This is a genomic window from Aquitalea sp. FG25 (genome assembly GCF_057809375.1).
Genome location: NZ_JBMDJV010000027.1, coordinates 1 through 57,671 on the forward strand (window position 1 = coordinate 1; position 57,671 = coordinate 57,671).

Sequence of the window (57,671 nt, forward strand, 5' to 3'; positions counted from 1 at the left end):
GGTGGCCATAGCGAGGTGGTCCCACGCCTTCCCATCCCGAACAGGACCGTGAAACACCTTAGCGCCGATGATAGTGTGGCATTCGCCATGTGAAAGTAGGACACTGCCAAACTTACCATTCGCCAGCCTGCTGGCAGTAAAAAGCCCGGACATTATGTTCCGGGCTTTTTGCATTTGGTTGCTTTGCTGTGTATTACTCCTGGTTGATGACCAGCTTTAGTAAATCTCCGATTTCCTCTTCGTTGAAAACATGAATGGCATGCGCGGTCAGAAGGCTGCTGCATACGCCTGCGCCTGGCTGTAATTGAGCTTCGAAGTTGCCATTGTAGATATGGCGATTGCCACAGGATGGGCTATTCGCTTTGAGCAGGGCCAGTTTGCAGTCATGTTGCTGTGCCAGGGTGAGGCTTTGCTCTGCACCACGCATGAACGCATGGCTGACATCACCACCACTTGCAGTCATGACGCGTGCTCTGCCTAGCCATACCGCCTTGCCATCGCCACCGCATATTTCAGCCGCTGGCCGTGGTACGGGTAGGCCTCCGGCGCATTCCGGACAGGTGGGAATCAGCCGGAAATGCTCAGCCAACGCAACCAACTGCGCTGGTGCTTGTCCTTTGGCTTGGCCATCATAGCGAACTGGCTGCCCCAGCAGACAGGCGCTAATCAATAATGCAGGTTTAGTGGTGCTCACAATAAGGGCTCTATCAGTTGGGCCAGCCGTGTGGCGGACTGGCGAATGCTGTTTTCTTCAATACCTGCATAGCCCAGCACCAAACCATTGTCATGGTTCTGGCCAAGGTAATGCCGAGACAGCGGGCGCAGCCAGAGGCCTTCCTGCTCGGCCTGCTGGCTGAGCTGCTGGTCGCTGATATGTGCTGGCAAGCCAGCCACCAGATGCATGCCGGCCTGGCCGGCAGAAAGGGGCAGGGCATTGCCTAGCGATTGCTGCAATGTACTGCGTAGCAGTTGCTGGCGTATACGATAGAGTTCTCGCATACGGCGAATGTGGCGGGGAAAATGTCCCTGCTCGATAAAATCAGCCAGTGCCGCCTGCTGAGCGTAGCTGCCTTCGCGGTACAGACGGGCATAGTCGGCGCGGAAAGCATCAATCAGCGCCGGTGGAATCACCAGGTAGGCCAGCCGCATGGCAGGAAACATCACCTTGCTGAAGGTGCCGAGGTAGATTACCCGTGCGCTGTCTGCCAGCCCTTGCAACGAGGCAATGGGTTGGGCGTCGTAGCGGAACTCACTGTCGTAGTCGTCTTCGATGATCCAGCTATTGTCAGTGTCCGCCCGTTGCAATATCTCCAGGCGGCGCGCCAGCGACATGACTACCCCACTTGGATATTGGTGTGAGGGAGTAATGTACATCAGTCGAGGCTGGCTGTTTGTCGGTGCCGCTGCCGGATTCAGTCCCTCGGTATCGACCGGAACCGGGACGACATGCAGCCCGGCAGCTTGCAAGGCAGCCTGCGCGCCTACATAGCCGGGCTCTTCCATCCATGCCTGATCGCCCGGATCGGCCAATAACCGTGCAGTTAACTCCAGCGCCTGCTGCGCACCCTGCACCACCAGAATCTGTTCCGGCTGACAGCGTACCGAGCGGGAGAGTTGCAGATAGGTACAGATGGCTTGACGCAATGCTGGCAGGCCGCCTTCTTGCTGGTAATGCCACCAGTGCTCTGGTGCTTGCTTATTATGCTGATGCTGCAGGCGCTGCCAGATGGCATGTGGAAACTGGCGCAACTCCGGCAGGCCGGGAGCAAAGGCACCTGTCAGGCCGGTGGGTAAGCGGCATTGAGTGGTTAGATCCTGGCCGCGTTGTGACAGGCCCGCATGTCGGGTTTCTGCTTCTGGTTTGGGCGACTGCGTGGCAAACGCCGGGCTGATAAAGGTTCCTGCCCCGGCACGACTGTAGAGATAGCCCTCTGCCAATAACTGATCGTAGGCGGATAAAACTGTATTGCGACCGATCTGCAAGGCGCTGGCCAGAATGCGGCTGGCAGGCAGGGCACTGTTGGCGCTGAGCTGCTGCTGGCGGATGGCTTCACGCAGTAGCCGATACACCTGTTGGGAAAGTGTTGACTTGCCCTGACGCTGCAAATGGCCTTGCAGATATTCGATGATCCAATCGGCATGCATGAAGTGGTTCCTGCGCAACGGCGTAGAGTGGTTCTTTTGATGGAATCAATTTGCCCGTAATCTGCAGCTATTGCAAATGCATCAGCAAGGATGAAATCGATGACACAGCTGGAGTTCTATCAGGCCAAGCTGGCCTATGAAATTGATGCTGCCGATGTCAAGGCAGCGCTGGAGGCTGGTGAGAAGCTGATTTTGATCGATACCCGTGCAAGCGCGGCATTTGAGCGTGAAAGCATACCCGGCGCATTATCCCTACCACATCGCACCATGTCGGCAGAGACAACCGCCGCATTGCCACGTGATGCCCTGCTGGTGCCGTTTTGCGATGGCATTGGCTGCAATGGTTCCACCAATGGTGCCATCAAGCTGCTGCAACTGGGTTTTCGGGTGAAAGAGTTGCAAGGCGGGCTGGACTGGTGGAAGCGAGATGGTTTTGCCACCGTTGGCAGCCATGCCTCAGCGGGTACGTCCATCCAATGTGCTTGCTAGGAGAAAATATGTCTGATGAATTTATCGCACAGCGCCTGGCGCAGGGTGAATTAAACCAGTATGAGCAGTTGCATGGCCTGAGTTTGCCGGATTGGCAGGCTTGCCCTGCACCGCAGCCGCAGGTGATGACCGGGCAGTATTGTCGGCTGGAGCCATTGTCGGCAGCAGGCCATGGGCCAGGACTTTATGCAGCCATGCAACAGGATGGCGCAGGTGCCAACTGGACCTATCTTGGCTATGGGCCCTTTGCCAGTCTGGCTGACTACAGCGCCTGGCTGTACAGCATGGAAGGGCTGGCCGATCCGCAGTTCTATACCATTATCGATGTACTTACCGAGCAGCCGGTGGGCCTGGCCAGCTATCTGCGTATTGATGCAGCCAATGGCGTGATTGAAGTTGGGCACCTTAATTATTCTCCCTTGTTGCAGCAGAAACCTGCCGCTACCGAGGCCATGTATCTGATGATGCGCCATGCCTTTGAACTGGGTTACCGCCGTTATGAATGGAAGTGCAATGCGCTGAATCTGCCATCGCGGCGTGCGGCAGAGCGGCTGGGCTTTCTGTTTGAAGGGCTGTTCCGGCAATCCATGGTCATCAAGGGGCGTAATCGTGATACCGCTTGGTATTCCATATTGGATAACGAATGGTCTGCCGTGCGGCAACGGCTGGAACAGTGGCTGGCTGTGGAAAACTTTGATGCTGCAGGGCGGCAGCGGCAGGCATTGTCCGCATTGATGGCCGACTGGCGTAGCGAAATGGCTGCCGCTACATAGGCGAATCAGCATCCGGGCGGTTTCGCCTGATGGGGGTGGCGGGTACAATGGGATGTTTTTGCTGATTTTCTGGTTGATTGATGACACCGCATCCCCGTAATGCCCGTATCAAGGGTGAATCGCAGCCGCCTAGCCGTTTTATCTTTGGTGATGCCGTGGACGCGTCCGGCCTTGAGGCTACCGAATATCTGGTGCATACCACGGCACCGGCCTTTGTCTGTCGTCTGATCGGCAATGATTTCACCGAGTTTGCTGGTCGCGATACCGAGGCATTTGCCAGTGCACTGCTATTTGAGGCTGATGCCAATCGCAGTGTCTATGTGTGCAATCGTGGATTGCGACTGTTTGATTTTGTCTTCAGTGGCGACATCCCCACGGCGGCGCGCCTGCAGGCAATCTGCGATGAAGCCATGAGCACTTATCAGCGCCTGCATGAAGCTTATGCCGAGCGCGAGGTTGGCCCGCGACCGCGTGAAATGCGCCAGGGGCCAACCGAGCCCTTGCCGCCAGCGGAGCGCAGTCTTGCTATTCGCACCTTGCGCGATGCAGCCCGTGCTGCGAGCCTTGACCCCATGCATCGCGCCGGTTTTGCTGCCCAGGTGCAACAGGCCTTGATGGGTGGTGATCAGGCGGTGTTCACCGAAGCCCAGCTTTCCCTGCTAAGCGAACCGGCAGCGCGTGCCTTGCTGGTGAACAGCGCACGGGATGCCATTGCCTTTCCCGAAGTGGTGCGCGCCGACGGCTCTGTCGTGTCTTTCGAATTATGGGCACTGCCTTTTGCCTTTTCGCGCGCGCAGGGCGGGGTGTGGTGGCACTTCCCCTTGCTGGAGCGGCTTGAAACACCGCTGGCCGATGCGCTGGATGTGCCGGAAAAGGCCATCCTGTGGATATCTCCCACCCTGTTTACTGTCGACATGCTCAATGAGCGCGCCTGCCAGAACCTGATGCATCTGGCCAGTGTGATGGATGCCGGCTGTGATTTTGCACCGCTGGATCCGGCCTCTTCCCGTGCCACTTATGAAGCTGCGCGCAAGACACAGGAAGCGCAGTTGGTGATTTCCTGGCTGCCTTTCCTGGTTGAGCGCGGAGCATTACCAGTTGATCAGGCCCGGCAGCTGTCGCGCAAGGCGCTGGATGCGGTGATGCCGCTGGTGCAGCAGGCTATTGGTGCCGAGATGGAGTATGGCGAGGCCGAACTGTTTGCCCCGCTGCCGTGGTGGGAGGCGCTGTCTGCCGGTGTGCGCGCCTGGAACCGCAAGCGCCTTGGTTTGACTGTGGCATTGATTGCCAGCAAGGTGGGTGGGTTGCAGGATCTGGAAGCCGTGGCTGAATATCAGCCGGAGCTGCAGGGCTATGAGGTTGGCCTCAAATTGCAGGGTAGTGACGCGTTACTGGCACGTTCTCCCTGGCTGATGGTGCCGGATGTGGCGCCGGACAAGGATGCTACCTGGAAGGACTTGTGCGATTGCTTGCGCGAAGCGGATATTCCACTGTCGGAAACCATCGTCAAGCTGCATTAAGCTGTCGCTATTGCAATAATAAAAAAGGCCGCAAACGCGGCCTTTTTTTGTGGTGGCTGAACTTATTTGTCCAGGCCGCCCAGCAGGACATACTTGATTTCCAGGTAGTCTTCAATACCGTACTTGCTGCCTTCACGGCCCAGGCCGGATTGCTTCACGCCGCCGAACGGAGCGGCTTCGTTGGATAGCAGGCCGCTGTTGACGGCAACCATGCCATATTCCAGGCCTTCGGAGACGCGGAAAATACGACCCACGTCACGGGCATAGAAGTAGCTGGCCAGGCCGAATTCGGTATCATTGGCCATCTGGATGGCTTCTGCTTCGGTGTGGAAGCGGAAAACCGGGGCCAGCGGGCCGAAGGTTTCTTCCTTGGCTACCTTCATGGCCGGGGTCACGCCAGTAATGACGGTCGGCTCGAAGAAGCTGTGGCCCAGTGCATGGCGTTTGCCACCGGTAATCAGTTTGCCGCCCTTGGCCAGTGCATCGGCGATGTGCTCTTCCACCTTGGCAACGGCATTGGTGTCGATCATCGGGCCTTGGGTAATACCGGCTTCCAGACCATTGCCCACGCTCAGCTTGGCCACGGCGGCGGCAAACTTCTCGGCAAAGGCATCGTACACGCCGTCCTGCACCAGAATGCGGTTGGCACAGACGCATGTTTGGCCGGCATTGCGGTACTTGGAAATCATGGCGCCTTCAACAGCAGCATCCAGATCGGCATCGTCAAACACGATGAACGGTGCGTTGCCCCCCAGTTCCATCGACACTTTCTTGACGGTGTCTGCACATTGGGCGATCAGCTTGCGACCCACTTCGGTGGAGCCGGTGAAGGAGAACTTCTTCACGGTGTCGCTGCCGGTCAGTACGGCACCGATTTCGCTGGAGCTACCGGTCAGTACCGAGAACACGCCAGCCGGAATGCCAGCACGTTCAGCCAGTACGGCAATGGCCAGGGCGGACAGCGGAGTCTGGCTGGCCGGGCGCACCACCATTGGGCAGCCAGCGGCCAGTGCCGGGGCTGCCTTGCGGGTGATCATGGCATTGGGGAAGTTCCACGGCGTGATGGCAGCGGTAACGCCGATCGGCTCTTTGGTCACCAGAATGCGACGGTCGGATGCCGGGGCCGGGATGGTGTCGCCATACAGGCGCTTGGCTTCTTCGCCATACCATTCGATGTAGGATGCGCCGTAAGCGATTTCGCCCTTGGCTTCTGCCAGCGGCTTGCCTTGTTCGCTGGTGAGGATGACCGCCAGGTCGTCCTGGTTGGCCATCATCAGTTCAAACCAGCGGCGCAGGATGACCGAGCGCTCTTTGGCCGATTTCTTTTTCCAGGTTTTGAAAGCTTCGGCGGCACCGGCTACAGCACGTTCGGCTTCAGCCTTGCCCATTTTCGGTACGCTGGCGATGACTTCGCCGGTGGCCGGGTTGGTGACCGGAATGGTTTCGCCATTGTCGGCATCCAGCCATTGGCCGTTGATATAGCACTGCTGCTTGAGCAGGGAGGGGTCTTTCAGATTCAGCATGTGTCTCTCCAGAGTGGGCGGAGGATGGTGTGTGTGCAGACGGCCAACCCCGTTGCCGGGATTGGCCGTCATCATCAGCCAGTGACGGATCAGGCCTTCAGGGCGGCTTCCAGCTTGGCCAGCGCTTCAGCAAAGATTTCGTCTTCGATGGTCAGCGGGAACAGGAAGCGAACCACGTTGTAGTACACGCCGCAAGTCAGCAGGATCAGGCCGGATTCCAGCGCCTTGGTCTGTACTTTCTTGGTGAAATCAGCATCCGGCTCGTGGGTACCCGGCTTGTTGAATTCAACGGCAACCATCGCGCCCAGGCCACGGATATCGGCGATCTGCGGGATGTCCTTCTTCAGGCTGTGCAGTTTTTCCTTCAGCAGCTCGCCCAGCTTGTTGGAGCGATCCAGCAGTTTTTCTTCCTGAATCACATCGATAACGGCATTGGCGGCAGCCAGGCCCAGCGGGCTACCGGCATAAGTACCACCCAGGCCGCCCGGTGCCGGTGCGTCCATCAGTTCGGCCTTGCCTACCAGCGCTGCCAGCGGGAAGCCGCCAGCCAGCGACTTGGCCATGGTGGTCAGGTCGGCAGCAACGTCGAAGTGTTCCATGGCAAACAGCTTGCCGGTACGGGCAAAGCCGGCTTGTACTTCGTCGGCAATCATCACGATACCGTTGTCGTCACACAGCTTGCGGATGGCACGCACCCATTCGGCCGGGGCGGAGTAGAAACCACCTTCGCCTTGTACCGGTTCGAAGATGATGGCGGCAACGCGCTTGGCTTCGATGTCGAACTTGAACAGTTTTTCGATGCTGGCCAGCGAATCTTCAACCGAAACACCGTGCAGGGCGTTCGGGTAGGCGGCGTGGTAGATCTCGCCGACAAACGGGCCAAAACCGATTTTGTACGGGGCAACCTTGCCGGTCAGTGCCATGCCCAGCATGGTACGGCCGTGGAAGGCACCGCCAAATGCGATCACACCCGGACGACCGGTGGCCGCACGGGCTACCTTGATGGCGTTCTCGACCGCTTCAGCGCCGGTGCTGAAAAAGGCGGCTTTCTTGGCGAAGTTGCCGGGGCTCAGCTTGTTCAGCTTTTCGGCCACGGCAACATAAGATTCGTAAGGCACAACCTGGTAGCAGGTGTGGCTGAACTTGTTCAGTTGTTCGGCTACGGCAGCCTGTACCTTGGCATGCAGATGGCCGGTATTCAGTACGCCGATACCACCAGCAAAGTCGATGTAACGATTGCCTTCAACATCCCATACTTCGGCGTTCTTGGCCTTGTCGGCAAAGAAAGTACACATTACGCCCACGCCGCGCGGGGTTGCATCGGCCTTGCGTTGCATCAGATCTTTGTTGCTCATTCCATCTCTCCTAAGATTGGGGTGCCTGGTGGCAATGTCCTGGACATGAATGCTGGTGCACCTAGGGGCATTTAGCGCTGCTTTTGTCAGTGTCAACCAGTTGCCGGGGGCAGACTTCGGCGTTTTCCAGAGTGGTTTGATTCTAATCAGGTGTTTAGCAAAAAGCTACACCTGCATTAAAAAGTTAAACACTTGTTGCAAGACATGCACACCATGAAAAAAGGGCTGCTGCGCAAACAGTAGCCCTATTTGATCACAAATAACAAATTTGTTTAATGGCGGATCGCGGCATTCACCGTCTGCAGCCTGCTTTCATCCAGTGTGCCGGCCACTTGCTCCAGTTGCAGGCAGGCGGTCAGGTAGTCGTATTTGGCGGTGGCCAGGCTGGTAATGGCATCGTAGTAGGACTGTTCAGCCTGCAATACGTCCAGATTGGTACGAATGCCGACTTCCTTGCCCAGCTTGGTGGAGTCCACCTTGCTTTTGGCAGACACCAATAATTGCTGTTGCGCACGCACCAATGCTGCGCCATTGGTCACGCCCAGCCAGCTCTTGCGGACATCTTCCTGTAGCTGGCGGCGCGCGGACTCCAGCTTGTCGCGGGCCGACTCCTTCTTGGCCAGTGCTTCGCGAATCTGTGAATCAATCCCGCCGCCGGCAAACAAGGGCAGGCTGACACTGACCCCGATGCTGCTGCCACGGGTAACCGGCAACGCGCCGCTCTGATTGCTGCGGTTGTCGTTATAACCGGCACTGAGCGATACCACCGGCAGCTGATTGCCACGCTTTTCGGTCACTGTCTGGCTGGCGTAGTTCAGTGCTTGTTCGGCGGCACGCAGAGCCAGGCTGTTGTGCGTGGCAAGGTCTATCCAGCTGGGCAGATTGCCGCCAGGTGGTGGTGGCAGCTGGTCGCGTAGCGGCTGGATGAAACGGCTGTCCAGTCCAGTCAGCCGTCGCAGATTGTTCTGGCTGATTTCCTGTTGGCTTTCGGCCACGATTTCCTTGGCACTGGCGGCGTCAAAACCGGCCTGGGCTTCGTGGGTGTCGATGATGGTGGCAGTGCCCAGCTCGAAGGCGGCTTTTGCTTGCTGCAGTTGAGTCTGGTACGCCTTTTTACTGGCGCGGGTGGCTGCCAGGGTGTCTTCGGCCAACAGGACATCGAAGTAAGCACGGGCGATGTCGACTATCAGTTGCTGCTCTGCCGCGCTGAAGCTGATGTCGGCCTGCTGGCTGGCGATCTTGCCTTTCTGGTAGGCGCTGTATTTGCTGATGTCAAACAGGGGCTGCGCCAGCTGGATGCCATAGCCCGAGCTGTCGTAGCTGGCTTGCCCCGCTGGCTGGGTGGGGTTGGTATGACTGTAGCTACCCGTCAATGCCACTTGTGGCAGCAACTGGGCGCGGCCCTGCACGGCCTGTTCGTGACCGGCCCCCAGGTCGGCGCGCGAGGCGGCATAGTCGCTGTTGTAACTGCGGGCGGCCTGCCAGGCTTCGCTCAGGTCGAAGGCAGACGCACTGTTGCTGGCCAGTAGCAGGGCCAGTGCGGGCAGCAAGGGGGCGAGGCGGGCATGATGTTTCATATTGTTCTCTTTTGCGGGCGAGCCACCTTGAACCATTGGGCGTACAGGGCGGGCAAAAACAGCAGGGTCAGTACCGTGGCGACCAGCAGGCCACCCATGATGGCGACAGCCATCGGCCCCCAGAAGGTGCTGCGGGTCAGCGGAATCATCGCCAGGATGGCCGCCAGTGCGGTGAGCATGATGGGGCGGAAGCGGCGTACCGTTGAGCCGATGATGGCCTCGTGGCGGTCGATGCCCTCGCGGATATCGTGTTCGATCTGGTCAACCAGGATAACTGAGTTGCGCATGATCATGCCGGACAGGGCAATCACCCCCAGCATGGCAACAAAGCCAAAGGGTGCCTGGAACAGGATAAGCGTGAGGGTGACACCTATCATGCCCAGCGGTGCGGTCAGCAATACCATCAGCGTGCGCTGGAAGCTTTGCAACTGCAGCATCAGCAAGGTAAGTACCACCACGATCATGAACGGCGCAACAGCGGCGATGGCGGTTTGCGAATTGCTGCTGGATTCCAGCGAGCCGCCCAGTTCGATGTGATAGCCCAGCGGCAGGGTCTGTTCCAGTTGCTGCATCTGCGGCCACAGTGCGGACGAGACATCATCGCCTTGCACCCCGTCAGCCACGTCGGCATTCACGGTAATGGTGGGCAGGCGGTTGCGCCGCCAGATGATGGACTCTTCCGGCTGATAGTCAATCTTGCCCAGTTGCGATACCGGCACGAAACGGCCACTGCTGGTCTGCACCTGCAAGTTGCCAAGGGCGGAGACATCGCTCTGCTCTTGCTTGTTCAGGCGGGCGACGATACCGACGGTACGGTTGCCATCACGATAGTCGGTGACGGTGGCTCCGGAAATCAGCATCTGCAGTTGCTGGGACAAGGACTGGCTGTTAATGCCCAGCAGGCGGATTTTGTCCTGGTCCAGGGTAATGCGCAGTGCCTTCAACTGCTCACCCCAGTCGATGTTGACGTGGCGGGTGGACGGGTTGGCGCGCACGCGTTTTTCCACTTCGGCAGCAATGCTGCGGATTTTGTCGTGATCCGGGCCCATGACGCGGAACTGCACCGGATAGCCGACCGGCGGGCCGTTTTCCAGCCGGATGACGCGACCACGCACCAGCGGGAAGTCATGATCGAAAATCTGCTCGATACGGCTTTTCACCAGTTCGCGCACATGTTCGTCGCCGGTCATCACCATCAGCTGGGCGTAGTTCAGGTGCTGTTGTTGCTGATCCAGTGGCAAATAGAAGCGCGGGCTGCCACTGCCGACATAGCTGGTGACGCTGTGCACATTCTTGTCCTGGCGGATCAGTGCCTCCAGTTTTTTCACTTCTCTTTCGGTGGCGGCGTAACTGGCACCACGTGGCAGCCACAGGTCTACCATCAGCTCTGGGCGGTTCGATGATGGGAAGAATTGCTGGGCCACCAGCAGACGGAAGGCCAGCAGGGAGAGGATAAAGATGCCCAGCGTGATGGCAATCACGGTTTTGCGGTAGTGCAAACACCATTCCAGCACGGCGCGGAAGCGGATGTAGAAGGGCTTGTGGTAGACATCATGCTGCTGGTGGTGAATGGCTTGTTCCGGCAGCAGTTTGTAGCCGAGGAAGGGCGTGAAAACCACGGCCACAATCCAGGACAGGATGAGCGCCAGCCCCACCACGGCAAACAGGCTGAATACATATTCGCCGGCATCGGATTTGGCCAGCCCCACCGGTAAAAATGTGGCGGCGGTAATCAGTGTGCCGGTCAGCATGGGAAAGGCGGTGCTGGTGTAGGCATAGGTTGCGGCCTGGAATTTGTTCCAGCCTTGTTCCAGCTTCAGCGCCATCATTTCCACCGCGATGATGGCATCGTCCACCAACAGGCCCAGCGCGATGATGAGCGAGCCCAGCGAAATGCGTTGCAAGTCCAGCTTGAAGAAGTACATGGCGAGGAAGGTCATCGCCAGCACCAGCGGTATCGACAGTGCCACCACCACGCCGGTGCGCAAACCCAGGCTGAAGAAGCTGACGGCCAGCACGATCAGCACTGCCTCGATCAAGGAGCGCATGAATTCGCTTACCGCCCCCTTCACCACCTTGGGCTGATCAGAAACGGCATGTATTTCGATGCCCACCGGCAGTTTGGATTGAATCTGCTTGAGGGTGCTGTCCAGATGCTCGCCCAGTTTCAATACATCGCCACCGCTTTTCATGGTGATGGCCAGGCCGATGGCCGGATGGCCGTTGAAACGCATGCGAAAGCTGGGGGGCTCGATAAAGCCACGGTGAATCTGCACGATATCGCCCAGGCGCAGATTTTTGCCATTGGCGACAATAGGCGTATTGGCTACGGCCTCCACCGTGTTGTAGTTGCCGCTGGGGCGTACCCAGATGCGGTCGGTGGCGGTTTCATAGGTGCCGGCTGGCAGCATGGCATTTTGCTGCTGCAAGGCGGTCCAGATGGTGCTGGTGTCCAGCCCCAGTGAGGCGAGCTTGCTGCTGGACAGGTCGATATAGATATTCTCGCTCTGCTCGCCCACCAGGCTGACCTTGGCGATATCCGGCACCCGCAGGATCTCCTCCTTGGCCCGGTCTACGTAGCGGCGCAGTTCTTCGTCACTGAATCCATCACCGGTAAAGGCGTAGATATTGCCGAAGGTATCGCCAAACTCATCGTTGAAGAATGGCCCTTGCGTGGTAGCGGGCAGGCTGCTGCGTACATCGCCCAGTTTTTTGCGCACCTGATACCACAGCGACTGCACATTCTTGGGCGGCACGTCTTCGCGCAGGGTGACCAGCAGCAGGGATTCGCCCGGCTTGCTGTAGCTCTGCACATACTTGATTTCCGGCATTTCCTGCAGCTTTTCTTCCAGCCGGTCGCTGATTTGCTGTTCAACCTCCACCGCCTTGGCACCTGGCCAGTAGGTTTGCACCAGCATGGCCTTGAAGGTGAATTCCGGATCTTCCTTCTGGCCCAGCTGGGTGTAGGCCCACAGGCCGGACACCATCAGCATCACCATGAAGTACAGCACCAGTGCCTGGTGGCGCAGCGCCCATTCCGACAGATTGAGCTTTTTCATTTACTGCCCACCTTGCAGCAAGGTGACGCGCTGCTTGTCGTGTAGCAGATGCACACCGGCGCTGACCACTTTTTCGCCGGGATGGACGCCAGCTTGTAGCGTGACGCTGTTGCTGTCGATGCTGGCCACACTGACTGGGCGGCGGATAACGCGTAGATCCTTGTCGTTTACCACCCAGACATAGTGCTTGCCCTGCTCATCCAGTAGTGCAGTCAGCGGCAGGCGCAGGGTTTGGGATAACGGTGTCGCGCTTGCGTCCAGTGTGATGGTGGCGGTCTGGCCCAGTGCGAGCGCGTTGGCATCCGGCAGGCTGATGCGAGCGGCGTAGGTGCGGGTGGCCGGGTCGGCATCGCCGGCCAGTTCGCGCAGCTTGCCCTGGAATTGCTGCTTGCCCGCCCATAGGGTGACGGCAAACTGCTTTTGCTGGCGCACTTGCTGTAATGCATTTTCCGGCACCTGGATGGCGGCTTCACGTTCACCATCGTGCGCCAGTCGTGCCACGGCCTGTCCGGCAGCCACTACTTGGCCAGGCTCGGCGGATATCTGGCTGACAATGCCGTCGGCGTCGGCCAGCAACTGGGTGTAGCTGCCCTGGTTGCGGCTGGCAGCCAGCTGGGCGCGGGCCTCATCCCGCTTGGACCGGGCGGCGTTGACACCATTGAGCTGGCTGTCTACCTGGGCCTGGCTGATGAACTGCTTGGCCAGCAATTGTTGATAACGTTGCAGGTTGAGCTGCTGCTGGGCCAGGTCAGACTCGGCGGCAGCCAGCTGTGCCTGCTTGGCGTTGATGTCCAGGCTGGTATCGCTGGGGTCAAGCCTGGCCAGTAGTTGGCCTTTCTTCACGTATTCACCGCTGTTTACCAGCTTGGCGATGATCTTGCCGCCAATGCGGAAGGCCAGGTCGGTTTCGGTGCGGGCGCGAATCTGACCGGCAAAGCTATTGCTGGGCACGCTGCCATTTTGACTGGCAGTGACCACCCGGACGGGGCGTACTTCTTCGACCGTAGCGTTGGGCTGAGAACAGGCAGTAAGCAGCACGGCCAGCAGGGCCGGGCTGGCAAGGCGTAGGGGCATGGGCATGGGCAGTGTTCCTGTCAGTTCTTTTTCAGGCCGTGCAGTACCAGATCGAGCGCATCCTTGAGGAAGCCGAGCGGGTCTTTGGTGGAACCGATGCAGCAGCCGGGCAGCTGTGCGAAGGAGTGGTTGAAAATCATGGTGGTCAAGAGCGGTGCCAGCAGGGCATCTACAGTATGGATCAGCGGTACTTCACGAAACTCGCCACTTGCGATGCCGCGCTCCAGTACCGTGCTGAGCATCTGGTTGCTGGGGGCAATCACTTCTTCAAAGTAGAACTGTGCAAGTTCGGGGAAGTTGGCCGCCTCTGCAATCATCAACTTGCACAGGCCTGCTGAGGGGGCCGAGCCAACTTCCTGCCACCAGTGCTCTACCATGTGATGTAGCAGGGCGCTGGTGCTTCCCTGAAAGTCGGCTGCCACCTGTGCCAGTTGCTGCAGATTGGCAACAATGGTGCCACGGGCAATCGCCTTAAAAATCTCTTCTTTGTTTTGAAAGTACAGATAGGGCGTGCCCTTGGTAACGCCTGCTGCACGGGCGATGTCTTCCATCTTGGTGGCGCGATAGCCTTTTTCGACAAATTGGACTAGAGCGGCATCCAGGATTTCTGTGGGGCGTGCTTCCTTTTTCCTGCGCCAGCGGGCGATAGGGCATTTTTCGGTCATTGATATATCTGAATCTTCATTCATTAATGGCCTGCAATGTAGTGCAAACCTGCTGTCATTACAATTAATAAATCAGTGTTCAGTAGTTTGATTGATTAGAATGCAACACATCATCGCCCCATGGCCGGAGTGCTTCCGGCCCCTACCCAGCAGAAGGAGATCGTTGTGTCTGTAAATGCCGCTGAAAAAGCGTTGGTTCTCGCCGAGGCCCTGCCGTATATCCGCCGTTTTTCCGGCAAGACCATCGTGATCAAGTACGGTGGCAATGCCATGACCGACGATGCGCTGAAAGAAGGCTTTGCCAAGGACATCGTGTTGCTCAAGCTGGTAGGCATCAATCCGGTGGTGGTGCATGGCGGTGGCCCGCAGATTAATGAGCTGCTGGAGCGTGTCGGCAAGGAAGGCAAGTTCGTGCAGGGCATGCGCGTGACCGACCAGGAAACCATGGACGTGGTGGAAATGGTGCTCGGAGGCCTGGTCAACAAGGAAATCGTGTCGCTGATCAACACCCATGGCGGCAAGGCGGTTGGCCTGACCGGCAAGGATGGCCACTTTATCCGCGCGGAAAAAATGTTCCTCAGCGATGAGAGTGAAGACAAGATCGACATTGGCCAGGTTGGCGAAATCTCCAGCATCGACCCGGCGCTGGTGTCTTTGCTGGATCGCCAGGATTTCATTCCGGTGGTTGCCCCCATTGGCGTGGGCAGCAAGGGTGAGGCCTACAACATCAATGCCGATCTGGTGGCCGGCAAGCTGGCGGAAACCCTGAACGCGGAAAAACTGATCCTGATGACCAATACCCCCGGCGTGCTGGACAAGGAAGGCAAGCTGCTGACCGGGCTGACCGCCGAGCAGGTGGATAGCCTGTTTGCCGATGGCACCATCCACGGCGGCATGCTGCCCAAAATCAGCTCGGCACTGGATGCCGCCCGCAGCGGCGTGAACACCGTGCACATCATCGATGGCCGCGTACCGCACGCACTGCTGCTGGAAATCATGACCGACGATGGTGTTGGCACCATGATTCGTGCCGGCTGAGCCGACACCGTTACTCTGACAGGCCGGGGGCTTTGTGCCCGCCGGCCTTTTTCTTGTCTGTCGTGGGGGATGCTGTCATCCATTTTGCTGATCAATCTTGTTCTATAGTATTGAAACAGATTGTTTCAGGTTCTCTTGGCCGACAAGGAGGGTGCAATGCAGACAGTCAGACAGTTGCTGGAGCAAAAGTCAGGGCGCGTGCTGGTTACGGTAACGCCGGAAAGTACCGTATTTCAGGCGCTGCAGGTGATGGCCGAGCATGATATCGGTGCGGTTCTGGTCATGAGTGCTGGGGAAGTGGTGGGGATTTTTTCCGAACGCGATTATGCCCGCCGCATCGTATTACAGGGACGCACTTCGGCCGGAACCCGCATTCACGACATCATGACCAGCAAGGTGGTGTATGTGACGCCCGAGCAGAATTCCGACCAGTGCATGGCGCTGATGACCGAAAAACACATCCGCCACCTGCCCGTGCTGGAAGGCAAAACGGTGCTCGGCATGCTGTCGATTGGCGATCTGGTGCATGCCACCATTCAGGAGCAAGAGCAGGTGATCAACCAACTAGTGCACTATATCCAGAGCGCCTGATCACGCAAGCAGATACAAAAAAGCCGCCATCTGGCGGCTTTTTGCCATCTTGCGCAGCAGATCAGGCCACTGGCACGATGCGCTGACGCAAGCCAATCAGCGCCGGGGCTACTTGTTGTTGCATTACCTCGGCACTGAAGGCAAAGGCCGGGCCGCTGGCGTTCAGGCTCATCGGCGGCTGGCCCGGTGTGGGGGAGGGCAGGTGTACGCCAACGGCCATCACGTCCGGTTCGTATTCGCCAAACGATGCCGAGTAGCCACAGCGCTGGTATTCCTCCATCGCCTGTTGCAGCCGTTGCTGCAGTTCCGGCCAGCGTTCGCCATAGCGTGTGGCCAGTTCGCCATCCAGTTGCTGGCGCACATTGTCGGGCAGGCCGGCATAAAAGGCGCGGCCAATGGCGGTGGTGGCAATCGGCACACGTGAACCCACGGTCAGCTGCACGCTGACGCGCGACTGACTGCGACAGGTTTCCAGATACACCATGTCCGTGCCGTCGCGCATGGCCAGGCTGATCGACACATTGTTTTCCAGGGCAAATTCGCGCATCAACGGCCCGGCTACCTGGCGGATGTCGTAACTGGCCAGCACCACCGAACCCAGTGCCAGCAAGGCCACACCCAGCCGGTAAAAGCCGCTGTGTTCATCCTGTGACAGATGCCCCAGCTTGGTCAGGGTGTAGGTCAGGCGTGATACGGTGGACTTGGGCAGGCCGGTGCGCTTGGCGATTTCCAGATTGGACAGCGCCGATTCGCCTGGCCGGAAAGCGGCCAATACTTGCAAGCCACGCGCCAGCGCGGTGACGAATAGCCGATCCTTGTCATCCTCTTCCTGCATTACTTTCCTCATTTCTATCGTGATGGTCTGGATTTTTCAGCCTGGCGTTGCGGCGAGTGCGGCAAGCATAGCCTGCTTGCGGTCAGGATCAAACAAAACGCTTTACAGCCGAATTTGGAGTTGTTAGTCTATTCTGCAATGTAAAACGAAATTCCGCAATGCGGAACAAGAACACTCAAGGAGAACTCTCGATGGCCGCATCCAACAGCCGCGCACCCTTTGCCTGGGAAGATCCCTTCCTGCTGGCCGATCAGCTGACCGAAGAAGAACGTCTGGTGCAGCAGACTGCAGAAGCTTATTGCCAGGATCGCCTGATGCCGCGCGTGCTGACGGCTAATCGTGAAGAACGCTTCGACCGCGAAATCATGAGCGAGATGGGCGAACTGGGCCTGCTGGGCTGCACCATCGACGGCTACGGCTGTGCCGGTCTTAGCCATGTGGCTTACGGCCTGGTGGCACGTGAAGTCGAGCGTGTCGATTCCGGCTACCGCTCTGCCATGAGCGTGCAGTCCAGCCTGGTGATGCACCCGATCTGGGCCTACGGTTCCGAAGCACAGAAAGACAAATACCTGCCCAAGCTGGCCACCGGCGAATGGGTAGGCTGTTTCGGCCTGACCGAACCAGATGCCGGTTCCGACCCCGCCGGCATGAAAACCCGTGCCCGCAAGGTAGACGGCGGCTATGTGCTGTCCGGCAGCAAAATGTGGATTACCAATAGCCCGGTAGCCGATGTGTTTGTGGTGTGGGCCAAGGATGACGAAGGTGAGATCCGTGGCTTCGTGCTGGAAAAGGGCATGAAAGGCCTGTCCGCACCCAAGATTCACGGCAAGTTCAGCCTGCGTGCTTCCATTACCGGCGAAATCGTCATGGACGAAGTGCTGGTGCCGGAAGATGCCATCCTGCCGGGTGTGAAGGGCTTGAAAGGCCCGTTCGGCTGCCTGAACAAGGCCCGTTTCGGTATTGCCTGGGGTGCGATGGGTGCTGCCGAGTTCTGCTGGCACGCCGCGCGCCAATACACGCTGGACCGCAAGCAGTTTGGCCGCCCGCTGGCCGCCACCCAGCTGATCCAGCTGAAACTGGCCAATATGCAAACCGAAATCGCCCTGGGACTGCAGGCTGCCATCCGTGTGGGCCGCCTGCTGGACGAGGGCAAGGCTGCGCCGGAAATGATTTCGCTGATCAAACGCAACAACTGCGGCAAGTCGCTGGACATCGCCCGTATCGCCCGCGATATGCACGGTGGTAACGGCATCGCCGACGAATTCCATGTCATCCGCCACGTGATGAACCTGGAAGCCGTCAACACTTATGAAGGCACGCACGATGTGCATGCCCTGATTCTGGGCCGCGCCCAGACCGGTATTCAGGCATTTGCCTGATAGCACAGCGGGGGTGTGGCTCCACCTGCCCCTGTTGTTGGTTCCTGTCTGTCCTTGCGAGGCCCGGTGCTTACCGGGCCCTTTTTTTGGTGCACAGCGTCATGTGGCTGCTTGCGCGGCGGCATTGCACTGTCCATCCGGCCATCACACGGCCACTAACGAATCAATCAGGAGAACACCATGGCGGGCGCACTTGCAGGCATCAAGGTTCTGGATCTTTCCCGGGTACTGGCCGGGCCGTGGGCGGGCCAGTTGCTGGCCGATCTGGGTGCCGAAGTGCTCAAGGTGGAGCGCCCCGGTGCTGGCGACGACACCCGTCAATGGGCACCGCCCAGCCTGGCGGATGGCACGGCGGCCTATTTTTTGTGCGCCAACCGTGGCAAGCGCTCGGTGACGGTGGATATCACCAAGCCGGAAGGCCAGGAAATCGTCCGTGCGCTGGCGCGCGATGCCGACGTGGTGATTGAAAACTACAAGGTGGGCGGGCTGAAAAAATACGGGCTGGACTACGACAGCCTCAGCCAGCTCAACCCACGGCTGGTGTATTGCTCCATCACCGGCTTTGGTCAGGATGGCCCTTATGCCGAACTGCCGGGCTATGACTACATCGTGCAAGGCATGTCCGGCCTGATGAGCATTACCGGCCCGGCCGATGGTGAGCCGCACAAGGTGGGCGTGGCGGTGACCGACCTGTTTACCGGCATCTATGCCAGCAATGCCATTCTGGCCGCCATCATTGCGCGCAACAGCAGCGGCAAGGGCCAGTACATCGATATGGCACTGTTTGATTGCGCACTGGCGTCCCTGGCCAATATCAATATGAATTGGTTGATCGGTCAGCAAGTGCCGCCACGGCTGGGCAATGCCCACGCCAACATCGTGCCGTATCAAGTATTCGCCTGCGCCGATGGCCACTTTATTTTGGCTTGCGGCAACGACAAGCAATTCCGTGCGGTATGCCAGGTGATCGGCCTGCCAGCACTGGCGGATGACGAACGCTTTGCCAGCAATCCGCAGCGGGTAAAGCACCGCGACAGCGTGGTGCCGCTACTGGCAGAGGCCTTCATGGGCAATACCCGTGAACAATGGCTGAAACGGCTGGATGAGGCGGGTGTGCCGTGTGGCCCGATCAACACAGTAGACGAGGCGTTCAACGATCCGCAGATTCGCCATCGCGGCATGGAAATACACATGCAGGACAGCGTAGGGCAAAATGTGCCGCTGGTAGGGTGTCCGATCAAACTTTCCGGCACGCCAGTCGAGTACAATCAGGCCCCTCCCAAACTGGGTGAACATACCGACGACGTACTGCGCGCGCTGGGCTACGACGCTGCCAGGATTGCCACACTGCGTGAGCAAGGCACCGTTTAAACGCTTGTTTGATTTTGACGAGCGAGGCCGCTTCATTGCATGATGACTGCCAGCCAATAAGGACAGCCCACCGGGCGCAAAGGAGATGTGGTGCAACGCGATTATATGGAATACGACGTAGTAATCGTCGGCGGCGGCCCTGCCGGGCTGTCTGCCGCGATTCGCCTGAAGCAAGTGGCCGAACAGAACGGCCAGGAAATCAGTGTCTGTCTGCTGGAGAAAGGCTCGGAAATCGGTGCGCATATCCTGTCTGGTGCCGTGATCGAAACCGGCGCGCTGGCAGAGCTGATTCCCGACTGGAAAGAAAAGGGCGCACCGCTGAATACCCCGGCGCTGTCCGACCGTTTCCTCTACCTGACGGAAACCGAGTCCATCCAGCTGCCGACTCCGCCGCAGATGCACAATCACGGCAATTACATTGTCAGCCTGGGCAATTTCTGCCGCTGGCTGGGCGAGCAGGCCGAAGCGCTGGGCGTGGAAATCTACCCCGGTTTTGCCGCCGCCGAAGTGCTTTACCATGCCGACGGCTCGGTCAAGGGCGTGGCCACTGGTGCCATGGGCACCGGCAAGAACGGCGATGAGCCGGGCGAACCCGGCATGGAGTTGTGGGCAAAACAGACTATCTTTGCCGAAGGCTGTCGCGGCTCGCTCACCAAGATGCTGTTCGAGCGCTTCCAGCTGCGTGACGGTGCCGACCCGCAAACTTACGGCATCGGCATCAAGGAGCTGTGGGAAGTGAAGCCGGAAAACCACAAGCCCGGCACCATCACCCACACCGTGGGCTGGCCGGTGGATACCGCCACTTATGGCGGCTCCTTCATGTATCACCTGGAAGACAACCAGGTGGTGGTGGGCTATGTGATTGGTCTGGATTACACCAACCCCTATCTGTCGCCGTTCGAGGAATTCCAGCGCTTCAAGACTCACCCGGCCATCAAGGGTGTGTTCGAGGGTGGCCGTCGTCTGAGCTATGGCGCACGTGCGCTGTCCGAAGGCGGCATTCAGAGCCTGCCCAAGCTCACCTTCCCGGGTGGCTTGCTGGTGGGGGATACTGCTGGCTTCCTCAATGTGCCCAAGATCAAGGGCACCCACACTGCGATGAAGTCCGCCATCCTGGCAGCGGATGCCGTGTTTGCGCTGTTGCAGGCCAATCCGGAAGCGCAGGGCCAGGAAGCCGTTGGCTATTCAGCCAGCTTCAAGCAAAGCTGGTTGCATGAAGAACTGCACCAGGTGCGCAATATCCGCCCGTCCTTCCGTTGGGGCCTGTGGCCAGCGATGATTTACTCGGCCATCGACACCTTCCTGTTCCGTGGCAAAGCCCCGTGGACGCTGCGTCACAAGCATGCCGACCACGAAGCACTGCGCCCGGCCAGCGAATGCACCCGCATCGACTATCCCAAGCCGGACGGGGTGCTGACCTTCGACCGCCTGTCTTCGGTGTTCATCTCCAACACCAATCACAGCGAAGACCAGCCGCCGCACCTGAAGCTGAAAGATGCCAGCGTGCCGATCAGCCTCAATCTGGCCAAATACGATGCACCGGAGCAGCGCTACTGCCCGGCTGGTGTGTATGAAATTGTCGGCCAGGAAGAAGGCAGCCCGCGCCTGCAGATCAACGCACAGAACTGTGTGCACTGCAAAACCTGTGATATCAAGGACCCCAGCCAGAACATCAACTGGTGCACGCCGGAAGGCGGCGGCGGTCCCAACTATCCCAATATGTAAGCAGAACTGGCGATATGGTCAGACTGTTGCAAAAACCCGGCCTTGGCCGGGTTTTTTTGTGCAATGCAATGATTTGCAGGTTTCTGCCTTGACAGCATGCTGTCCTTGTTGGCAGGATGGTCGACATGAATACCTTCTCCGCAGTCTTTAGCACCTATTTTTATTGGTACCGCATACCACGGCGGCTCCAAGGGGTGTTTCTGGACTAGGAAAAAGTACTAAGAAAACACAGAATCCCGAACAATGCCGCCGCGGTCAATCCGGCGGCATTTGTTATTTCCAGACAAATCAGGCGCCGGACCCACCCAGGCAACCAGACTGGAGATCCAGGTCATGAATGAAGTCAGTGATGCAAGGCAGATCGCCCGAGAAAGTGCCAATTTGGCACTGGACGGTGTCGTATGGTCCGTAACCCTGTTGACCGATGGTGAGGCACTGGCCAACACCGTTGCGCCGCAGACGGACAGCCTGTATCGCTACCTGCAACAGCATGACCAGGCTGCCGCCACCCCGGTGCTGGAGTCCTTGCTTCCCGATATCCGGGCCTTTGCTATGCTGCTGGCCTCGTTGCGCAGCAAGGCAGCGTGCTCTCCCAGCCGATTTGCCGATGAAACCGACTGGCTGGCCGCCCGCATCGCCGTGCTGGAATTAAGTCACGTCGCCATTACGCTGCCGGAACTGAGCGTGCTGGACGAAGCAAATCGCCGCCTGCGGATGCTGTCCGAGCAACTGCGCCTGCCATTGCCTGCCGCTGCCCCGGTATTGTTGACGGCACCGCAGCGCAGCGCGGGAATATTGCAGGGCTGGAGTCGTCAGCGCACAAGCGGCATGGTGGGCGTGGCGCATGGCATGCAGTCGCTGTTCATGGCATCGCGCCTGGCGGCCCAGCAGTGCCGCGACCGCTTGCAGCCCCTGTGGCAAAAAATGCAGGCACCGGCCAGCAACTGAAAGGAAGGCATGGACATCTTGACCCGTGACGATGAACGCAGGCTGAACAACCTCACCCTGCTGGTTTATGTATTGCAGGGCATCAGCCTGTTTACCGGCTTGCCCATGGTGGTGGCGGTCATCATCAATTACCTCAAGCGAGACGACTGCCGAGCTACCTTGTACGAGAGTCATTTCAACTGGCAGATCCGCACCTTCTGGTTCTGTCTGCTGGGTACCGTACTGGGCTATGCCCTGCTATGGATACTGGTCGGCTTCGCCATTCTCGGTCTCACTTGGCTGTGGTGTCTGTACCGGGTGTTGCGCGGCGTGCTGGCCCTGAATGATGGCAAGCCCTTGCCGATCTAGCCGGTAAAAAAAGAAGGGCAACCAGAGCCGGCTGCCCAAAGAGGCCTTGAGCGCGAAGGCAGGCCAAAGCCTGCATCCATGAGCACCGTGTGCTGACACGGTTTGTGCGCCAAAGAACCTACGTCGCTATCACAAAACTGACTTCGTATTGCGGCCTTGGTCTGTACAGACCGGAAGCCCGTGACGAATGGCCATCATGCTAGCCTGTCCTCCCTTGTTTCTGACAGAAAAATGACAACGGCACTTGTCGTAGGTCAAATCAGGCGGTCGCACAATAAAAGTCCGACAAAACAAGGCTGTGGCGTAAAATGGCCGCCTTTGGCACAATGCGCAACCTTCAGTCCGGTGTGAAAGCATGCAACAAGAAGATCTGCAGCGTCTGGTGACAACCGTAATGCCCTTTGGCAAACACCAGGGCGTGCTGATTTGTGATTTGCCGGGCAATTATCTCAATTGGTTTGCCCGGGAGGGTTTCCCCAAGGGGGAGATCGGTCGTCTGCTGCAATTGATGCAGGAGATTGACCACAATGGACTGAGTTATTTACTGGACCCGTTAAGAAAGCGTTAAAGCATGGCAATTCAATGGTTTCCCGGCCACATGAACAAGGCGCGCAAAGATGTGATGGAGCGCCTGAAAGACATCGATGTGGTCATCGAAATGCTGGATGCACGCTTGCCGGCGTCCAGCGCCAATCCGATGCTGGCGCGCATGGCCAAGGGCAAGCCGCGCCTGATGATCCTCAACAAGCAAGACCTGGCCGACCCCGCCATCACCAGCCAGTGGCTGGAATGGTATCGCGCCAAAAAGCAGACCCAGGCCATCGGCCTGGATGCCGGTGAGCGCGCGCCGTCGCAAAAGCTGGTGGCAGCCTGCCGCGAACTGGCGCCCAACCGTGGCGGGCTGGATAAGCCGCTGCGGGTACTGATTTGCGGTATTCCCAATGTGGGCAAGTCCACGCTGATCAACAGCATGAGCAGCCGCAAGATTGCCAAGACCGGCAATATGCCTGGGGTAACCAAGAACGAGCAGCGCATCATCCTGGACGATGATGTTGAGCTCTACGATACGCCCGGCATGCTGTGGCCCAAGATCGAAGTGGAGGAGGGTGGCTATAATCTGGCCGCCAGCGGTGCCGTTGGCCGCAATGCCATGGACGAGGAAGAAGTCTCGCTGGAACTGCTCAAATATCTGCTGCAGCACTATGTGCCGGAACTGACCGCACGCTACAAGCTGGATGAGGTTGACGGCCTGCAGGACTGGCAGGTGCTGGAAATGATTGGCCGCAAGCGTGGTGCCATGCTGGGCGGCGGTCGCGTCAATATTCAAAAAGCGGCTGAAATCGTGCTCACCGATTTTCGCGATGGCAATACCGGCCGCATCACCCTGGAACGTCCGCAGGAATGGGTGGTGTGGGAAAAACGCGCCAAAGAACTGGCAGCCCAGAAAGCCGCCGCGCGCGAAGCCATGATGAGCGAAAAGGAAAAGCGCAAGCACGCCTCGCGCAACGGTTGATGTAGTATCTGGCCCCATGCCATCCGGTGTGGGGCCGTGGCTGTCTTCGGGCGGCCTGATGACTCCTGTTCTTGCTGCCGGTGTCTGTCGGCACTGCCGTCACCCCTTCCCCATTTTTCCGTAAGCGATCATCTCCCCGGTTTTTGTTTTCTATCATGGGCTTGTCAGCCGTGATGTCGGTATTTGCACATCAGGGACATGGCTGTTCGCTGCCACATCAGTCGATAGGTCAGTAGCATACTGCCCATCCCCTCTCTACCTTGCAGGACTGTTTCGTCCGATTTCACGTTCCGGCAGTTGGCCGGTCAGGATCGGCAGTCCAACCAGCTGGCATGAGGTGGCAAGGTGAATCGCGCGCACAAACCGGTTTCTCGCAAACGGCAGATCATTGCCGCCGTTATCGGCAATACCCTGGAGTGGTACGACTTCATCGTCTACGGCTTCATGACCGAGATCATTTCCAAGCTGTTTTTCCCGGCAGATGGGAATAAGTTCATCTCCCTGCTGATGGCGACGGCCTCCTTTGGCGTGGGTTTCTTCATGCGGCCCGTCGGTGGGGTGTTGCTGGGCATTTACGCAGATCGCAAGGGCCGCAAGGCGGCCATGCAACTGATCATGACCATCATGGCGCTGGTGTCGCTGCTGATTGCCTGTGCGCCGCCGTATGCATCCATCGGTATTGCCGCACCATTACTGATCGTGACGGCCAGATTGCTGCAGGGCTTTGCCACCGGTGGTGAATACGCCAGCGCAACTGCCTTTCTGGTGGAAACGGCACCAGCCAATCAACGTGGGTTGTATGGGTCCTGGCAACTGGTGGGCCAGATGCTGGCCATTCTCGGTGGTGTCGGCATGGGGGCTCTGATTACCCATAACCTGGATCAGGGGCAGCTTGAAGCCTGGGGCTGGCGGCTGCCATTTCTGGTCGGCCTGCTGATTGCGCCGGTTGGTTTGTGGATCCGGCGCTATATGGATGAAACCGAAGCGTTTGTGGAAGCCTCCCCCGCTGATGCTGCTGGACTGGGTGGGCAGTTGCAGCAGAATCATCGTCATATCCTGCTGACCATCGGGCTAACCATTCCGGGAACGGCTGCATTTTATATCCTGTTGGTGAACATGCCGGGCTATGTGCATCGCCAGTTCGGTTTGCCGTTGGATCAGGCTTTTGTCATGCAAATGCTGGCCGTGGGGTGGATGACCTTGCTGATTCCCATATCAGGGGCTTGGTCCGACCGCATCGGTCGCCGCCCGCTGTTGCTATGGCCCTATCTTGGCCTGTTGCTGCTGGCATACCCCGGTTTTTCCTGGCTGGCGGCAGCCCCCAGTATGGAAAGATTGCTCGTGGTACAGCTGCTGTTCTGCACCATGCTGGGCTTGAGTTTTGGCCCGGCGCCGACGGCGGTATCGGAGTTGTTTCCAGCCAAAGTACGTTCAACGGGTGTGTCTATTGGTTACAACCTGGCGGTCATGATATTTGGCGGCTTTGCCCCCTTCATTGTTACTTGGCTGATTGATGCCACCGGCTCACCGATTGCGCCGGTCTACTATTTGTTACTTTCCACTGCCTTGGGTGTCATCGCCTGTTATTTCCTGCCGCGCGGTCATGTTGCGGCTACCGACGAGCAGGGTATCCCACTGAGTCAGAACCCACACTGATCCGAGGTGGACTACCAGCCGGCCATACCCGCTTTGTTACAGCAATTGAGCCACCCGCAGCCGGCAATGTTTCTCATGCGTCACCGGACGGTAAACACGGGCAACAGTTTTCATTTTCTTCTCGGGAGTCAACATGCTGGCTAGTAGCGCTGCGCTTCACCCAATTGTCGCCATGGATGCACTTGAACTGTCGCATGCCATCCATCGGCGGAATTATTCCTGCCTTGAAGTGATGCGTGCCTATCTTGTTCACATCGATACCGTTAATCCCTCTGTCAATGCCCTGGTATCCCTGCAGCCTGCCGAGCTGCTGCTGCAGCAGGCTGCCTGTTGTGATCTGGAGCTGGCTCAGGGCCTGTCGCGTGGCTGGATGCATGGCATGCCGCAAGCGATCAAGGATCTGTCTGCAACGCGGGACATCGCCACCACCATGGGCTCGCGTTTGTACCAGAATCATATTCCTGCATCGGACAGCATCATGGTGGGGCGCATGCGTAACGCCGGGGCAATCATTATCGGCAAGAGCAATACACCGGAATTCGGTGCTGGCTCGCATACGTATAATGCGGTTTTTGGTGCAACCGGCAATGCCTATGCGCCGGATCGCTGTGCCGGAGGCAGCAGTGGCGGTGCTGCGGTAGCACTGGCACTGCGGCTGCTTCCTGTTGCTGATGGCAGTGACATGATGGGTTCGCTGCGTAATCCAGCTGCATTCAACAATGTGTTTGGCTTCCGTCCCAGTTGGGGGGGGATTCCTTTGGGACCAACGCCCGAGCTCTTCTTGCAGCAGTTGGCCACCGAAGGGCCGATGGGGCGAAATATCCCAGATATCCTGGCACTGCTGAAAACACAGGCAGGTCCAGATCTGCGGGTTCCGCTGGCCAGTGGCCTGCGTGATCTGGATCAGGCTCTGGAGCAGGATTTCAGCACCTGCCGCGTGGCTTGGCTGGCGGACTGGAACGGCTACCTGCCAATGGAAGACGGCATACTGGAGCAGTGCGAGCTGGCATTGCAAGACATCAGGGCGCTTGGTTGCCAGCTTGAAGCGGCTAGCATCGATTTTGATCCCTCTTTGTTGTGGGAAAGCTGGGAAGTACATCGCCACTGGCTGATGGCGGGCAGCCTGCATGCCGATTACCATGATGCGTCACGCCGTAGTCAGTTAAAGCCTGAATTGTTGTGGGAGATCGAAGGGGGCCTGCAACTGAGTGCACTGGATGTTTATCGCGCGTCCCGCATACGTAGTGACTGGTACCGTGCGGTTTTACGCATGTTCGAGGAGTATGACTTCCTGATATTGCCCAGTGCCCAGGTTTATCCCTTTGCGCTGGAGCAACACTGGCCGCATATGGTGGCTGGTCGGGCGATGAGCAGTTATCACCGCTGGATGGAGGTGGTAATCGGGCCGACCATGGCTGGTCTGCCGGTCATGAATGTTCCGGTCGGCTTGGGCCGTAATGGCTTGCCGATGGGCATGCAGCTGGTGGGGCGACCTCGCGCAGATATGGCGGTACTGCAATTGGCGCATGCTTATGACCAGCAACGGCAGTGGGTAAAAAACATTCTGCCGCCGATATTGCAAGCCCGGGTTGCCTGATGTGGCGGCATGAAAAAACCGCACGCAGATGGCTGCGTGCGGTTTTTTCTATGATATTGCCGGGTGGCTTATTTCAGGGCGTGAATTGCCGGCAGATTGCGCCAGGCACCACGTACGTCCATGCCATAACCGAATACGTAACGGTCGGGTACGTCCAGGCCGACAAAGTCGGCAGCAATCGGCTTTTCCTTGGGGATCAGCTTGTTGGCAAACACGCCGCTGTAGAACTCCTTGGCACCCATGCCCATTACCTTGTCGCGAATAGCGGCCATGGTGTGGCCTTCATCCAGGATATCATCCAGTACCAGTACCACGCGGTCTTGTACATCTTCCTTCGGGGCTTGCTTCCATACCAGTTCGCCGCCATGGGTCTTGTCGCCATAGCGGGAAACATGCACGTAGTCGAAGTCCAGCGGAAAATTCAGGCGCGGTAGCAACTGGCCGGTAAACACCACGGCACCACCCATTACGGACAGTACCAGCGGATAGGTTTCCCCCAGTTTTTCGGTGATTTCCACGGCCATACGGTCGACGGCAGCGCTCACCTGTTCTGCAGTGAACAGAATGTCCGAGCTATTGATCAGTCCGCGAGCTTCGGCAATGTTGGGCATGTTGACTCCTCAGGAAAATGCAAACGCCGCTCCGTCGCTGGAGCGGCGTGATGGAAAATATCGGGATCAGTCCTGCAGTTGTTGCAGGTAAGCTGAAAATTCTTTGGCTACTTCATGGTGCTTCAGGCCGTAGCTGACCGTTGCTTTAAGATAGCCCAGCTTGGAACCGCAGTCGTAGCGGATTCCTTTGAAGGGGAGAGCCAGTACTGCTTCTTCCTTCAGCAAGGCGGCAATGCCGTCGGTCAGCTGGATCTCGCCACCAGCACCCGGGGTCGTATTCAGCAGCTTGTCAAAGATGCGCGGCGTCAGAATATAGCGGCCAACCACCGCCAGATTGGACGGAGCCACATCTGGGTGCGGTTTTTCCACAATGCTGACCACGCGTTGCTGTCCATGGGGATCGCCGCTGACTTCAACAATGCCGTAGGAGCCGGTTTCTTCCCGTGCCACGGTTTCCACGCCCAGAATGGAGCTGTGCGTGGTATCGAACAGGCTGACCATCTGCTCCATTGCGCCGGGTTCTCCGGCAATCAGGTCGTCCGCCAGAATGACCGCAAACGGTTCATCTCCTACCACGGGGCGGGCGCATAGCACGGCATGGCCCAGTCCCAGTGCTTCGGTCTGGCGGATGTAAATGCAGCTGACCGATGGCGGGATGATGCCGCGTACGGTATCCAGCAGCTTCTGCTTGTTTTTGTTCTCCAGCTCGGTTTCCAGCTCATAGGCCTTGTCGAAATGGTCTTCGATGGAGCGCTTGTTACGGCCGGTGATGAAGATCAGCTCGGTGATGCCAGCTGCAATAGCTTCTTCCACCGCGTACTGGATGAGTGGCTTGTCCACAACGGGCAGCATTTCTTTCGGGCTGGCCTTGGTGGCCGGCAAAAAACGGGTGCCAAGTCCGGCAACGGGGAATACCGCCTTGCTGATTTTTTTCATCGTCGTAAAAAAGTCTTCAATTGAAAATATTTCTGACTGGCGCGCATTCTATCCTGACTTGCGTGCCGCTCCAAACAACAACTTAATCTCGTGGCAATTGCCGCAGCGTTTTTGCCACGCTGACAATCAAGGGCGACCAGTCGCCGGGCGAGGACTGCCGCCAGATGTGCATACTGGCATACCAGGGGGAGGTTTCACCCTGTGCCATGAAAAAGGGGGCGCTTTCCGCACGCATCATCACCCACACCGGTTTGCCAAGGGCACCGGCGAGGTGCACCACCGAGGTATCGACGCTGATGATGAGATCCAGCTGATCAATGATGGCTGCGGTATCGGCAAAATCGCTGATTTGCGGCGCAAATACCCGGCCCTGCAGTTCGGCAGGCAGTGTCCCGAGCTGTAACGAGACAAAATCCGCTTGCTGATTGTCCAGCAAGGGCAGGAAAGTGGCGAGCGGGATGGATTTGTTCTGGCGGCCATGATCGGCGATGCCCACCCCCCAGCTACCGGTTTCCCACACAATGCCCACGCGTAACCGGCCCGGCTGGCGTGGTGGCAACAGCTTGTCCCATGCTGCCAAGAGCGCCGGATCGGCCTGCAGATACGGCAGATTGGACAGCGTATCCAGCGTGATATCCAACTGCAGCGGCAGGGACATCAGTGGCAATTGCCAGTCATGCGCGGGCGGTGCGTCTTCCAGTGGCGTCAGCGTGATGCCGTCCAACTGGCGGAACAGCCGCAGGCAGGCAGTCTGGCAGGCCAGGGTGATGCGCGCAGCAGGGTAGCGCTGTTGCAGGCTGGGCAGAAAACGCACCATCTGCAAGGTGTCGCCCAGGCCTTGTTCTGCCCAAACCAATAAATGCTGTTGCCCCAGATCCTGGCCTTGCCAGGCGCGCTCGCGATAACGGGGCTGCATGATGGTGCGCCAGCGCTGTTCGTAAAGCGGCCATGCTTCCCGATAGCGGCCTTGCAGCAGTAACGCGACGGAGAGGTTGAAGGCCAGATAGGCATCATCTGGCTGTAAGTCCAGCCCCTGGCGATAGGCATCGACCGCTTCGTCCAGGCGTAATGCACAGGTGAGGGCATTGCCCAGATTGTTAAGCCGTCCGCCGCTGTTGCCCGCCAGTTGCAGGGCATTCTGGTGGCAGATCACCGCGTCGTCATAACGCAGGGCGTATTGCATGACCACGCCCAGATTGCTCCAGGCTTCGGCATGCTGCGGTTCTGCCTGCAACACCTCCCGTAACAGGTTTTCGGCTAGCGCCAGCTCGCCCAGCTCTTTCAACAACACCGCCAGATTGCATTTGATATTGCTGGAGGCGGGATTGAGCGCTGCGGCTGCCAGGTAGTCATCCAGCGCCTGCGGGTATTGCTTCAGACGCATCTGGGCAGTGCCCCGGTTGAACAATGCCTGCCAGTCTTGCGGATTGTGCTGCAGACATTCGCTGAAGGCGGCAATGGCTTGCGCTTGCAGATTGGCTGCGGCCAGGCGGTTGCCGCGTTCGAATGCTGTTTCGGTCATGGCTTTCCTTGCCTTTCTTTCAGCCTGCGGCTTGCTGCAACATGGCTTGCAGCGCCGCTTCGTCCAGAATGACAATCCCCAACTCTTCGGCCTTGGCCAGCTTGCTACCGGCTTCTGCGCCAGCAAGGACGAAGTGGGTTTTCTTGGAGACGCTGCCGGAAACCTTGCCGCCGGCGGCTTCGATCATGGCCTTGGCCTGATCGCGTGACAGGGTGGGCAAGGTGCCGGTGAGCACAAAGGTTTTGCCATCAAATAGCGGGTGTGCCGTTGTGGTTTCCTGCGGCAGGCTGGCCAATATCTCCTCGCGCAGGGAGGCCAGCTGTTGCAAGGCGCTGCGCTGTGCCGGCTGATCCAGCCAGTCGGCCAGCGCGTTTACCACTTCGGCGGGCAGCTGTAGCAGCATCAGCTGGCGGCGTTCCATGCGGGCAAGTTGTTCCAGGCCACTGATCTGTGCTGCCAGTTGCTGGCTGCGCACTTCGGTCAGGCGCGGAATATTCAGCCGTGCCAGTAACACGGCGGTATCAAGGCGTTCGGCCAGTTTGGCGGAGGGCGGGTGTTCATCTGCCGGCTGGACGTGCTGCAGCAGGGCATCCAGAGCGGCTTCATTGTTTTCTTCGGCAAAAAAATCGGCCAGTGACTGGGCCACCACGGCACCGATATCCGGCAGGGCGGCAAACAGGGCTGCCGGTGTATGGCGGATCCGCGCCAGTGAGCCCAGCCAGTCAGCCAGGGTCTTGGCGGTGGACTCGCCAACATGGCGAATGCCCAGCGCAAACAGCAGACGTGCCAACGGTGGTGTACGGCTGGCGGCAATGCCTTCCAGCAGGTTTTCTGCCCACTTGCTGGCAATCTTGCCGGTCTTGACGGTTTCAGGTGTCACGCCATCGTCTTCGTCGGCGCGGCGTTTCATGTCCAGCAGATTATCCAGGGACAGGCAGTACAGGTCGGCTACGCTGTGTACGTAGCCATATTCCACCAGCTTGTCGATGTAGCGCTCGCCCAGCCCGTCGATGTCCATCATGCGACGGCCAGCAAAGTGTTGGATGGCCTGGCTGCGCTGGGCGCGACAGGACAAACCACCGGAACAGCGGGCAATGGCTTCGCCTTCTTCACGTACCACATGGCTGCCACAAACCGGACACTGCGTGGGCAGGCGATAAGCCGGATATTGCGGCTCTTCGCCCTGGCTGAACAGGTCGCCACCGGCTGCGGGCTGCATGGGACGGCGCTCCAGAACCACAGCGACGACTTCAGGAATCACATCACCGGCACGCCGAACAATGACGGTATCGCCAATACGTACATCTTTGCGGCGGACTTCGTCTTCATTGTGCAAGGTGGCATTGGTGACGGTGACACCACCAACAAACACCGGCTGCAGGCGTGCCACCGGGGTGATGGCACCGGTGCGGCCAACTTGTTCCTCGATGGCTTCAACCAGGGTCAGTGCTTCTTCGGCCGGAAACTTGTGGGCAATGGCCCAGCGCGGTGCGCGCGAGACAAAGCCCAGTTCTTCCTGCAGTGCTCGGTTGTTTACCTTGTAGACCACGCCATCAATTTCAAACGGCAGCGCCGCCCGTCGTTGCAGTACGGTTTCGTAATAGGCGGCCAGGCCGGTTGCCCCTTCAACGACAGGGCGCAGCGCCGGTTCTACAACCGGGAAGCCCAGTTGCTGCAGCCATTCCATTTCACCGACATGTGTTGTTGGCCAGGCTGCGCCCTCAACCTGGGCGATGGCATAGGCGAAGAATGACAGGCGGCGTTGTGCGGTAATGCGTGAATCCAGTTGGCGCAGACTGCCTGCGGCCGCATTGCGCGGGTTGGCGAAGCTTTTGTCGCCACGCGCCAGTTGCTCGGTATTGAGGCGCTCGAAGTCGCGCTTGAGCATCAGTACTTCGCCGCGCACTTCCAGTAGCGCAGGAGGATTTTCTTGCTCCAGCTTGAGGGGAATGGCATGGATGGTACGGATGTTTTCCGTCACGTTCTCGCCGGTAATGCCATCGCCACGGGTCGCTGCTTGCTCCAGCACCCCGTTGCGGTAGAGCAGGCTGATGGCGAGTCCATCAAACTTGGGCTCGGTGGCGTAGGCAATGGTTGATTCGCCCAGTTCACGGCGGATGCGTTCGTCAAACTGGATCAGCTCTGCGTGGCGCAAGGTGAAGTCATCAGCCTGCATGTCGGAAAACGCATTGCCCAAGGACAGCATGGGTACGCGATGAGTAAGCTGGCTGAATTCCGGCAGCGGCTTGCCACCTACCCGCAGTGTGGGAGAGTCCGGGGTTTTCAGTTCCGGGTGCTGTTCTTCCAGTTGCTGCAATTCCCGGAACAGCCGGTCGTATTCGGCATCGGGCACGCTGGGGGTATCCAGCACGTAGTATTCATGGCCGTAGCGGCTCAGCAGCTGGCGCAGTCTGCTGGCATGGGAAGCAAGGTCGTTGGTGCTCATTGCATGATCTCAAACAGAAAAAGGCCGGCATAGGCCGGCCTGTGTGCAGCAGGTGTCAGGCAAACAGCCTGAGTGCAGCAACACTGCCGGGTGCAATGCCCCGGTCGTCCATGCTGCTGTAAATATGCACCAGCTGGTCGCGGATGCGCGACAAGCCCACATCGGACAGGACGCGGCGGTTGTCATCCACCAGTTGTGCGTCGAACTCCACCGCCAGTTGCTTGGCAAACTGTACGGCGCGATCGAAAACCTCTACACCGCCTGCTACGCGCGGCACATCGAACAACAGCGTCAGGGCCGGGAAGGACTTGTCCAGCAAGGTGTGGAAGGTGAAGGGCATCTGGTCGGCCGCCATCAGCGAATACAGGGTATTGCCGGAATCTGCCAGATAATGGAAGGCACCATCCGGCTCCAGTTGCAGGCCTCCGGCTTCCACGAAGCTGCGCAGACGGGTGCCTTCCACTGCCTGGCGGGGAACCACATTAATGCCGATCAGCACGTCTACATCGGCACAGAAGCGGTCCAGCTCGCGGGCGGCCACCAGCTTTTGCTGACGTTGCGGAAAGCTGACGGCAGCATCGTGTTCTTCGGCAAAGTGTGAAACCTGCTGGCAGAAGCCAGCCAGTTCCTGTTCGGTAACCGAGCCGCTGCGATCCACCATCTGCATGCCGATGTTGATCTGCTTGTAGCGGGTGCCGGGCAGGGCTTCGGCTGGCTTCCACAGCCCCTTTTCAGTACGGCCAATGATATGGGTGCGCTTGCCGACATTGAAGCGTGGCATGGCCGCCAGTTCGTGCGGTTCGTGGAACACCACCTCGGCAATAAAATCAAGCGAGGGGTCTAGCAGGGCGGCAACCAGTGCTTGGTGGTCGGCGGATTCGAACTGGTTGTTGTCTTCGTCCTCACGCGGCGGCAGCGGCATGGGTTCGGGAACCGGGGCCGGGCGTTCAACCGGCGGCGGCATGATCAGTGAGGTGTCTTCCGGAATTTCCGGTTCGAACGGTTCATCGTCATAGCCGGCTGGGACATGGATGCTGTCTGCCAGCACCGGTTCCATCCGGTCATGACGGGCACCGTCCCGCACATTGTTTTTGGGTACGTTCAGCAGTACGTCGTCATGAGGGCGCGCGAAGGCCTGACTGGTTTTCTTGCGAAAACGCCACTCTTGAAAAACATTGAATCCGAACACCAGGGCGATCACTGCCACGCCCAATATCAGTACACCGATCTGCAATTCGCTCATTAGGCCGTCCGCGTTAAGGCGAATAATTTGCCAATAGTATAACGAAAGCGGGCTGTTGCAGGCTATGGCTGGTGCAAAGTCGCAGCATTTGAGCGCATTAGCCGCCGGTCATCGACATGATGCGGATGAGTTTGCCCGGTTTTTCGCGAAATTCGTGGCGTTCCGGCTTCAGCTCGATGGCCTGGCGTATGGCCATTTCTAGTTGCGTATCGCTAATGCCGGCCCGCAGCAGGGGGCGCAGTTCGAAACGCTCTTCCTGGCCCAGGCACATATACAGTGTGCCATCGACAGACAGGCGCACGCGGTTGCAACTGGCGCAAAAGTGCTGGGAGATCGGAGTGATCAGGCCCAAGGTAAAGCGCCCGTCGGTGCTGCGCCAGTAACGGGCCGGTCCGCCACCCATTTCGCTGTGTTGAGGCAACAGACCAAAACGTTGGCGCAATTGTTCCAGTACCGGCTGCAAATCCAGAAAACGGGTGTTGCGACCGCTGTCGCCCATGGGCATGGCTTCGATCAGGCGTAGGATAAAGCCGTTTTCGATACAGAAACCCACCATGGTTTCGATATCGGCTTCATTTACATCTTTCATTGCCACCATATTGATCTTGATCGGAGCAAGGCCGGCATCTCGCGCGGCCTGTAGGCCAGCCATCACCTGTGGCAGGCTGTCGCGGCCAGTAATGCTGTTGACGCATTCGCGGCGCAGTGAATCCAGGCTGACATTGACCCGTTTTACGCCAGCCGCGTGCAGTTCGCGTGCGTGGCGCGCCAGCTGAGTGGCGTTGGTACTGAGGGAAAGGTCTTCAAGCCCGGGCAACGCCGAGAGCCGGGCTGCCAGTTTGGGTAGGTCACGGCGCAATAACGGCTCGCCGCCGGTTAGTCTGACCCGGCGTGTGCCCAGCCGGGCAAAGGCAGCGACCACCCGTTCGATTTCATCGAAGGTCAGCCAGTTTTCCGGCTCTTCGAAGTCCTTGAAGCCCTTGGGAATGCAGTAGCTGCAGCGCAGGTCGCAACGGTCTGTGACGGACAGGCGGAGATAGTCGATGCTGCGGCCGAAGCGATCCTGCAGGGTAGTCATGGTAAGCAACCGGATTGAAGACGCCAGGGGCTTCTTTGGTGGGGTGGATACTGTTCAGAATAGCGCCAAATGGGCTTTCCTGACAGTAAGCAGGAATTATTTTCGTTTGCTCTGGTCAACAGCGGTTCGCCCTGTGTCATGGCAGACTTGTGTGTTTTTTGTCAGCAAATACGAGAACGGTTCTCGTATGGCTTGCAAAATTGTACTAATACGAACTATACTCGTTCGAACAAAAGGTTGGCGCAATGAGTCATGCAAAAAAGGAGCCGTCTCTGTCGGTCATTCGCGAGTTAGCCCGGACATTCCAGGCCTTTGAGCAATTGTCCGCTTTTCATATCCGGCAGATGGATCTCACCCCGCCACAATTTGATGTTGTGGCGACATTGGGCAATACCCCGGGCATGAGCTGCAAGGAGCTATCGGAAAAAACGCTCATCACCAAGGGGACGCTGACCGGGGTGATCGACCGGCTGATCGAAAAAGGCATTGTCAGCCGCTGTGCGCAGGAGCAGGACCGCCGCAGTGTGATGGTGGCATTGACCGCGCAAGGTGATGCTTTGTTCCAGCAGGTTTTTCCGGAACATCTAGCCTATATGAAAACGGCGTTCGATTTGCTGGAGCCCTCAGACATGGATGTGCTTTGCCAGCAACTGGCGCGTTTGCGCGCAGCCTTCAATCAGGTACTGGAGCAGAAGAAACATGAAACCGAATGAGCGTTATGCAGTGCCCGCCATTGTGCTGCACTGGCTGGTGGCTGGACTGATCATCGCGACTTTTATCTGGGGACTGGTGGTTGCCGACATGCCGCTGTCACCCGCCAAGTTCAAATATATTGCCTGGCATAAATGGGCCGGCATTACCGTGCTGGCTCTGGTGGCCGTTCGTTTGCTGGTCCGCGTGCTGAAACGTCCGCCGGAATTACCGGCGCACATGAATGGCAGCGAACGCCTGCTGGCGCATGGTGGCCACCTGGCCTTGTATCTGCTGATGTTTGCTGTGCCGCTCACCGGTTGGTTGATGAGCTCGGCCTATGGCTTTCCGGTGGTGCTGTTCAAGCTGGTGCAACTGCCGGATCTGATCGCCCAGGATGAACAGCTGGCCGCTACGCTGAAAAGCGTGCATGAAACCCTGAACTGGATCATGGCGGCCTGTGTGGTGGGGCATGTGCTGGCCGCCATCAAGCATCATGTCATTGACAAGGACGGCATGCTTTACCGCATGAGTCTGCGTAGCCCGCGTCAATAAATCGATATCTCAAGTGAGAACAAGCATGAAACAACTGAAACTGATTCCGGCGGTGCTGCTGCTGGCAGCCCCCCTGTTGCAGGCCGCTCCGCTGGACGCAGGCAAGAGCCAGATCAACTTCACCATGAAGCAGCTGAATGTCCCGGTGACTGGCAGCTTCAAGAAATTCAGCGGCAATGTGGTGCTGGACCTGAAAAAGCCGGAAGCCGGCAAGGCTGACATCAGCATTGATACCGCCAGCATCAGCCTGCCCACCGCCGAAGCCGTGGGCGAGGCAAAAAAGGCCGACTGGTTCAATGTGGCCAAATTCCCGACTGCGCGCTTTGTCAGCAGCAGTATCAAGAATCTGGGCGGCGGCAAGCTGCAGGTGGCTGGCAAGCTGACCATCAAGGGCAATACCCGTGATGTGACTGCACCGTTCATCGCACATCAGGAAGGTGCGCTGACCGTGGTGGAAGGCGTGCTGCCGGTTTCGCGCCTGGCTTACAAGATTGGTGAGGGTGACTGGGCCGACACCGGCACGGTGGCCGACGAAGTGCAAATCAAGTTCAAAGTGGCCATTCCGGCCAGCAAATAAACACTCTGGAGAGTTGAAGTCATGATGAAGAAAGCCCTGTTCGCTGCCGTGTTTTCCGCCATCGCAGGTGCTGCCGTTGCAGCTCCGGTAAGCTATAGCGTGGATCCGACCCACACCGTTGCCCAGTACGATGTGCGTCACCTGGGTTTCTCGGTACAGTCCGGTGTATTCACCAAGACCGCCGGCACCGTCGTGCTGGATACCGAAGCCAAGAAGGGTGCTGTTGATATCACCATCGATACCAATTCCCTGCAAACCTACCTGGCCGCCCGCGATACCCACCTGAAGAGCAAGGACTTCTTCAATGTGGCTCAGTTCCCCACGATTACCTTTAAGTCTACCGACCTGAAGTTTGCCGGTGACAAGCTGAGCGCCGTAAACGGTAACCTGACCATCCTGGGCGTAACCAAGCCGGTTACCCTGACCGTAACTAACTTCGGTGGCGGCAAAAACCCGATGAGTGGCCAGGAAACCTACGGTGCCAATGCTGAAACCACCATCAAGCGTAGTGACTTCGGGATGAAGACCTTCCTGCCGGCAATCGCTGATGATGTGACCCTGAAAGTGACCATCGAAGCTGTCAAGGCTCAGTAAGCTGTCACCAGCCGGTCAAATGCAAAAGCCCGCATGCTGCGGGCTTTTTCTATGATGACTTCTCATCGCTATGTTCACATTTCAAGGCGACAGCACGAAACTGACAGGCACCAGCAGGGTGGATTCGATGGCAACACCATCCTGCCGGGCCGGCAGAAAGTGCCATTCTGCCACCGCCAGCCGGGCGGCTTCATCCAGGCGGCGGCTGTGGCTGCTGCTGATGACTTCCACCTGCAGCGCCTTGCCCTGCGTACTGACACGCACCTTGAGCTGCACGCGCCCCTGCTCACCCAGCTCGCGTGAGCGCTCAGGATAGGGTGCTTGCGGATTGTGCAGGTAAGCGCTGCGATAGATGGCCGGTTGATTGTCGCTGGCCGCAGGGCTGGCCGGTGGGCTCGTGCTGCTGCCGCTGCCTGGCGCGGTGACGGTGGCTGCCGCGGTGGTGGCGGCACCTGCTACCAGGCTGGGCGATGGGGTGTCGTGTGACTGCGCTGCCGGATTTGGCTGCGCACGCGACAACCCGGCCTGCCGCAGCGGCTTGGTAACGGTTTTTACGGCAGGCATGCCCGCCCTGGCGGGAATAAGCACTGGCTGATGTGCATTTGGCTGGAGGGTTGGCAGCAATCGTAAATGCAGTGAGGGCTGCGGCAATGTTGGCTGTTTTGCCAGTAGCATATTGATTAACACGGCAAGCAGGGCCGCGTGTACCAGCCCGGATAGCAACAGCGCAACGGATAGGGGCTGGCTGGAAGATGGCAAGGTGTCGGTCAGAGGCAGCTTCATGAGTCATCAGCAGCGCATGCTGGCTGTGGGACGAGCATATTGCCACCATGCTACTGCCATGGAGACCAGATAAAAAGCCAGAAACAACATGAAGGCCGGGACAAAGCTGGAAAACCACTCCAGTGCGTTGCCAAATGCCTTGGGGATGAAAAAACCGCCCAGGGTGGCTGAAACCGAGCTGATGCTCATCGCCGCCACGCCACGGCGGCCGCCACGCGTGTAGGCATCGGCTACGCTTTCACCGCTGAGCTTGGCTTGTCGCCCGGCTTCGATCAGAAATACCTTGGGCGAAAGCTGGTAGGACGAGCCATTGCCCACGCCTGCTGCAAAGAAAATCAGCTGGAAGGCAATCAGGAACAGACTGAAGCTGCCGCCGTCGTGATCACCGGGCAGGCTGGTCAGAATACCCAGCGTGCCGATGGCCATCAGCAGATTGCACACCAGCGTGGTGATGCCGCCGCCAATGCGGTCGCCACACCAGCCACCAATCGGACGGGCCAGCGCGCAGATCATCGGGCCCAGGAACAGGTAAGGCGTGGCATTCACCAGTGGAAACAGCGCATGGGCCAGCAATGGAAAGGCGGCGGAAAAGCCAATAAAGGTACCGTAGCTGCTGAGGTAGAGCAGGCAGATATACCAAGTATGGCGTTCTTTCATCATCAGCCACTGGTCGCGCAGGGTCAGGCGCATCTTGGGCAGATCGTGCGCATACAGCAGGCAGAACGTGGCAATCAGCAGAATGGGCAGAATCCAGATATAGCCAGCGTTTTGCAGCCAGACGGGATGGACCTGGGCACCACGTCCCCAGATTTGCGCATCGCCGGCCAGGCTACCAAACAGCGGCAGGCTGATCACCAGCGGTACCACAATCTGCACCACCGATACGCCAAGATTGCCCATGCCCGCATTCAGCCCCATGGCAAAACCCTTGGATGATTTGGGAAAGAAAAAGCTGGTGTTGGACAAGTGGGAGGAAGACGCCGCACCACCAATGCCGCAGCAGGCCGCCACCAGCAAGAGCAGCGGAAAGGGCGCGCTGATATCCTGCACCAGCCAGCCCACGCCAAGCGCCGGAATCAGCAGGAACAGGGTGGAGATGCCCAGCCAGGTACCACCGCCCACCCAGCTCCAGATGCAGGCGTAAAACAGCCGCATGATGGCCCCCACCAGCGGCGGAATGGATACCAGCAGAAACTGCTGCTGACCGGTCATGGCAAAGCCCACTGCCGGCAGATTGCTGACGACAATGCTCCACATCATCCAGACGTTGAAGTTTAGATGTAGGGCGAGGGTGGAAAGCAGCAGATTGCGGTTGGCAATTCTGCGGCCACGGGTCAGCCAGAAAATGATGTTTTCCGGCTCCCAGCGCTTGATGCTGACGGTCATGCCAGAGGTCTCGCAGAAGTCAAAAGGCGCGTCATTGCAACGCAAGTCGCGCAGTATGAGCGTGACAGTCTGAGGATAAATTGCGATGTATCAACTGGGCTACGCAGAAACTTGCGTAGATGCGTCATGCAATTTCGCGCATCTTCAGGGCTTCCACGATATCCACCGCCACGATGCGGCTGACCCCCTGTTCCTGCATGGTCACCCCCACCAGTTGCTCGGCCATTTCCATGGTGAGGCGGTTGTGCGAAATATAGAGGAACTGGGTGCGTTCTGACATCTGTTTCACCAGATCACAGAAGCGGCTGGTGTTGGCATCGTCCAGCGGGGCATCCACTTCGTCCAGCAGGCAGAAGGGGGCCGGGTTGAGCGAGAACAGCGAGAACACCAGGCTCATGGCGGTGAGGGCTTTTTCACCACCGGACAGCAGGTGGATGGTGCTGTTTTTCTTGCCCGGTGGCTGGGCGATGATCTGCACGCCAGCATCCAGCAAATCCTCGCCGGTGAGTACCAGTTCGGCGCGGCCACCACCAAACAGGGTGGGGAAGAATTCGCGCATCTTGGTATTAACCGCTTCGTAGGTACTTTGCAGCATCTGGCGGGTTTCACCGTCTATCTTCTGAATGGCTTCTTCCAGTGTGGCCATGGCCTGGTTCAGATCCTCGGCCTGGCTGCCCAGGTATTCGCCGCGTTTGCGTGCTTCTTCCAGCTCTTCCAGTGCGGCCAGATTGACCGCCCCCAGTCCTTCCAGCGCACGCGCCAGCCGGGCGATTTCCGCTGCCAGCGCATTGGGCTTGATGGCCTCGGTCAGGTCGGCCAGCAGGGCGGCTTCATCGGCCTGGGCTTCCTTCAGTTCTTCGGCAAAACGCTCCATTGCCAGGCGGGCTTCCTGATGCTTGAGCAGCCAGTCGGAGCGACCTTCGCGCAGCGCGGGCAAGGCGGCATTGATATCGTGCTGACGCTGGGTAAGCTGGCGTAGCTGCTCGGTCAGGCCATTCAGGCGGTCACGGGTGGCGGCCAGGGCGGCTTCATGTTGCTCGCGCAGTTCGATCGCCAGTTGCATGGCTTCTTCCGGCACGGTTTCATCGACCGTTTCGGCTTCTTCGGCCAGGGTTTCCAGCCGTTCGGCCAATTGCTGGTCACGTTCTTCCAGCTCGCGGGCGCGGCGCGCCAGTTCGGCGGTTTTTTGTTCGGCGGTGTGTAGCTCCAGGCGGATTTCATGCAACTGGCGCTCGGCATCGCGCGTTTTGTTGCGCGCCAGTTGCAGCCCGGTTTCGGCATTCAGGCGGTCCAGCCTGACCTCTTCCAGCTGGACGGCCAGCTCTTCCAGCGTCATGGCAGATTCTTCAACCAGTAATTCGCTTTCTTCGATTTCCAGCTGGGCGTGTTGCTGTTCTTGCTGCATGCGCTGGCGCTCAGCCTCGATGAAGCTGAGGCGGGCGGCACCCTGACGCGCGGCCTGGTCCAGCTTGACGTGTTCCAGCGTGACGGCATTGAGTTCGGCTTCCAGCCGGGTAAGCGCGCCTTTTTGCGCACGTACTGCTTCGGCCAGCATGCCGTTCATGCTTTGCAGCGATTCGCGACGCTGTTGCAGGCTGTCGATTGCGGGCTGCAGCTGTTGCTGGCGGGTACGGGCTGCCTCCAGCTGCTGTTTGCGCTCCATCACGCCGCTGCCACTGGCCGCACTATAGAAACACACGCTGCTGGCGCTGACCCGGTGTCCTTGCGGCGTAAGCAGGCATTGGCCGGCGTGTAACTGGCTGCGCTGGCTGATGGCCTGGGCCAGGTCATCGGCCAGGTAAACCCCGTCCAGCCAATCGGCCAGGGCGGCATCAAATGGTGCGCTGGCGGTCAGTTGATCCAGCAGCCGTGGCCAGTGGTGAGCCGGGCCAGTGCTGGGGGGCAACTGGCCATCCACCAGGGTCAGCGCAGCGGGCGGTGTGTGCTCGCTGTGTGCTGCCCGGGCGGTAAGACGCTCGCCCAATACGGCTTCCAGCGCGGTTTGCCACTGTGGCGCAACCTGTACCGCCTGCCATAGCTGAGGCGTAGCGGCCAGGCCCTGCTGTTGTAGCCAGTCGCCCAGCTTCTCTCCGGCGGCTTCGCGCTCCAGCACTGCTGCCAGGGCGGCGACTTCGGCTTCGGCGCGGGCCAGTTCGGCGCGTTGCTGCGCCAGTTGTTCGTCCAGCTTTTCGCGCTCGGATGCCAGATCGGCCAGCTTGGCTTCATCGGCCACCACGCGGGCGCGCACGGCATCCAGTGCGGCACGGGCGCGCTCTACTTCGGCCTGTGCAGCTGCCTGCTGGGCATGGTCGGGCAGGTTCAGTTCGGTCAGCTCGCGCTGCAGTGCCTGTTCGCGGCTGGCCAGTTGTTCCAGTGCCCGGCGCTGGTGTTCCACTTTTTGCCGGGCCAGGTCGCGTTCGCGGGTGAGATTGGCCTGCTGGGCCAGTAGTTGCCCTTGTAGTTGGTCCTTGGCGCGGAAGTCGGCTTCGGCGGCGGGCAGCAGGTCGGCGCCATCTTCCAGTGCCATTTGCGCTTCTTCCAGCCGCATTTGTGCTTCTTCGCGCCGTGGCAGCCAGTCGTCCAGCTCCATGCTGGCCTGGTGGCGGTTTTCTGCCAGTTGCTGGCGCTCACTGCGGGTGGTGGCCAGTTCGCGCTCGATACGCACATGGTTCTGTTGGCGGTGGCGTTGCTGTTCTTCCAGTCGGGCCAGTGCTGCATTGGCTTCAAACAGGCGCTGCTGGGCCTCATGCACGGCGTCGCTGGCGGCATAGTGGCTTTCGCGCACGGTTTCCAGTTCGCTGTCCAGGTGGGTGAGCGCCGCTTCCATGGAGGCTTCTTCGGTTTCGATGCGTGACAGCTCGGCACGGGCATGGGCTTCGTTGCGGCTGGCTTCTTCGCGTCGGGCCAGCGCCAGCAGGTTTTGCTTGTGGGTGAGGGTGCCGCGCAGATCGTGGTACTGGGCGGCCACTTCGGCTTGTTCGCTCAGCCGCTCTACCTGGCGTTCCAGCTCTTGGCGCAGGTCTTCGATGCGCTCCAGATTGGCGCGGGTGTCGGCTATGCGGTGTTCGGTTTCGCGGCGGCGTTCCTTGTATTTGGATACCCCAGCGGCTTCTTCCAGATAGGCACGCAGTTCTTCTGGCCGCGCTTCGATGATGCGCGAGATCATGCCTTGTTCGATCACCGCATAGCCACGCGCACCTACGCCGGTGCCGAGAAACAGGTCGGTGATGTCGCGGCGGCGCACTTGCTGGTTATTGATGTAGTAGCTGGATTCGCCTTGCCGGGTCAGCACGCGCTTGATGGCCACTTCGGCATATTGCCCCCACGGGCCGGTAAGCTGGCCATCGGCATTGTCGAACACCAGTTCCACCGAGGCGCGGCTGACCGGCTTGCGGGTGGAGGAGCCGTTGAAGATCACATCCTGCATCGATTCGCCGCGCAGCTGCTTGGCGCTGGATTCGCCCAGCACCCAGCGTACCGCGTCAATCACATTGGATTTGCCACAGCCATTGGGGCCGATTACCGCCACCAGCTGGCCGGGGACCGGAATGCTGGTGGGATCGACAAAAGACTTGAAGCCGGACAGTTTGACGTGGGTGAGGCGCAAGGCGTTCTCGCAAGGAAAGGAAAGCAACGGGGCATTTTATCAGGCTGCCGGCTTTTGTTTGCTTTTGCTGTAAGACAAACGCGCGTGCGGTGCCGTTGGGCGGCAGAACTTTTGTCAGATTTGTTGTGCCATAATGCCGATATGGAACCGTTATCGCTCACCGATCACTTTCTGATTGCCATGCCCAATATGGCCGACCCGCTGTTTGCGCGCTCGCTGGTGTACCTGTGCGAGCATGGCGACCACGGGGCCATGGGCCTGATTGTCAACAAGCCTTCCGGCATCGCCATGGCGCAGCTGTTCGACCAGATCGACCTGCCGCTGGACATCGACCCCTTGCGTGGCGAGTCGGTGTTTTTTGGCGGCCCGGTACAACCGGACCGGGGCTTTGTACTACATGCACCCGCCGGACATTGGCAGTCCAGCCTGGTGGTAAAGGACGATATGGCCTTGACCACTTCCAAGGATGTGCTGATTGCCGTTTCAGAAGGCCGGGGTCCTGCGCGCATGCTGATTACCTTGGGCTATGCCGGCTGGTCGGCTGGGCAGCTGGAGCAGGAAATCAGCGATAACAGCTGGCTCACCGTCAAGGCTAATCCGGACATCCTGTTTGATCTTCCCGCCGAGTCGCGTTACGACGCTGCCATGGCCTTGCTGGGTTTCGACCCGTCCCTGCTGTCCGGAGATGTTGGTCATGCCTGAAGGAACCATACTGGCTTTTGATTTTGGCGAACGCCGCATTGGCGTCGCCATGGGCGAAACCATGCTGGGCATTGCCCATCCGCTGCTGACCATTGATACCGAAATCACCGATGCCCGCTTTGCCGCCATCGGCAAGCTGATTGAAGAATGGCACCCAAGCCAGCTGGTGGTGGGCCTGCCCATGCACCAGGACGACACCGAGCACCAGATGACACAACTGGCGCGACGTTTTGCCAATCGCCTCAAGGGCCGCTTCGGTCTGCCGGTATGGCTGGTGGATGAGCGGCTGACCTCGGTGATTGCCGAATCCATGCTGGCGGAGGCCGGTGTCCGTGGCCGCAAGCAAAAGCCGGCGCTGGACCAGGTTGCTGCCCAGGCCATTCTTGCCACCTGGTTCGAGAGCCCCGGCATCGCCGTCTGAATCCCATCATCATGCATCTTTCCCCCCGTTGGCAGACTTCCATCCTGATGTTGGCTTTCTTGCTCAGCCTGTTCGGGCTGGTCAGCCTGATGCTGGACCCGGCTCACAACGCCCGTCACTGGCAGGCTGCACCGGGCCATGTGGAGTCCAGCCGCATTCTGGTCATCAGTCCGGAAAAACACCCCGACCAAATACGCTGGGAGCCATACGTACAGTACTTGTACACCGTTAATGGCGAGGTCTATCACGCTGATCAGCTGTATGCCCTTGCCACGGCTTTACCGGGCGATCACAGCAGTGCCGAAGACATCACCCGCCGTTTTCCGGCAGGCAAGGCCGTGGTGGTGTACTTCAATCCACAGGAACCGGGCCGGGCGGTGCTGATCCGCGAAGGCGACAGCAGCATTGGCAGCGGGCAATTCATTCTGGGTGCACTCAGTACCTTGTTTGGCTGGGCATTGCTGGACCGGCTGCTGCAGCGCTGGCGTCATGGTCGCCGCCACCGGGTGGCTAGTCATGGTTGAAAAACTGCTGCAGTGCCTGATGCTGCTGGCCGGGCTGGCGGCGTTTGCCTATCTGTGGTGGCTGGGGGCCAAGGGAGATGCTTCGGCCAGTTGGCCCAGTGCCGTTGGTACCGTGCAGGAAAGCCGGCTGGAACAACGGCAGGTAAATGCCGGCGGCGATCGCGACAATACCTGGGAATATTTCCCGCAGCTGCGTTATCAGTATCAGGTGCAGGGTAAAACCTACCAATCCGGCAACCGCCGCTTTCCCAATCCGGGTTACAGCCGTAGCCAGCAGGAGGTGGCGGACATCCTGAGCCGCTATCCGGCAGGCGCACAGGTGCGGGTGTATTACAACCCGGCCAATCCGGCCGAAGCCTGTCTGGAAACCGGTCAGCACTGGACTGCCTGGGTTGGCAAGGCGATTGCCTTGCTGATTGTCCTGGTTGCCGGCTGGCTGCTGTGGCGGGGTTCTGATCAGGGCTGAGCGGAATGCTGTGTGCCTGCCCGCCTGTCTTGTCCTGATCCGCCGGCCGGATTGCCTTGCCGCTGGAAATTCCCGTCAGCCAGATAAAGCAATGTATCCCCTCGTCCGATTCAGCCATAATGCGAGTAAAACCAAGCCGCATGGCGTTTGCATCTCTGCCATGCCATTACAAGGGGGACCGACTATGTTGGCCATTATCGGAGGCAGCGGTCTAGCCAAGCTGCCCGTTCTGGAAGTGACCCACCGCCAGGTGGTGAGAACGCCTTATGGCGACCCATCCTGCGCATTGACCTTCGGCCATATCGGCCAGCAAAACGTGGTGTTCATCGCCCGTCATGGCCATGGCCATTCACTGGCACCACACGAAATCAATTACCGCGCCAATATCTGGGCGCTGCACAACCAGGGTGTCAAAGGCATTCTGTCCATCGGCTCGGTTGGCGGCATCCGTGCCGACATGGGGCCGGGCACGCTGGTGGTGCCGGACAACATTATCGATTACAGCTGGGGCCGCAAGCACACCTTTTTTGATGGCCCGGAGCGGCCGGTGGTGCATGTCGACTTTAGCAATCCCTATGACGACTGCCTGCGCAGCAAGGTGATCGCCGCCGTCAATGCCACCGGCAAGCCGGCGGTGAATCAGGGCATTTACGCCTGCACCCAAGGCCCCAGGCTGGAAACCGCAGCGGAAATCCTCAGGCTGGAGCGTGATGGTGCCGATATCGTCGGCATGACCGGCATGCCGGAAGCCTGCCTGGCCCGCGAAATGGACCTGCCTTACGCCCACCTGTGCCTGGTGGTGAACTGGGCGGCAGGCAAGGGCGGAAGCGCTACTGTTGATTTCGACCCGGCCACGGCGGAGGCGGGAATGAATGATGTCACTGCGGTATTGCTGGCTTTGCTGTCTGCCAGTTCTGCCGTGTGATCATGCCCCGGTTTTGCTGCCCGCACCTATTTTCCGGAGAGCCTCATGTCCTCGGTACGCTATGATTTTTTTGACGCCATCTTTGCCCCGCGCTGGGATCAGCCGCTGATCCTGCATGGTGATGAATCCATCAGCTACGGCAAGTTTTTCGACCGGGCACTGCGTCTGCTCAATCATCTGGTGCAGCAGGGCGCGCGCCACGGCGATCGCATTGTCATCGGCCTGGAAAACCGTCCGGAATATCTGGAGCTGATGCTGGCGCTGGCGCTGGGTGGCATGACGGCCTGCCCGGTGGACCCGGAAATCAGTGTCGAGCAGTTGAACAAAACCCGTCAGGTAGTGAAGGCCGCACTGAGCATTACCTCCTACGATCAGCTGGCTTATGCGCTGGATAACAGCGTGCCGGACTGCGTGGCACAAGGGGGGCTGGACGTGCCTTTCCTGGTGGTGTTCTCGTCTGGTACCACCGGTGCGCCCAAGGGCATTGTCCAGTCGCTGGGCAATTTCTTCAGCGCGGCAGCCGCCTTTGCCGGCGCGGTGGGGCAGCAGCCAGGACAACTTACCTTGCACAACTGGCCGATGTTCTACAACGCTGGCTTGTTCAATCTGTTTGCCTGCCCGTTGATGACTGGCGGACGCATTGCGGTCTGCCCGCGCTTTAGCGCCAAGTCCATGGGCGGCTTCTGGGAGGATGTGGCGCGTCATCAGCCTGACTATCTGTATTTGTCGCCCACCATGGCGGCATCGCTAAGCAAAACCTACAAATTCTTCAAGGCTGATCTGGCGCCGTTGCAGCGTGCTAGCGTGATTTCCACCAGTTCCATTTTGTACCCGGCCATCAAGGATGAGTTCATGCAGGTGACGGGCGTTGGCATCCGCCCTTGCTTTGGCATTACCGAGCTGGGCGGCTCTTTCACCATCGGCGGCAAGGACACGGCAGCCTTTTCCGTGGGGCAGGTCATGGCGGGCGTTACGGTCAGCATCGACAGCGAGGCAGATGGTGAGCTGCTGGTGCAGTCACCTTACATGGCGCTGGGTTATCTGGGAGCCGAGGGCCATCTTGATCTGTTTGATCGCAACACGCCGTTCCGAACGGGGGACCTTGGGCATCTGGAGCAGGACGAGCTGTTTATCTCTGGCCGGCGCAAGGATTCCATCAAGAAGGGCGGGGAGTTGATCAGCCTGTCGGAAATCGAGGACATGGTGCATGCCACCGGTCTGTGCGAAGAGTGCTATGCAGTGGGCAAGCCTGATCTGTTCTGGGGTGAAACCTACGACGTGTTTTTCATTCTGCCGGTCGGTGGCAATGCCGAGGCAGTGCGTGATGCCTTGATTCGCCTGTTCAATAGCAACTTGCCGCAAGTACAGCGGCCGGATCAGGTGCATGCGGTGGACAGCATTCCGCGTACGGCCTCCGGCAAGCCAATCAAGCGGCTCATCAGCTATCAGGCGCTGCAATGACCGCACATGTTCTTACCACCTTTGATCCATGCACTGGCCAGGCCGTGGCCCATTATTCCTGCGCGGATCAAGAACAGATTGACCAGGCCTGCCAACGGGCACGGCAGGCTTTCTTCCAACACTGGCGCAGCATGCCCGCAGCCCGTCGCAGCCAGGCCCTAAGCAGCGTGGCGCAGCATTTGCGGGCCAATCTTGCCGCCTATGCCGCCGCAGAAGCCGCCGATACCGGCAAGTCACTGGCCGGGGCCAAGGGCGAGGTGGAAGGGGCCGCTGCCCTATGGGACTATGCGGCGGCACTGGCGCGCGTGGAGCATACCGAGACGCTGGGCAGCTCCATGGACAGCGGCCTGGCACTGACCTTGCGCGAGCCCATGGGCGTGGTCGGGCTGATCGTCCCCTGGAATTACCCCTTGATTACCACTGCAGAGCGCATGCCGTTTGCCTTGGCTGCGGGGTGCTGCGTGGTGCTCAAACCCAGCGAACTGGCGGTAGGGTCGCTGGCCATGCTGGTGGCGCATTTGCAGCAAAATCCCTTGTTCCCGGCTGATGTGGTGCAGCTGTTGTATGGCATTGGCAGTGAAGTGGGACGTGGGCTGACCACGCATCCGGCAGTGGACATGATTGCCTTTGTCGGCTCCACCGCCAGTGGCCGGGCGATCGAATCGGCAGCGGTGGCCTGTGGCAAGCGGGTGAGCGCCGAACTGGGTGGCAACAACCAGGTACTGGTGTATCCGGATGCCGATCTGGCCGCTGCTGCCGATGGCGTGATTGCCGGTGCCTTGCGCAATGGTGGCCAGGCCTGCATTGCCGGCACCCATGTGCTGGTTGACCCCGCCGTGGCCGATGCCTTTGTTGCCGCGCTGCAGCTGGCCTTGCAGCGTCGTCATCCGGCGAGCGCAAGGGATGAAAAACCACATGGCTTGCAGCCGATGATCACCGTCGGACACAAGCAGCGCATTCAATCGCTGCTGCAGGAAGGGCTGGCAGAGGGCGGCAGTTTGCTGCCCGGCTCCCGGCTGGATGGCCCAGGGCAATATCTGGGACCGGTGCTGATCGACCATGTTGCTGCGGCGTCGGTATTGCGCCGGCAGGAGATTTTTGGCCCGGTCATCACCATCTGTCGCGTGGACGCCAGTCAATTTAATGCCATTGTTGCCGATAACCAGTATGGGCTGGCCGTTTATGCATGGACGGCAGCAAGCAAAACATCGTTACAGGTGGTGCGGCAGTTGCGTGCCGGGCGGATATGGGTCAATGCCAATCCTGAGTTCTGGCTGCCGGAGCTGCCGGTTGGCGGCTTTGCCGATTCCGGAGTGGGGCGCGAGGGTGGCGTGCGTGCGCTGGACACTTACTCCCTGCCCAAGTCAGCCATCATTTACTGAACAAACGTGGCTCGTGCGCCGCACGGGCAACACGCCCCGGAACTGCCGACAATGGCGGCAACATGGTGTCCGGGAATATCAAGGAGTGAGTCCATGGGTCAGATTTCGCGCCCGCTGTCGCTGGTTGAAAAGCTGAAGCAGGAATCCGTGCAGGAGTTCATCAACAAATTCCTGTGGAACAAGAGCAATAGCGCCCCTTTTGTGGTGGAGCTGGATCCCACCACGGCCTGCAATCTGGCTTGCCATGATTGCATTAGTGCCAATTTGCTTAATCAGGGCGGTATAGACAATGAGCGTCTGATGAGGCTGGCCGAGGAGTTTGCCCAGCATGGCGTGCGTGCGGTGGTGCTGATTGGCGGCGGCGAGCCGATGGCGCATCCCAAGTTTGGCGCGCTGGTCGAGTCGCTCTACCAGGCTGGCATCAAGGTGGGTGTCACCACCAATGGCACCCTGATGCCACGCTATATGGACCAGTGCATCAATATGACCAGCTGGCTGCGGGTATCGGTGGATGCCGGTAGCGAGGAAGTATTTGCCGAGTTCCGCCCCCATGCCAGCGGCAAATCACAATTCAATCTGGTCATCGACAATATGCGGCAGATGGCAGCCAGCAAGAAGGGCCTGCTGGGCTATTCCTTCCTGCTGCTGTCCAAGTTCAATCCCGATGGCAGCCTGCACCGCACCAATGCCGTGGATATCGAAAAGGCAGCCCAGCTGGCCAAGGATATCGGTTGCGACTATTTCGAGGTCAAGCCTGCTTTTGACATGATGCACTTCCTGCAGCAGCAGGATCTGTCGGTGGTGGACCTGGTCAATCGCAATCTGAAGGCCATTCACGCACTGGCCGACGACAATTTCAAGATCATTGCGCCGTTCACCCTGGAAGAAGCCTTGCGTGGCGTGGGCACCCAGGTGAAGTCCTACAACCGCTGCCTCACCGCCGAGCTGCGCACGGTGATTACGCCTAGCGGTGCTTATGTCTGCCCCTACCATCGCGGCAACCTCAACATGCGCATTGGCGACATCGCCAAGGTATCGCTGGAAGAACTATGGCAGGGCGACCGGCGCAAGACGGTGATGAACCGGGTGGATCCGGCCCGGCACTGCACCTTCCACTGCATTCGCCACGAATCCAACCTGCTGCTGGAACGCATGGCGGCAGGAGAGGTGGTGGACACCGTATCCGATTTCGACCTGTTTATTTAAGCGTGCCCATGGAACTACTCAGTCGGGAAGAACTGCTGGCCATTGGCTTTCATACGGTGGGTGAGGGGGTTCGGGTCTCGCGCCGGGCCGTGTTCTATGTCATTGACGGCAGCATTGGCGATGGTGCGCGTATTGACGACTTTGCCATTCTCACTGGCCGGGTGGAGATCGGCCCGCGTACCCATATCTCGCCCTTCTGTTTTCTGGGCGGTACCGGCGGGCGCATCGTGCTGGAAGAGGGCGTCGGCTTTTCCACCCATGTCAGCGTGTTTACCAAGAGCGACGATTACCAGCAGCAGGCGGATGGCCCGCGCGGCAAGGTGGAAGGCGATGTCCTGATCGGGGCGCATACTATTTTTGGTGCCCAGTGCGTGATTCTGCCCGGCGCCGATGTAGGGCCTAACTGCTCCATCGGGGTGGGCTGCGTGATCAAGGACAAAGTGGCTGCTGGCGGCCGCTATGTCAGCATGGGGATACGCTCGGTACAGCTGCCCTGAGCGGTGTGCTGCTGCACGGAATATTGCCGCCGCCGCCAACAACAAGGAATGAAAATGGAAGAAATCCGCAGCTGGATTGCAGATTACCTGCGTGAAGAGGGCAAGACCGAGCTGTTGGCCGATCGCCCGCTGTTTGAACAGATCGACTCCTTCAGCGTGGTGGGTTTCCTGATGGCGGTAGAGGAGCGTTTTCACTGTTTTGACGAACTCACCGCGCAGACCCTGAGCGGGCTGACCCTGGAACAGATGGCCAGTGTGCTGGCACAGTACCGCCGTACATGAAGCCCGTGTGGCATGAGCATGGTCATAGGCCAGCCCGTGTGCGGATAGCAGGATTTGTGGAGCATTTCTGTGGATAAGAACAGTTTCGACGCTGCATTGCGCCCCGGAGTACGCGCTGCGCTTGCCCCGTCCAATTCGGCATTACGCCGGGCGGAGGACGAGACATTTCGCCGCTTGCTGGACGACAACGGCCAGTTTTTGCCCGGTGCCAGCTTTGCACGCGATTGTCCCTACTGTCATACTGCGTCGGCCACCGCCAGCCTGGTGTTGCAGGCATATGGCATGCACCTGATGCGTTGTGCCGGTTGTGCTCTGGTCTACAGCCGTGAAGTGATCAACCGTGCTTTCGAACAACAGCGCTACCAGGCCAGCCAGGCGGCGGATGCCAATATGGCGCTCAAGATCGACCCGCACTATGCCGCGCTGGAGCAGGACAAGGCGCGCTATGTGATGGCCAGGCTGGGTAGCCTGGCGGGAACCGGCAGCGTGCTGGATATCGGTTCCTCCACCGGAGCCCTATTGCAGGCCGCCCAAGCCGCAGGCTGGACGGCCCAGGGGGTGGAAATCAATCCGGCAGCGGTTGCCCACTGCCGCCAGCAGCAGCTACAGGCGGTGTGTGGCGAGTACCCATGTGCGCTCCCCGCAGACTGGGGGCCTTTTGATGCGGTACTGATGCTGGATGTGCTGGAACATCTGCCGGATCCGCTGGCCTTTCTGGCAGGGGTGTCTGCCGACATGCAGCCCGGTGGCTGGCTGGTGATCCAGGTGCCCAATTTCCGCAGCCTGCTGCTGACGATTGAAGGTGGGCGCAATAACAATATCTGCCATGGGCACTGGAGCTATTTCGAAGAGCAGACCCTGCCAGGGCTGATGCGCAAGGCCGGTTTTGAAATGCGCTTCTTCGAAACGTACATCAGCGAGCTGGACCGCATCCTTGCCTATCCAGACGCGGTGATTGCCACTGCATGGCAGCAACTGACGGGACAGGCGCTGGCACACCCCCGGCAGTTGACTGTGGAGCATGTGCACCAGGCCATGCTGGGTTACAAACTATTCGGAATTTTCCAGAAAGTGGCGGCATGAGCCTTCCGCGCATCCCGTTTGGCAAACCGTTCATCGTTGGCAAAGAGCTGTTCTATATCGCACAAGCGGTCATGAGCAGCTCCATTGCCGGAGATGGTGTCTACAGCCGCAAGTGTCAGCACTGGCTGGAGGAGCATCTGGGCACCCCCAAGGCCCTGCTCACCCACTCCTGCACGGCTGCGCTGGAAATGGCGGCCATCCTGGCTGATATCGGCCCGGGTGATGAGGTGATCATGCCGTCCTTCACCTTTGTTTCCACCGCCAATGCCTTTGTGTTGCGAGGTGGGGTGCCGGTTTTCATCGATATCCGCCCCGATACGCTGAATCTGGATGAAACGCTGGTAGAGGCAGCCATTACGCCGCGTACCAAGGCGGTGGTTGCCGTGCATTACGCTGGCCAGCCCTGTGCGATGGAAGCGCTCAAGGACATCTGCCAGCGCCATGGACTGTTATTGATCGAAGACGCCGCCCAGGCCATTCTGGCGCAATCCGACGGTCGATCGCTGGGGACGATTGGTGATCTGGGCTGCCTGAGCTTCCACGAAACCAAGAACATCATCTGCGGTGAAGGCGGTGCCTTGCTGATCAACAACCCGGCATTGATGGCCAGGGCCGAGGTGATCTGGCAGAAGGGTACCAACCGCAAAGCCTTTTTCCGTGGCGAGGTGGACAAGTACACCTGGGTAGATATCGGCTCCTCCTTCCTGCCCAGCGAACTGAGTGCTGCCTTCCTGTACGCCCAGCTGGAGCAGGCCAAGCGCATCAATGCGCATCGCCGCGTGCTGTACGGCAAGTACCTGAGCCTGCTGGAGCCATTGGCGGCACAGGGCTTGTTCCGCCTGCCGCTGTCGCCGGGAAACCGGCCGGAAAATGGACATATTTTCTACCTGTTGTGCCGCAGTGCTGAAGAGAGAAGCGCGCTGATCGCCCATCTGCAACAGCAGAACATCTCAGCGGTATTCCATTATGTTCCCTTGCATGACTCGCCGGCGGGGCAACGCTTTGCCCGTAGCTGCGGCAGTTTGTCCGTCACGGAAGACCTGGCTGGCCGCTTGCTGCGGCTGCCCTTGTATTCTGAAATGACCATGGAACAGGTCCGCCGGGTGTGTCTGGCGGTACAGGCTTTCTATCAGACGCGCGGTTAAGTGCGCATTACTACTCCAATTCGAGGCCCCTATGTCTCAAGCCCTGTCTACAACTGCTGATCTGGCCAACTCGCCTTACTACATCTATGCGCCCCCTTACCGTGAGACCTCCGGCGGGGTGCGTGCGCTCTATCACCTGTGTCACTGGTTGAACGAGAAAGGCCAGGAAGCGTATGTGATGCATCAGGAGGCCAGTCACGGCCTGAACACACGGGTTCTCACGCAGGAAATCTATCAGGCACACCGGGAAGCCGGGCGCGAGCCGGTTGTCATCTACCCGGAAATCATCCGAGGCAACCCGCTGCAGGCACGTCATGTCGTGCGCTATCTGCTGAACTACCCCGGACGGTTGTCCAATACCCCGCTGGACAAGCTGGGCTGGGCGGCCAGTGACATGGTGTATACCCACGGTTGGGATATCGTGCCGGATGGCTGGTCTGCCGCCTTGCTGCAAGTGCCTTTGATCGATACGCAGGTTTACAACAGCGATGGTGTCGGAGAGCGCCATGGCAAGCTGGTGTGGCTGCATCGCTACCTGGAAAAGGGTGGCGTGCCGGGCGAGGTGGTGGCCGATGCCACGGAAATTTCTTTCCGTGGCAAGGTGCGCAGCCCGCGTGAACTGGCTGCACTCTACCGTTCGGCTGAGTTGTTCTACACCTATGAGCACAGCACCGGCTGCTTCGAGGCGCTGCTGTGTGGCTGCCCGGTGGTGTATCTGCCCAATCCGCTGATGCTGGACAAGCCCTTGCACAGCTATCTGGGTGACGATGGTGTGGCCTGGGGCGATAGCCCGGAAGCCATCGCCCATGCCAAGGCCACGGTACACAAGGCCAGGGAGCGTTACGAGGCAATCCACCAGGAATTCCTGCAAGAGCTGCGTGACTTCATCGACACCACACAGGGCCGGGTACGCGCCAAGTCCTATTCCAATGTCGCCGTTCAACTGGCCATTGGCAAATCTGGCCGTACCGAACGCCAGTTACCCAAGCTGTCGGTAGCCACGGCAACCGACACCCTGCCGGCGCAACGCCTGCGTCTGGGTGTGCTGTCCGGGGATTTCCTGGATGGTGCCTGCATGCGCCTGCGCCTGCATGATGCTTTCAGCTTGCTGTCGCCCTGGATCGACACCGCGTACTTCCCAGGCAATTCGGCAGTTGGCTGCCGCCGGGAAGAGTTTGATATCGATACTCTGGTGGAGTGGGCCGATGTATTCATCATTCAGCGCGGCATTCTGAGCGAACGTAACAGCAGCTTTCTCGACAAGTGTTTTGCCAGTGGCAAAACCATGATTTTTGAAGCTGACGACTGGCTGCCGGGCATGCCGGCATCGCACCGTCAGTTCTATGAATTCGATCCTTACGGCCTGCTACGTTTCTGGCGCGACAAGATGCATCTGTTTGCTGCGGTAACGGCCAGCACCGAGCCGCTGGCAGTGCGCCTGCGCGAGCTGAACCAGAATGTGCATCTGATTCCCAATGCGCTGTCTGCTACGCGCTACGCCAGCCTCAAGCGCGAGCCCAAAGGCCCGGATGCGCCTATCACCATCGGCTTTGCCGGAACCTCCACCCACGCCGACGACATGAAGGTCATTGGCCAGGCCCTGCTCAACATCCAGCAAAAATATGCACACCTGGTGCAGTTTGTGTTCTGGGGTTGCAGCCTGAGCGGCTTGGAGGGGGCAGCCAACGTCAAGGTGGTGGGCAAGTCGGTTACCTACATCGAATACCTGCAGGAGCTTAACCGGCTGGAGATCGACATCGGTATCGCTCCGCTGGAAGACACCGTCTTCAACGAGTCCAAATCCGATCTGAAATGGCTGGAGTACACCGCCATCGGCGCAGCCTGTGTGCTCAGCGATGTCCCGGCTTATCGTGAAGCCAAGGAGCTGGGCCTTGCCGAAGTGGTGGGCAACGATACCGCCAGCTGGGATGCTGCCCTGTCGCGGCTGGTGGAGGACGCCGAGCGCCGTCACCAGTTGCACACGGCCTCACGTGATTACCTGTTGCGCTATGCCACGCTGGAGAGCCAGGCCTACCGTTGGGTAGAACTGCTGCGTGAAGTGTTGCCGACCCCGTTTCTGGACACCCTGGCCAGCTATCACCCCGAGCGGCAGGCCGTGGTGGAAAACAATCGCCTGCAGTTGATGTGGCCGAATACCTATCGTGCCTGGCAAAGCTGGGACAAACAGCACCAACTGCGCGAAATCGATGCTGAGATGATGGCCGAGCGCATGCTGATGCAATGGCAGCAGCAGCCACAGTTTCTGCTGTTGATGCCCATCCGTGCCAGTGAAGCGGCCCTGCTGGCCAATACCATCGATGCCTTGCAGCAGCAGCTGTACAAGCACTGGAAGCTGATTGTGGTGGCGGACTGGGAAATGCCAGATCCCATCTTCAATCAGAATGACACGCTGGGCTGGCTGCAACTGGACTCTCTGGATGACCCGCAGTTGTTCAGCATGGCGCTCAACGGCCTGCTGGGGGAAATCCCGGCAGACTGGGTGCTGCTGTTGCCGGCCGGGGCCATGATTGCACCGCAATTGCTGCTGCGCATGGGTGACTGCATCCACGCTAACCCGCAGGCGCTGGCCATCTATACCGATCACGACAGCTACACGCAGCCGGAATGCCGTGTGCTGCCGCAACTGAAGCCAGATTTCTCGCTGGACTACCTGCGGGCACAGGACTATGTCGGCGCTGCTGTTGCGCTGTCCTATCAGGGCCTGGCCAGCTTGGGAGGCTTTGAAGCGTATCCGGGCTGCGAAAGCTGGAATCACCTGCTGCGTCTGGCGGAAAACTACGGCCTGGGTGTGGTGCAGCATCTGGATGAAGTCCTGATGCACTTCCCGGCAGAGCCGCTGGGGGTGCAGCATGAACGCGAGGCGGCACGCCGGGTGGCGCTGGAAAATCACCTGCAGCGACTGGGTATTGCGGCCAGTGTGGTCAACGGTTATGCCGACAACACCCTGCATGTGGAATACCAGGTTAGTGGCAATCCGCTGGTGTCGGTCATCATCCCCACCCGCGACAAAATGGAATACCTGCAGCCCTGCGTGGAAAGCCTGTTTGCCCGCACCGGCTACCGCGAGTTTGAGTTGCTGATTATCGACAACGGCTCACAGGACCCGGATACCTTCCGTTTTTATCAGGACTTGCAGCAGGATTATCCGGATCAGGTCCGCATCATCGATTATCCCCATCCCTTCAATTTTTCGGCCCAGTGCAATCTGGGGGTGGAGCAGGCGCGTGGGGATTACATCGTGCTGCTCAATAACGATACCGAAATCATCCAGCCCGAGTGGCTGGAGCGGATGATCGGGATTGCGCAACGCCCGGAAGTAGGTGCTGTGGGCATCCGGCTGGTGTACCCGGAAAGTGGCTGCATCCAGCATGCTGGCATCGTGCTGGGCTTGCCGGGCGGTGTCTTGTCGGTGGCTGATCATGTGTTCGAACAGTCGGAACTGGATGCGCCGGGCTATATGAACCGCCTGCTGACCGAGCAGAATTACTCTGCCGTCACCGCCGCCTGCCTGATGGTGGCCAAGGATAAATATCTGGCCGTGGGTGGCTTTGATGCCGAGCAGCTCACCGTGCTGTTCAACGACGTGGACTTCTGCCTCAAGCTGCAGCGACAAGGGCTGCTGAACGTGTTTACGCCCTATGTCACCATGGTGCACCACCATGCCAAGAGTATCGGCAAACTCACGTACGAACCTGCCGTTGCACTGGCGGCGGCCGTGCGCGAACAGCAGGAGCTGGCCGTGGTGCTCAAACGCTGGCTGCCACAACTGGCGCATGATCCGGCCTACAACCGCCACCTTACCTTCCGTACCAAGGACATGGCTTTTGAGCCGACGCGGGATACCAACTGGTTGCCGCGCCAGGCCGGGCGTCGCAAGGTACTGGGCTTGCCCATTCCCGGCGGCAGTGGCGAGTACCGCGTGTCGCTGCCCTTCCATGCCCTGCAAGAAAGCGGGCGGCTAGATGTGACGATGATTTCGCCGGAACGAGGCGCTGCGCCGCTGCTGTCGGTGGTGGAAATGGCTAGATTCAATCCGGATGTGCTGTTGATTCACACCATGCTTACCGACGGTGTCCTGCATGCGGTCAAGCAGTATCGCGAATACCTGCCGGGCTTGCGTCTGGTGTTCGGGCTGGATGACCTGGTGGGGGCGCTGCCGGAAAAAAGCATTCTCAACCGCGTATGGCGCAAAACCATGCCCGATGCGCGTCCACGTCTGCGCGCCATGCTCAAGCATTTTGACACGCTGGTGGTTTCCACCGAGCCGCTGGCCGATGCCTGCCGCGACATGATTGCCGACATCCGCGTGGTGCCAAACCGCCTGGCCCGCCACATGTGGGGTAAGGT

The 57,671-nt window shown here is 59.1% G+C and carries 49 protein-coding genes and 1 rRNA gene (1 of these 50 running past the window's edge); 32 read left to right on the top strand and 18 right to left on the bottom strand.

Annotated elements, in window-relative coordinates; translation table 11 throughout:
- A 5S ribosomal RNA gene (gene rrf / locus ACODR9_RS19955) occupies window positions 1-112 on the top strand.
- A gap of 81 nt (window positions 113-193) precedes the next feature.
- Here rrf and ACODR9_RS19960 read toward each other — a convergent pair.
- Together ACODR9_RS19960 and pdxR are read right to left on the bottom strand one after the other, a co-directional pair.
- Window positions 194-694 (bottom strand): 2-thiouracil desulfurase family protein, encoded by a 501-nt coding sequence (locus ACODR9_RS19960; RefSeq protein WP_488811638.1) that lies wholly within the window; start codon window positions 692-694, stop codon window positions 194-196.
- Complete coding sequence (gene pdxR, locus ACODR9_RS19965; RefSeq protein WP_488811640.1) at window positions 691-2,145, bottom strand: MocR-like pyridoxine biosynthesis transcription factor PdxR; 1,455 nt, start codon at window positions 2,143-2,145, stop codon at window positions 691-693. The genes ACODR9_RS19960 and pdxR overlap by 4 nt, the downstream gene beginning before the upstream one ends.
- Window positions 2,146-2,244: 99 nt before the next feature.
- On the opposite strand from pdxR, the gene ACODR9_RS19970 reads away from it, so the two are divergent.
- The 3 genes from ACODR9_RS19970 to ACODR9_RS19980 all read left to right on the top strand — a co-directional run bounded on the left by ACODR9_RS19970 (window position 2,245) and on the right by ACODR9_RS19980 (window position 4,927).
- Window positions 2,245-2,634, top strand: coding sequence for a rhodanese-like domain-containing protein (locus ACODR9_RS19970; RefSeq protein WP_488811642.1), 390 nt, complete (start codon window positions 2,245-2,247; stop codon window positions 2,632-2,634).
- Window positions 2,635-2,642: 8 nt separating this feature from the next.
- Complete coding sequence (locus ACODR9_RS19975; protein WP_488811644.1) at window positions 2,643-3,407, top strand: GNAT family N-acetyltransferase; 765 nt, start codon at window positions 2,643-2,645, stop codon at window positions 3,405-3,407.
- Between the two features lie 80 nt (window positions 3,408-3,487).
- Window positions 3,488-4,927, top strand: a complete 1,440-nt coding sequence (locus ACODR9_RS19980; protein WP_488811646.1) for a hypothetical protein — start codon at window positions 3,488-3,490, stop codon at window positions 4,925-4,927.
- 62 nt (window positions 4,928-4,989) lie between these two features.
- Here ACODR9_RS19980 and gabD read toward each other — a convergent pair whose 3' ends face one another.
- The 6 genes from gabD to ACODR9_RS20010 form a co-directional block, all read right to left on the bottom strand.
- Window positions 4,990-6,450 (bottom strand): NADP-dependent succinate-semialdehyde dehydrogenase, encoded by a 1,461-nt coding sequence (gene gabD, locus ACODR9_RS19985; protein WP_488811648.1) that lies wholly within the window; start codon window positions 6,448-6,450, stop codon window positions 4,990-4,992.
- 89 nt (window positions 6,451-6,539) lie between these two features.
- Window positions 6,540-7,805: a 4-aminobutyrate--2-oxoglutarate transaminase gene (gene gabT, locus ACODR9_RS19990; RefSeq protein ID WP_488811650.1), complete on the bottom strand. Its 1,266-nt coding sequence runs from the start codon at window positions 7,803-7,805 to the stop codon at window positions 6,540-6,542.
- 272 nt (window positions 7,806-8,077) lie between these two features.
- Window positions 8,078-9,382 carry a TolC family outer membrane protein gene (locus ACODR9_RS19995; RefSeq protein ID WP_488811652.1) on the bottom strand — a complete coding sequence of 435 codons (1,305 nt, stop codon included), beginning with the start codon at window positions 9,380-9,382 and terminating at the stop codon, window positions 8,078-8,080.
- On the bottom strand, window positions 9,379-12,441 hold the full coding sequence (locus ACODR9_RS20000) for an efflux RND transporter permease subunit (RefSeq protein ID WP_488811654.1): 3,063 nt from the start codon (window positions 12,439-12,441) through the stop codon (window positions 9,379-9,381). The genes ACODR9_RS19995 and ACODR9_RS20000 overlap by 4 nt, the downstream gene beginning before the upstream one ends.
- Complete coding sequence (locus tag ACODR9_RS20005) at window positions 12,442-13,521, bottom strand: efflux RND transporter periplasmic adaptor subunit (RefSeq protein ID WP_488811656.1); 1,080 nt, start codon at window positions 13,519-13,521, stop codon at window positions 12,442-12,444. It abuts the gene before it with no gap.
- 14 nt (window positions 13,522-13,535) lie between these two features.
- Complete coding sequence (locus ACODR9_RS20010) at window positions 13,536-14,180, bottom strand: TetR/AcrR family transcriptional regulator (protein ID WP_488811658.1); 645 nt, start codon at window positions 14,178-14,180, stop codon at window positions 13,536-13,538.
- Between the two features lie 165 nt (window positions 14,181-14,345).
- On the opposite strand from ACODR9_RS20010, the gene argB reads away from it, so the two are divergent.
- Window positions 14,346-15,218 carry an acetylglutamate kinase gene (gene argB, locus ACODR9_RS20015; protein WP_488811660.1) on the top strand — a complete coding sequence of 291 codons (873 nt, stop codon included), beginning with the start codon at window positions 14,346-14,348 and terminating at the stop codon, window positions 15,216-15,218.
- A 156-nt stretch (window positions 15,219-15,374) separates the two neighbouring features.
- Window positions 15,375-15,809, top strand: coding sequence for a CBS domain-containing protein (locus tag ACODR9_RS20020; RefSeq protein ID WP_488811662.1), 435 nt, complete (start codon window positions 15,375-15,377; stop codon window positions 15,807-15,809).
- A gap of 61 nt (window positions 15,810-15,870) precedes the next feature.
- Here the strand turns inward: ACODR9_RS20020 and ACODR9_RS20025 are convergent, their stop codons facing one another.
- Window positions 15,871-16,644, bottom strand: coding sequence for an IclR family transcriptional regulator (locus ACODR9_RS20025; protein ID WP_488811663.1), 774 nt, complete (start codon window positions 16,642-16,644; stop codon window positions 15,871-15,873).
- 191 nt (window positions 16,645-16,835) lie between these two features.
- Between ACODR9_RS20025 and ACODR9_RS20030 the strand changes: the two genes are divergently transcribed.
- The 9 genes from ACODR9_RS20030 to ACODR9_RS20070 all read left to right on the top strand — a co-directional run bounded on the left by ACODR9_RS20030 (window position 16,836) and on the right by ACODR9_RS20070 (window position 27,181).
- On the top strand, window positions 16,836-18,023 hold the full coding sequence (locus ACODR9_RS20030) for an acyl-CoA dehydrogenase (RefSeq protein WP_103522807.1): 1,188 nt from the start codon (window positions 16,836-16,838) through the stop codon (window positions 18,021-18,023).
- Window positions 18,024-18,203: 180 nt separating this feature from the next.
- Window positions 18,204-19,394, top strand: a complete 1,191-nt coding sequence (locus ACODR9_RS20035) for a CaiB/BaiF CoA transferase family protein (RefSeq protein ID WP_488811665.1) — start codon at window positions 18,204-18,206, stop codon at window positions 19,392-19,394.
- A gap of 105 nt (window positions 19,395-19,499) precedes the next feature.
- Complete coding sequence (locus ACODR9_RS20040) at window positions 19,500-21,119, top strand: electron transfer flavoprotein-ubiquinone oxidoreductase (RefSeq protein ID WP_488811752.1); 1,620 nt, start codon at window positions 19,500-19,502, stop codon at window positions 21,117-21,119.
- 333 nt (window positions 21,120-21,452) lie between these two features.
- Window positions 21,453-22,067 carry a hypothetical protein gene (locus tag ACODR9_RS20045; RefSeq protein WP_488811667.1) on the top strand — a complete coding sequence of 205 codons (615 nt, stop codon included), beginning with the start codon at window positions 21,453-21,455 and terminating at the stop codon, window positions 22,065-22,067.
- 9 nt (window positions 22,068-22,076) lie between these two features.
- Window positions 22,077-22,415: a DUF4870 family protein gene (locus ACODR9_RS20050; protein ID WP_488811669.1), complete on the top strand. Its 339-nt coding sequence runs from the start codon at window positions 22,077-22,079 to the stop codon at window positions 22,413-22,415.
- 355 nt (window positions 22,416-22,770) lie between these two features.
- Complete coding sequence (locus ACODR9_RS20055) at window positions 22,771-22,983, top strand: DUF3820 family protein (protein ID WP_488811671.1); 213 nt, start codon at window positions 22,771-22,773, stop codon at window positions 22,981-22,983.
- Between the two features lie 3 nt (window positions 22,984-22,986).
- Window positions 22,987-23,928: a ribosome biogenesis GTPase YlqF gene (gene ylqF / locus ACODR9_RS20060; RefSeq protein ID WP_488811673.1), complete on the top strand. Its 942-nt coding sequence runs from the start codon at window positions 22,987-22,989 to the stop codon at window positions 23,926-23,928.
- A gap of 345 nt (window positions 23,929-24,273) precedes the next feature.
- Window positions 24,274-25,584 carry an MFS transporter gene (locus ACODR9_RS20065; protein WP_488811675.1) on the top strand — a complete coding sequence of 437 codons (1,311 nt, stop codon included), beginning with the start codon at window positions 24,274-24,276 and terminating at the stop codon, window positions 25,582-25,584.
- A 133-nt stretch (window positions 25,585-25,717) separates the two neighbouring features.
- Window positions 25,718-27,181, top strand: coding sequence for an amidase (locus ACODR9_RS20070; protein ID WP_488811677.1), 1,464 nt, complete (start codon window positions 25,718-25,720; stop codon window positions 27,179-27,181).
- 68 nt (window positions 27,182-27,249) lie between these two features.
- Here ACODR9_RS20070 and ACODR9_RS20075 read toward each other — a convergent pair whose 3' ends face one another.
- The 6 genes from ACODR9_RS20075 to moaA all read right to left on the bottom strand — a co-directional run bounded on the left by ACODR9_RS20075 (window position 27,250) and on the right by moaA (window position 35,017).
- The gene (locus ACODR9_RS20075) at window positions 27,250-27,792 is read right to left on the bottom strand and encodes a hypoxanthine-guanine phosphoribosyltransferase (protein ID WP_159879712.1); all 543 of its coding nucleotides are present in this window, start codon (window positions 27,790-27,792) and stop codon (window positions 27,250-27,252) included.
- A 66-nt stretch (window positions 27,793-27,858) separates the two neighbouring features.
- Complete coding sequence (galU, locus tag ACODR9_RS20080) at window positions 27,859-28,728, bottom strand: UTP--glucose-1-phosphate uridylyltransferase GalU (protein ID WP_488811678.1); 870 nt, start codon at window positions 28,726-28,728, stop codon at window positions 27,859-27,861.
- 82 nt (window positions 28,729-28,810) lie between these two features.
- Window positions 28,811-30,250 (bottom strand): tetratricopeptide repeat protein, encoded by a 1,440-nt coding sequence (locus tag ACODR9_RS20085; protein ID WP_488811680.1) that lies wholly within the window; start codon window positions 30,248-30,250, stop codon window positions 28,811-28,813.
- A 19-nt stretch (window positions 30,251-30,269) separates the two neighbouring features.
- Window positions 30,270-32,696: an NAD-dependent DNA ligase LigA gene (gene ligA, locus ACODR9_RS20090; RefSeq protein ID WP_488811682.1), complete on the bottom strand. Its 2,427-nt coding sequence runs from the start codon at window positions 32,694-32,696 to the stop codon at window positions 30,270-30,272.
- 55 nt (window positions 32,697-32,751) lie between these two features.
- Complete coding sequence (locus tag ACODR9_RS20095; protein WP_488811684.1) at window positions 32,752-33,939, bottom strand: cell division protein ZipA C-terminal FtsZ-binding domain-containing protein; 1,188 nt, start codon at window positions 33,937-33,939, stop codon at window positions 32,752-32,754.
- 97 nt (window positions 33,940-34,036) lie between these two features.
- Window positions 34,037-35,017, bottom strand: coding sequence for a GTP 3',8-cyclase MoaA (gene moaA / locus ACODR9_RS20100; protein WP_488811686.1), 981 nt, complete (start codon window positions 35,015-35,017; stop codon window positions 34,037-34,039).
- Window positions 35,018-35,262: 245 nt separating this feature from the next.
- Between moaA and ACODR9_RS20105 the strand changes: the two genes are divergently transcribed.
- Genes ACODR9_RS20105 through ACODR9_RS20120 form a run of 4 tightly spaced genes read left to right on the top strand, consistent with a single transcriptional unit; the run spans window position 35,263 to window position 37,433 of the window.
- A complete protein-coding gene (locus tag ACODR9_RS20105; protein ID WP_488811687.1) occupies window positions 35,263-35,730 on the top strand; it encodes a MarR family winged helix-turn-helix transcriptional regulator in 468 nt (155 codons plus the stop codon).
- Window positions 35,717-36,262 (top strand): cytochrome b, encoded by a 546-nt coding sequence (locus ACODR9_RS20110; protein ID WP_488811688.1) that lies wholly within the window; start codon window positions 35,717-35,719, stop codon window positions 36,260-36,262. The genes ACODR9_RS20105 and ACODR9_RS20110 overlap by 14 nt, the downstream gene beginning before the upstream one ends.
- A 25-nt stretch (window positions 36,263-36,287) precedes the next feature.
- Entirely contained in the window at window positions 36,288-36,839 is a 552-nt protein-coding gene (locus tag ACODR9_RS20115) for a YceI family protein (protein ID WP_488811689.1), read from the top strand.
- Window positions 36,840-36,860: 21 nt separating this feature from the next.
- Window positions 36,861-37,433 (top strand): YceI family protein, encoded by a 573-nt coding sequence (locus ACODR9_RS20120; protein ID WP_488811690.1) that lies wholly within the window; start codon window positions 36,861-36,863, stop codon window positions 37,431-37,433.
- 81 nt (window positions 37,434-37,514) lie between these two features.
- Here the strand turns inward: ACODR9_RS20120 and ACODR9_RS20125 are convergent, their stop codons facing one another.
- From ACODR9_RS20125 to smc, 3 genes are all read right to left on the bottom strand, one after another.
- Entirely contained in the window at window positions 37,515-37,997 is a 483-nt protein-coding gene (locus ACODR9_RS20125) for an energy transducer TonB (RefSeq protein WP_488811692.1), read from the bottom strand.
- A 225-nt stretch (window positions 37,998-38,222) separates the two neighbouring features.
- Entirely contained in the window at window positions 38,223-39,602 is a 1,380-nt protein-coding gene (locus tag ACODR9_RS20130; protein WP_488811694.1) for an MFS transporter, read from the bottom strand.
- A gap of 124 nt (window positions 39,603-39,726) precedes the next feature.
- Entirely contained in the window at window positions 39,727-43,209 is a 3,483-nt protein-coding gene (gene smc, locus ACODR9_RS20135) for a chromosome segregation protein SMC (RefSeq protein WP_488811695.1), read from the bottom strand.
- A 141-nt stretch (window positions 43,210-43,350) separates the two neighbouring features.
- Here smc and ACODR9_RS20140 point away from each other — a divergent pair, with 141 nt between their 5' ends.
- From ACODR9_RS20140 to ACODR9_RS20200, 13 genes are all read left to right on the top strand, one after another.
- Window positions 43,351-43,911, top strand: a complete 561-nt coding sequence (locus tag ACODR9_RS20140) for a YqgE/AlgH family protein (RefSeq protein ID WP_488811697.1) — start codon at window positions 43,351-43,353, stop codon at window positions 43,909-43,911.
- On the top strand, window positions 43,895-44,332 hold the full coding sequence (ruvX, locus tag ACODR9_RS20145; protein ID WP_488811698.1) for a Holliday junction resolvase RuvX: 438 nt from the start codon (window positions 43,895-43,897) through the stop codon (window positions 44,330-44,332). Before ACODR9_RS20140 ends, ruvX begins: the two co-directional genes overlap by 17 nt.
- 11 nt (window positions 44,333-44,343) lie before the next feature.
- The gene (locus ACODR9_RS20150) at window positions 44,344-44,856 is read left to right on the top strand and encodes a DUF3592 domain-containing protein (RefSeq protein ID WP_488811700.1); all 513 of its coding nucleotides are present in this window, start codon (window positions 44,344-44,346) and stop codon (window positions 44,854-44,856) included.
- Entirely contained in the window at window positions 44,849-45,322 is a 474-nt protein-coding gene (locus ACODR9_RS20155; RefSeq protein ID WP_488811702.1) for a DUF3592 domain-containing protein, read from the top strand. Before ACODR9_RS20150 ends, ACODR9_RS20155 begins: the two co-directional genes overlap by 8 nt.
- Before the next feature lie 184 nt (window positions 45,323-45,506).
- Window positions 45,507-46,247: an S-methyl-5'-thioinosine phosphorylase gene (locus ACODR9_RS20160; RefSeq protein WP_488811703.1), complete on the top strand. Its 741-nt coding sequence runs from the start codon at window positions 45,507-45,509 to the stop codon at window positions 46,245-46,247.
- Between the two features lie 45 nt (window positions 46,248-46,292).
- Window positions 46,293-47,708, top strand: a complete 1,416-nt coding sequence (locus tag ACODR9_RS20165) for a class I adenylate-forming enzyme family protein (protein WP_488811705.1) — start codon at window positions 46,293-46,295, stop codon at window positions 47,706-47,708.
- Complete coding sequence (locus tag ACODR9_RS20170) at window positions 47,705-49,090, top strand: aldehyde dehydrogenase family protein (protein WP_488811706.1); 1,386 nt, start codon at window positions 47,705-47,707, stop codon at window positions 49,088-49,090. Before ACODR9_RS20165 ends, ACODR9_RS20170 begins: the two co-directional genes overlap by 4 nt.
- 93 nt (window positions 49,091-49,183) lie before the next feature.
- On the top strand, window positions 49,184-50,296 hold the full coding sequence (locus ACODR9_RS20175; protein WP_488811708.1) for a radical SAM/SPASM domain-containing protein: 1,113 nt from the start codon (window positions 49,184-49,186) through the stop codon (window positions 50,294-50,296).
- 8 nt (window positions 50,297-50,304) lie between these two features.
- Window positions 50,305-50,793 (top strand): acyltransferase, encoded by a 489-nt coding sequence (locus ACODR9_RS20180; protein ID WP_488811710.1) that lies wholly within the window; start codon window positions 50,305-50,307, stop codon window positions 50,791-50,793.
- A gap of 54 nt (window positions 50,794-50,847) precedes the next feature.
- Window positions 50,848-51,075 carry a hypothetical protein gene (locus tag ACODR9_RS20185; RefSeq protein ID WP_488811712.1) on the top strand — a complete coding sequence of 76 codons (228 nt, stop codon included), beginning with the start codon at window positions 50,848-50,850 and terminating at the stop codon, window positions 51,073-51,075.
- A 69-nt stretch (window positions 51,076-51,144) separates the two neighbouring features.
- Window positions 51,145-52,158 (top strand): class I SAM-dependent methyltransferase, encoded by a 1,014-nt coding sequence (locus ACODR9_RS20190; protein ID WP_488811714.1) that lies wholly within the window; start codon window positions 51,145-51,147, stop codon window positions 52,156-52,158.
- Window positions 52,155-53,303 carry a dTDP-4-amino-4,6-dideoxygalactose transaminase gene (gene rffA / locus ACODR9_RS20195; RefSeq protein ID WP_488811715.1) on the top strand — a complete coding sequence of 383 codons (1,149 nt, stop codon included), beginning with the start codon at window positions 52,155-52,157 and terminating at the stop codon, window positions 53,301-53,303. Before ACODR9_RS20190 ends, rffA begins: the two co-directional genes overlap by 4 nt.
- Window positions 53,304-53,334: 31 nt before the next feature.
- Window positions 53,335-57,671: the 5' portion of a glycosyltransferase gene (locus ACODR9_RS20200; RefSeq protein WP_488811717.1), read on the top strand. It continues 544 nt past the right edge of the window; 4,337 of the gene's 4,881 nt are visible here — the first part of the coding sequence; the start codon lies at window positions 53,335-53,337; the stop codon falls past the right edge of the window.

Excerpts from the sequence above, each read along its gene's own strand:
- pdxR (WP_488811640.1), bottom strand. The coding sequence starts at position 2,145 with ATGCATGCCGATTGGATCATCGAATATCTGCAAGGCCATTTGCAGCGT.
- ACODR9_RS19970 (WP_488811642.1), top strand. The coding sequence starts at position 2,245 with ATGACACAGCTGGAGTTCTATCAGGCCAAGCTGGCCTATGAAATTGAT.
- ACODR9_RS19975 (WP_488811644.1), top strand. The coding sequence starts at position 2,643 with ATGTCTGATGAATTTATCGCACAGCGCCTGGCGCAGGGTGAATTAAAC.
- ACODR9_RS19980 (WP_488811646.1), top strand. The coding sequence starts at position 3,488 with ATGACACCGCATCCCCGTAATGCCCGTATCAAGGGTGAATCGCAGCCG.
- gabD (WP_488811648.1), bottom strand. The coding sequence starts at position 6,450 with ATGCTGAATCTGAAAGACCCCTCCCTGCTCAAGCAGCAGTGCTATATC.
- gabT (WP_488811650.1), bottom strand. The coding sequence starts at position 7,805 with ATGAGCAACAAAGATCTGATGCAACGCAAGGCCGATGCAACCCCGCGC.
- ACODR9_RS19995 (WP_488811652.1), bottom strand. The coding sequence starts at position 9,382 with ATGAAACATCATGCCCGCCTCGCCCCCTTGCTGCCCGCACTGGCCCTG.
- ACODR9_RS20000 (WP_488811654.1), bottom strand. The coding sequence starts at position 12,441 with ATGAAAAAGCTCAATCTGTCGGAATGGGCGCTGCGCCACCAGGCACTG.
- ACODR9_RS20005 (WP_488811656.1), bottom strand. The coding sequence starts at position 13,521 with ATGCCCATGCCCCTACGCCTTGCCAGCCCGGCCCTGCTGGCCGTGCTG.
- ACODR9_RS20010 (WP_488811658.1), bottom strand. The coding sequence starts at position 14,180 with ATGACCGAAAAATGCCCTATCGCCCGCTGGCGCAGGAAAAAGGAAGCA.
- ACODR9_RS20020 (WP_488811662.1), top strand. The coding sequence starts at position 15,375 with ATGCAGACAGTCAGACAGTTGCTGGAGCAAAAGTCAGGGCGCGTGCTG.
- ACODR9_RS20025 (WP_488811663.1), bottom strand. The coding sequence starts at position 16,644 with ATGCAGGAAGAGGATGACAAGGATCGGCTATTCGTCACCGCGCTGGCG.
- ACODR9_RS20030 (WP_103522807.1), top strand. The coding sequence starts at position 16,836 with ATGGCCGCATCCAACAGCCGCGCACCCTTTGCCTGGGAAGATCCCTTC.
- ACODR9_RS20035 (WP_488811665.1), top strand. The coding sequence starts at position 18,204 with ATGGCGGGCGCACTTGCAGGCATCAAGGTTCTGGATCTTTCCCGGGTA.
- ACODR9_RS20040 (WP_488811752.1), top strand. The coding sequence starts at position 19,500 with ATGGAATACGACGTAGTAATCGTCGGCGGCGGCCCTGCCGGGCTGTCT.
- ACODR9_RS20045 (WP_488811667.1), top strand. The coding sequence starts at position 21,453 with ATGAATGAAGTCAGTGATGCAAGGCAGATCGCCCGAGAAAGTGCCAAT.
- ACODR9_RS20050 (WP_488811669.1), top strand. The coding sequence starts at position 22,077 with ATGGACATCTTGACCCGTGACGATGAACGCAGGCTGAACAACCTCACC.
- ACODR9_RS20055 (WP_488811671.1), top strand. The coding sequence starts at position 22,771 with ATGCAACAAGAAGATCTGCAGCGTCTGGTGACAACCGTAATGCCCTTT.
- ylqF (WP_488811673.1), top strand. The coding sequence starts at position 22,987 with ATGGCAATTCAATGGTTTCCCGGCCACATGAACAAGGCGCGCAAAGAT.
- ACODR9_RS20070 (WP_488811677.1), top strand. The coding sequence starts at position 25,718 with ATGCTGGCTAGTAGCGCTGCGCTTCACCCAATTGTCGCCATGGATGCA.
- ACODR9_RS20075 (WP_159879712.1), bottom strand. The coding sequence starts at position 27,792 with ATGCCCAACATTGCCGAAGCTCGCGGACTGATCAATAGCTCGGACATT.
- galU (WP_488811678.1), bottom strand. The coding sequence starts at position 28,728 with ATGAAAAAAATCAGCAAGGCGGTATTCCCCGTTGCCGGACTTGGCACC.
- ACODR9_RS20085 (WP_488811680.1), bottom strand. The coding sequence starts at position 30,250 with ATGACCGAAACAGCATTCGAACGCGGCAACCGCCTGGCCGCAGCCAAT.
- ligA (WP_488811682.1), bottom strand. The coding sequence starts at position 32,696 with ATGAGCACCAACGACCTTGCTTCCCATGCCAGCAGACTGCGCCAGCTG.
- ACODR9_RS20095 (WP_488811684.1), bottom strand. The coding sequence starts at position 33,939 with ATGAGCGAATTGCAGATCGGTGTACTGATATTGGGCGTGGCAGTGATC.
- moaA (WP_488811686.1), bottom strand. The coding sequence starts at position 35,017 with ATGACTACCCTGCAGGATCGCTTCGGCCGCAGCATCGACTATCTCCGC.
- ACODR9_RS20105 (WP_488811687.1), top strand. The coding sequence starts at position 35,263 with ATGAGTCATGCAAAAAAGGAGCCGTCTCTGTCGGTCATTCGCGAGTTA.
- ACODR9_RS20110 (WP_488811688.1), top strand. The coding sequence starts at position 35,717 with ATGAAACCGAATGAGCGTTATGCAGTGCCCGCCATTGTGCTGCACTGG.
- ACODR9_RS20115 (WP_488811689.1), top strand. The coding sequence starts at position 36,288 with ATGAAACAACTGAAACTGATTCCGGCGGTGCTGCTGCTGGCAGCCCCC.
- ACODR9_RS20120 (WP_488811690.1), top strand. The coding sequence starts at position 36,861 with ATGATGAAGAAAGCCCTGTTCGCTGCCGTGTTTTCCGCCATCGCAGGT.
- ACODR9_RS20125 (WP_488811692.1), bottom strand. The coding sequence starts at position 37,997 with ATGCCTGCCGTAAAAACCGTTACCAAGCCGCTGCGGCAGGCCGGGTTG.
- ACODR9_RS20130 (WP_488811694.1), bottom strand. The coding sequence starts at position 39,602 with ATGACCGTCAGCATCAAGCGCTGGGAGCCGGAAAACATCATTTTCTGG.
- ACODR9_RS20140 (WP_488811697.1), top strand. The coding sequence starts at position 43,351 with ATGGAACCGTTATCGCTCACCGATCACTTTCTGATTGCCATGCCCAAT.
- ruvX (WP_488811698.1), top strand. The coding sequence starts at position 43,895 with ATGTTGGTCATGCCTGAAGGAACCATACTGGCTTTTGATTTTGGCGAA.
- ACODR9_RS20150 (WP_488811700.1), top strand. The coding sequence starts at position 44,344 with ATGCATCTTTCCCCCCGTTGGCAGACTTCCATCCTGATGTTGGCTTTC.
- ACODR9_RS20155 (WP_488811702.1), top strand. The coding sequence starts at position 44,849 with ATGGTTGAAAAACTGCTGCAGTGCCTGATGCTGCTGGCCGGGCTGGCG.
- ACODR9_RS20160 (WP_488811703.1), top strand. The coding sequence starts at position 45,507 with ATGTTGGCCATTATCGGAGGCAGCGGTCTAGCCAAGCTGCCCGTTCTG.
- ACODR9_RS20165 (WP_488811705.1), top strand. The coding sequence starts at position 46,293 with ATGTCCTCGGTACGCTATGATTTTTTTGACGCCATCTTTGCCCCGCGC.
- ACODR9_RS20170 (WP_488811706.1), top strand. The coding sequence starts at position 47,705 with ATGACCGCACATGTTCTTACCACCTTTGATCCATGCACTGGCCAGGCC.
- ACODR9_RS20175 (WP_488811708.1), top strand. The coding sequence starts at position 49,184 with ATGGGTCAGATTTCGCGCCCGCTGTCGCTGGTTGAAAAGCTGAAGCAG.
- ACODR9_RS20180 (WP_488811710.1), top strand. The coding sequence starts at position 50,305 with ATGGAACTACTCAGTCGGGAAGAACTGCTGGCCATTGGCTTTCATACG.
- ACODR9_RS20185 (WP_488811712.1), top strand. The coding sequence starts at position 50,848 with ATGGAAGAAATCCGCAGCTGGATTGCAGATTACCTGCGTGAAGAGGGC.
- rffA (WP_488811715.1), top strand. The coding sequence starts at position 52,155 with ATGAGCCTTCCGCGCATCCCGTTTGGCAAACCGTTCATCGTTGGCAAA.